Source organism: Leptolyngbya sp. ST-U4 (assembly GCF_039962215.1).
GTDB lineage: Bacteria > Cyanobacteriota > Cyanobacteriia > Elainellales > Elainellaceae > Leptolyngbya_A.
Genome location: NZ_JAMPKZ010000001.1, coordinates 749,731 through 807,401, shown reverse-complemented (window position 1 = coordinate 807,401; position 57,671 = coordinate 749,731). Strand labels below are relative to the sequence as shown.

General features: G+C 52.2%; 42 protein-coding genes (2 of these 42 only partly in view). 25 read left to right on the top strand and 17 right to left on the bottom strand.

Annotated elements, in window-relative coordinates:
- From glnA to tilS, 7 genes are all read left to right on the top strand, one after another.
- Positions 1–1,271, top strand: partial view of a type I glutamate--ammonia ligase gene (glnA, locus tag NDA02_RS03510; protein ID WP_348254413.1) — the 3' portion only. It extends 148 nt beyond the left edge of the window; 1,271 of the gene's 1,419 nt are visible here — the last part of the coding sequence; its start codon lies beyond the left edge, outside the window; its stop codon occupies positions 1,269–1,271.
- Positions 1,272–1,533: 262 nt separating this feature from the next.
- Entirely contained in the window at positions 1,534–1,671 is a 138-nt protein-coding gene (locus tag NDA02_RS03505) for a hypothetical protein (RefSeq protein ID WP_348254412.1), read from the top strand.
- Positions 1,672–2,217: 546 nt separating this feature from the next.
- Positions 2,218–4,959, top strand: coding sequence for a DUF3536 domain-containing protein (locus NDA02_RS03500; protein WP_348254410.1), 2,742 nt, complete (start codon positions 2,218–2,220; stop codon positions 4,957–4,959).
- A 219-nt stretch (positions 4,960–5,178) separates the two neighbouring features.
- Positions 5,179–6,900: a DUF3352 domain-containing protein gene (locus tag NDA02_RS03495; protein WP_348254408.1), complete on the top strand. Its 1,722-nt coding sequence runs from the start codon at positions 5,179–5,181 to the stop codon at positions 6,898–6,900.
- Positions 6,901–7,191: 291 nt separating this feature from the next.
- Positions 7,192–8,190 (top strand): c-type cytochrome biogenesis protein CcsB, encoded by a 999-nt coding sequence (gene ccsB / locus NDA02_RS03490; protein WP_190791853.1) that lies wholly within the window; start codon positions 7,192–7,194, stop codon positions 8,188–8,190.
- Positions 8,191–8,216: 26 nt separating this feature from the next.
- A complete protein-coding gene (locus NDA02_RS03485; RefSeq protein ID WP_348254407.1) occupies positions 8,217–8,675 on the top strand; it encodes a KGK domain-containing protein in 459 nt (152 codons plus the stop codon).
- 18 nt (positions 8,676–8,693) lie between these two features.
- Complete coding sequence (gene tilS / locus NDA02_RS03480; protein WP_190791850.1) at positions 8,694–9,755, top strand: tRNA lysidine(34) synthetase TilS; 1,062 nt, start codon at positions 8,694–8,696, stop codon at positions 9,753–9,755.
- Positions 9,756–9,815: 60 nt separating this feature from the next.
- Here the strand turns inward: tilS and hmpF are convergent, their stop codons facing one another.
- On the bottom strand, positions 9,816–11,555 hold the full coding sequence (gene hmpF, locus NDA02_RS03475; protein WP_348247178.1) for a pilus motility taxis protein HmpF: 1,740 nt from the start codon (positions 11,553–11,555) through the stop codon (positions 9,816–9,818).
- A 1,005-nt stretch (positions 11,556–12,560) separates the two neighbouring features.
- Here hmpF and NDA02_RS03470 point away from each other — a divergent pair.
- The 6 genes from NDA02_RS03470 (at position 12,561) to NDA02_RS03445 (ending at position 23,472) form a co-directional block, all read left to right on the top strand.
- Positions 12,561–13,838: a response regulator gene (locus tag NDA02_RS03470; RefSeq protein WP_190790664.1), complete on the top strand. Its 1,278-nt coding sequence runs from the start codon at positions 12,561–12,563 to the stop codon at positions 13,836–13,838.
- Between the two features lie 281 nt (positions 13,839–14,119).
- Entirely contained in the window at positions 14,120–14,485 is a 366-nt protein-coding gene (locus NDA02_RS03465) for a response regulator (protein ID WP_190790665.1), read from the top strand.
- Positions 14,486–14,661: 176 nt separating this feature from the next.
- Positions 14,662–14,799: a hypothetical protein gene (locus tag NDA02_RS03460; protein WP_190790666.1), complete on the top strand. Its 138-nt coding sequence runs from the start codon at positions 14,662–14,664 to the stop codon at positions 14,797–14,799.
- Positions 14,800–14,861: 62 nt separating this feature from the next.
- Positions 14,862–15,419 (top strand): chemotaxis protein CheW, encoded by a 558-nt coding sequence (locus NDA02_RS03455; protein WP_190790667.1) that lies wholly within the window; start codon positions 14,862–14,864, stop codon positions 15,417–15,419.
- Between the two features lie 53 nt (positions 15,420–15,472).
- The gene (locus tag NDA02_RS03450) at positions 15,473–18,355 is read left to right on the top strand and encodes a methyl-accepting chemotaxis protein (RefSeq protein ID WP_190790668.1); all 2,883 of its coding nucleotides are present in this window, start codon (positions 15,473–15,475) and stop codon (positions 18,353–18,355) included.
- A 68-nt stretch (positions 18,356–18,423) separates the two neighbouring features.
- Positions 18,424–23,472 (top strand): response regulator, encoded by a 5,049-nt coding sequence (locus NDA02_RS03445; protein WP_190790669.1) that lies wholly within the window; start codon positions 18,424–18,426, stop codon positions 23,470–23,472.
- A gap of 10 nt (positions 23,473–23,482) precedes the next feature.
- Here NDA02_RS03445 and NDA02_RS03440 read toward each other — a convergent pair whose 3' ends face one another.
- From NDA02_RS03440 to NDA02_RS03420, 5 genes are all read right to left on the bottom strand, one after another.
- The gene (locus tag NDA02_RS03440) at positions 23,483–24,136 is read right to left on the bottom strand and encodes a TraX family protein (RefSeq protein WP_190790670.1); all 654 of its coding nucleotides are present in this window, start codon (positions 24,134–24,136) and stop codon (positions 23,483–23,485) included.
- A gap of 99 nt (positions 24,137–24,235) precedes the next feature.
- Positions 24,236–25,156 carry an ROK family protein gene (locus NDA02_RS03435; protein WP_190790671.1) on the bottom strand — a complete coding sequence of 307 codons (921 nt, stop codon included), beginning with the start codon at positions 25,154–25,156 and terminating at the stop codon, positions 24,236–24,238.
- A gap of 9 nt (positions 25,157–25,165) precedes the next feature.
- On the bottom strand, positions 25,166–26,044 hold the full coding sequence (locus NDA02_RS03430) for an ABC transporter permease (protein ID WP_190790672.1): 879 nt from the start codon (positions 26,042–26,044) through the stop codon (positions 25,166–25,168).
- 253 nt (positions 26,045–26,297) lie between these two features.
- Positions 26,298–26,552: a hypothetical protein gene (locus NDA02_RS03425; RefSeq protein WP_190790673.1), complete on the bottom strand. Its 255-nt coding sequence runs from the start codon at positions 26,550–26,552 to the stop codon at positions 26,298–26,300.
- Positions 26,553–26,685: 133 nt separating this feature from the next.
- The gene (locus NDA02_RS03420) at positions 26,686–27,861 is read right to left on the bottom strand and encodes a M20 family metallopeptidase (protein WP_190790674.1); all 1,176 of its coding nucleotides are present in this window, start codon (positions 27,859–27,861) and stop codon (positions 26,686–26,688) included.
- Between the two features lie 477 nt (positions 27,862–28,338).
- Here NDA02_RS03420 and NDA02_RS03415 point away from each other — a divergent pair, with 477 nt between their 5' ends.
- From NDA02_RS03415 to NDA02_RS03405, 3 genes are all read left to right on the top strand, one after another.
- Positions 28,339–29,355, top strand: a complete 1,017-nt coding sequence (locus tag NDA02_RS03415; RefSeq protein WP_348247184.1) for a TOBE-like domain-containing protein — start codon at positions 28,339–28,341, stop codon at positions 29,353–29,355.
- A 293-nt stretch (positions 29,356–29,648) separates the two neighbouring features.
- Positions 29,649–31,316 carry an ABC transporter substrate-binding protein gene (locus tag NDA02_RS03410; RefSeq protein ID WP_190793423.1) on the top strand — a complete coding sequence of 556 codons (1,668 nt, stop codon included), beginning with the start codon at positions 29,649–29,651 and terminating at the stop codon, positions 31,314–31,316.
- Between the two features lie 110 nt (positions 31,317–31,426).
- Positions 31,427–32,452 carry an ABC transporter permease gene (locus tag NDA02_RS03405; RefSeq protein ID WP_190793416.1) on the top strand — a complete coding sequence of 342 codons (1,026 nt, stop codon included), beginning with the start codon at positions 31,427–31,429 and terminating at the stop codon, positions 32,450–32,452.
- Between the two features lie 168 nt (positions 32,453–32,620).
- Here the strand turns inward: NDA02_RS03405 and NDA02_RS03400 are convergent, their stop codons facing one another.
- A complete protein-coding gene (locus tag NDA02_RS03400) occupies positions 32,621–33,142 on the bottom strand; it encodes a hypothetical protein (RefSeq protein WP_190793415.1) in 522 nt (173 codons plus the stop codon).
- Positions 33,143–34,070: 928 nt separating this feature from the next.
- Positions 34,071–34,166 carry a photosystem I reaction center subunit XII gene (gene psaM / locus NDA02_RS03395; RefSeq protein WP_190793414.1) on the bottom strand — a complete coding sequence of 32 codons (96 nt, stop codon included), beginning with the start codon at positions 34,164–34,166 and terminating at the stop codon, positions 34,071–34,073.
- 264 nt (positions 34,167–34,430) lie between these two features.
- Between psaM and phoU the strand changes: the two genes are divergently transcribed.
- The 7 genes from phoU to NDA02_RS03360 all read left to right on the top strand — a co-directional run bounded on the left by phoU (position 34,431) and on the right by NDA02_RS03360 (position 42,484).
- Positions 34,431–35,129: a phosphate signaling complex protein PhoU gene (phoU, locus tag NDA02_RS03390; RefSeq protein WP_190793413.1), complete on the top strand. Its 699-nt coding sequence runs from the start codon at positions 34,431–34,433 to the stop codon at positions 35,127–35,129.
- Positions 35,130–35,692: 563 nt separating this feature from the next.
- Complete coding sequence (locus tag NDA02_RS03385) at positions 35,693–38,128, top strand: ribonuclease R family protein (protein WP_190793412.1); 2,436 nt, start codon at positions 35,693–35,695, stop codon at positions 38,126–38,128.
- A 146-nt stretch (positions 38,129–38,274) separates the two neighbouring features.
- Positions 38,275–38,934, top strand: coding sequence for a UbiX family flavin prenyltransferase (locus tag NDA02_RS03380; RefSeq protein ID WP_190793411.1), 660 nt, complete (start codon positions 38,275–38,277; stop codon positions 38,932–38,934).
- Between the two features lie 61 nt (positions 38,935–38,995).
- Positions 38,996–39,820, top strand: a complete 825-nt coding sequence (locus NDA02_RS03375; protein WP_190793410.1) for a hypothetical protein — start codon at positions 38,996–38,998, stop codon at positions 39,818–39,820.
- 172 nt (positions 39,821–39,992) lie between these two features.
- Positions 39,993–40,439 (top strand): tetratricopeptide repeat protein, encoded by a 447-nt coding sequence (locus NDA02_RS03370; RefSeq protein WP_190793409.1) that lies wholly within the window; start codon positions 39,993–39,995, stop codon positions 40,437–40,439.
- A 70-nt stretch (positions 40,440–40,509) separates the two neighbouring features.
- A complete protein-coding gene (gene ahcY, locus NDA02_RS03365; protein WP_190793408.1) occupies positions 40,510–41,784 on the top strand; it encodes an adenosylhomocysteinase in 1,275 nt (424 codons plus the stop codon).
- Positions 41,785–41,875: 91 nt separating this feature from the next.
- Positions 41,876–42,484 (top strand): DedA family protein, encoded by a 609-nt coding sequence (locus NDA02_RS03360; protein WP_190793407.1) that lies wholly within the window; start codon positions 41,876–41,878, stop codon positions 42,482–42,484.
- A 3-nt stretch (positions 42,485–42,487) separates the two neighbouring features.
- On the opposite strand, the gene NDA02_RS03355 is transcribed toward NDA02_RS03360, so the two are convergent.
- The 4 genes from NDA02_RS03355 to glgX all read right to left on the bottom strand — a co-directional run bounded on the left by NDA02_RS03355 (position 42,488) and on the right by glgX (position 46,376).
- The gene (locus NDA02_RS03355; protein WP_190793406.1) at positions 42,488–42,985 is read right to left on the bottom strand and encodes a low molecular weight protein-tyrosine-phosphatase; all 498 of its coding nucleotides are present in this window, start codon (positions 42,983–42,985) and stop codon (positions 42,488–42,490) included.
- Between the two features lie 203 nt (positions 42,986–43,188).
- A complete protein-coding gene (ndk, locus tag NDA02_RS03350; RefSeq protein WP_190793405.1) occupies positions 43,189–43,638 on the bottom strand; it encodes a nucleoside-diphosphate kinase in 450 nt (149 codons plus the stop codon).
- 68 nt (positions 43,639–43,706) lie between these two features.
- Entirely contained in the window at positions 43,707–44,162 is a 456-nt protein-coding gene (locus NDA02_RS03345) for a hypothetical protein (protein WP_199296717.1), read from the bottom strand.
- A gap of 105 nt (positions 44,163–44,267) precedes the next feature.
- Positions 44,268–46,376, bottom strand: coding sequence for a glycogen debranching protein GlgX (gene glgX / locus NDA02_RS03340; RefSeq protein ID WP_348254403.1), 2,109 nt, complete (start codon positions 46,374–46,376; stop codon positions 44,268–44,270).
- A 236-nt stretch (positions 46,377–46,612) separates the two neighbouring features.
- Between glgX and gcvH the strand changes: the two genes are divergently transcribed.
- Positions 46,613–47,002 (top strand): glycine cleavage system protein GcvH, encoded by a 390-nt coding sequence (gene gcvH / locus NDA02_RS03335; RefSeq protein WP_190793403.1) that lies wholly within the window; start codon positions 46,613–46,615, stop codon positions 47,000–47,002.
- 161 nt (positions 47,003–47,163) lie between these two features.
- Positions 47,164–50,142 (top strand): aminomethyl-transferring glycine dehydrogenase, encoded by a 2,979-nt coding sequence (gene gcvP, locus NDA02_RS03330; RefSeq protein ID WP_348254401.1) that lies wholly within the window; start codon positions 47,164–47,166, stop codon positions 50,140–50,142.
- A gap of 53 nt (positions 50,143–50,195) precedes the next feature.
- On the opposite strand, the gene NDA02_RS03325 is transcribed toward gcvP, so the two are convergent.
- From NDA02_RS03325 to NDA02_RS03305, 5 genes are all read right to left on the bottom strand, one after another.
- Complete coding sequence (locus tag NDA02_RS03325; RefSeq protein WP_190793401.1) at positions 50,196–50,600, bottom strand: hypothetical protein; 405 nt, start codon at positions 50,598–50,600, stop codon at positions 50,196–50,198.
- A gap of 393 nt (positions 50,601–50,993) precedes the next feature.
- Positions 50,994–51,362, bottom strand: coding sequence for a hypothetical protein (locus tag NDA02_RS03320; protein ID WP_190793421.1), 369 nt, complete (start codon positions 51,360–51,362; stop codon positions 50,994–50,996).
- Positions 51,363–51,448: 86 nt separating this feature from the next.
- Complete coding sequence (locus NDA02_RS03315) at positions 51,449–53,194, bottom strand: AarF/ABC1/UbiB kinase family protein (protein WP_190793400.1); 1,746 nt, start codon at positions 53,192–53,194, stop codon at positions 51,449–51,451.
- A gap of 800 nt (positions 53,195–53,994) precedes the next feature.
- Positions 53,995–56,226 carry a PhoX family phosphatase gene (locus NDA02_RS03310; RefSeq protein WP_190793399.1) on the bottom strand — a complete coding sequence of 744 codons (2,232 nt, stop codon included), beginning with the start codon at positions 56,224–56,226 and terminating at the stop codon, positions 53,995–53,997.
- Positions 56,227–56,346: 120 nt separating this feature from the next.
- A protein-coding gene (locus tag NDA02_RS03305) for an ABC transporter ATP-binding protein (protein ID WP_190793398.1) crosses the window boundary here: on the bottom strand, positions 56,347–57,671 show its 3' portion. It continues 595 nt past the right edge of the window; only the last 1,325 of its 1,920 coding nucleotides appear in the window; the start codon falls outside the window, past its right edge; it ends in the stop codon at positions 56,347–56,349.

Sequence of the window (57,671 nt, the reverse complement as noted above, 5' to 3'; positions counted from 1 at the left end):
CGTTTGACGGTTCCAGTATTCGGGGATGGAAAGCGATCAACGAATCAGACATGATGATGGTGCTTGATCCTAATACCACCTGGATTGACCCCTTTATGGCGGAGCCGACGCTGAGCGTGGTATGCAGCATCAAGGAACCCCGGACGGGCGAACCCTATTCTCGCGATCCTCGAACGATCGCCCAAAAAGCAGTAGACTACCTCTCCTCAACTGGACTTGGCGACACGGCTTTCTTTGGTCCTGAAGCAGAGTTCTTTATTTTTGATGATGTTCGCTTCGACCAGAATCAGCACGAAGGCTATTATTATGTTGATTCGATCGAGGGTCGTTGGAACTCTGGTCGTGTTGAGCCGGGCGGCAATCTGGGCTATAAGCCCCGCTACAAAGAAGGCTATTTCCCCGTTGCGCCGACTGATACTTCGCAAGACCTGCGGACTGAAATGTTGCTGACGATGGCAAAGTGCGGTGTGCCGATCGAGAAGCATCACCACGAAGTCGCATCGGGTGGTCAGTGCGAGTTGGGCTTCCGGTTTGGAACGCTGCTTCAGGCAGCAGACTGGCTGATGACCTACAAGTACTGCATTAAGAACGTTGGGAAGAAGTACGGCAAGACCATTACCTTCATGCCCAAGCCCGTCTTCAACGACAACGGTTCTGGAATGCATACCCATCAATCGATTTGGAAGGGCGGCCAGCCTCTGTTTGCAGGCGATGGCTATGCAGGTCTGAGCCAGATGGCACTGCACTATATCGGCGGTATTCTGAAGCACGCTCCCGCTCTGCTGGCATTCACCAACCCAACGACCAATTCCTACAAGCGTCTGGTTCCGGGATTTGAGGCTCCGGTGAACCTGGCATATTCGCAGGGCAATCGCTCGGCTTCAGTGCGGATCCCGCTATCTGGTACAAATCCGAAGGCGAAGCGTCTGGAGTTCCGCTGCCCGGATGCAACCTCGAATCCATACCTGGCGTTTGCGGCAATGCTTTGCGCTGGAATTGACGGTATCAAGAATCAGATTGATCCTGGTGAGCCGTTGGATGTGGACATCTACGACCTCAGCCCGGAAGAGCTCGCTAAGATTCCTTCGACTCCGGGATCGCTAGAAGATGCGCTGGAGTGCCTGGAGAAAGATCACGACTTCTTGACGGTGGGCGGTGTGTTTACCGAAGACCTGATCAACACCTGGATTCAGTACAAGCTGGACAATGAGGTGAACCCGATGCGCCTGCGTCCGCACCCCTATGAGTTCTCGCTCTACTATGACTGTTAAAAAGGAACTGCTCAAATGAGCGATCGAGATCCGCTGAGTCTTAATTGTCTCTGGTGATCTATATCTAATTTACGAGCGATCGGACGTGCTGTGGTGCGTCCTTTTTTGTTGCCTCACAGTTCCTTCGGATCATCTGGATCATCCCTACCCTGAGAATATCTTCTGATTGATAGAGTTTTCTCAGTTCAGATGGACAGAAGATCTGGAAAGAAAAGCAAAATTGATGCGAAAGCCGAATTTTGTGAATATTGAGTGGTGAATTTTGCGGCAGAAACAGCCGGTGATTTTCTGTGATCCCGATGATGAATTTGGCTTGCAGCAAATTTTAGAACGGGGATCGATTATTCTGCCTGGTTTTCAAAAATTAGCGTTGCGATCGATTTGTATTTTTGGAAAATAGCAGGCCGAATTCTAACCTTGGTTTTACCCTAAACATGAAGAACTCTCACTTAGTGTAGAGATTTGGTAAGAGATTGTTGTAGAGAATTAACACATCCCATTCCTTAAGCTTTAGGTTTAAGATACAGCAAGGATATTTCTGCGCTGCATTCAGGAAGTTACCTCAGATATTCCCCTGATTGAATCGCAGAATGTAAATTGCAAGTGAAGCACGGCTTATCCTTCCTGCTTGTTCAGCATTAAGCAATAGAGTTGGTCTTTGTATCATTCCCGTTTGTTATCTTGTTGGCGATCGTTGTCCTGCTTTAGCGCGATCGGCTTAACCGCATTGTTCCAAAAACATTGCAAAGACATTGTAAAAATTACTTACTGCAAAAGATTTGTGTTTCCCGTCATGCCTTGATTGCTGAAGCAGCTAGCAAATCGTTTTGTCCTGAATCCTTCGGCTTTCTGGGGTTTGCAGCTTTTAATTTTGATTTATCTTCAGTTGATCCCTGATTAATTTCTGCGTTTATTTCTGCTGATTTGCTTTTCTATTCCCAAGAATATGACTTCTCAATCTTTCAATTCGGCTGATTCTTCTGACTTCACTTATGCAGATGCGGTAACAATGCAGGATTCTTCTGTTCCAAGTTCAAGTAGCTTCTCATCTGAGGTCATTGCTTCATCAGACGGGGATCATGCAAATACAGCTTCGTCTGCGTTTCTGAAGCCTGATCCCATTCAGCAGGCACATGGTGTTTATGTCACGGTACATGGTCACTTTTATCAACCGCCGCGTGAAAACCCTTACCTGAATTCGATCGAGCGTCAGCCGAGTGCATCTCCCTTTCATGATTGGAATGAGCGAATTTATCACGAGTGCTATCGACCGAATGCCTTTGCTAGAGTGTTGAACGATCGTGGCGAAGTGCTGGGGATCGTGAATAACTACGAGTATCTCAGCTTCAACATTGGTCCGACGCTGATGAGCTGGCTAGAACAGCACGACCCGGAAACCTATCAGCGTATTCTGGAAGCAGACCACAAAAGCTGCGATCGCCTCAATGGACATGGCAATGCGATTGCTCAGGTGTATAACCACATCATCATGCCCCTGGCAAACGATCGCGATAAGCTGACGCAAATTCGCTGGGGCAAAGCTGATTTTCGGGCCCGATTTGGACGTGATCCCGAAGGCATGTGGCTGGCAGAAACGGCAGTCGATCAGGCAACGCTGGTGGCATTGATTGCAGAAGGAATTAAATTTATTGTTCTGGCTCCCTCGCAGGCGCAACGCTGTCGTCCGCTTCCAACGACTAACGAGCCTGATCCCTATTGGATTGAAGTGGGGGGTGGCCAGATCGATCCGATCCAGCCCTATCGCTGCTATCTAAATCCTGCGTCTGATCCTTTGTCGGGATCGTTCCCGATCGCCACAGACCGTTCCTACATCGATATCTTCTTTTACGACGGCCCCATCTCTCGTGATATGGGCTTTAACGATGTGCTGAGCAGTTCGCATCACTTTGTGGGGCGGTTAGGGCAGGCAGTGCGTGGGGATCATCGCCCGGCACAGCTTATTTCGGTGGCAACTGATGGAGAAACCTTTGGGCATCACAAGGGCGGCACTGAGAAGGCTCTGGCGTATGCCTTTGTTGAAGAGTTTCCGCGTCACGGCTGGACGGTGACAAACTTTGCCCATTATCTCAGCCTCAATCCGCCCACTTGGGAGGTGGAGTTGAAGCCCGTGACTGCCTGGAGCTGTTCGCATGGGGTCGATCGCTGGCAGGAAGACTGCGGCTGCGGCGGCGGAGGGTTATGGAATCAGCAGTGGCGCAGACCGCTCCGGGATAGTTTGGACTGGCTGCGGGATCAGCTTGTGAAAGTGTTTGAAGAACAGGGGCGAAAGCTGTTTCGCGATCCTTGGAAGGCGCGGGATGAATACATTCGCGTCATGCTCGATCGCAGCCCTGCTAACGTGAATCGATTTCTTTCAGAGCATCAGTGCCGGAAGCTGACGGTAGGCGATCGCATCGATGCCTTGAGACTGCTAGAGATGCAGCGGCACACCCTGTTAATGTACACAAGCTGCGGTTGGTTTTTTGATGAACTCTCTCGCCCGGAAGGCACGCAGATTTTGCGCTATGCGGCGCGTGCTCTGGAGTTAGCCGGAGATGTAGCAGGCGTTCAGCTTGAAAAGGTATTTATTAAGCGTTTGGCGACGGCTCCTAGCAACGTCGAGTTTTTCCAGAACGGGGCAGAAGTGTATCGGCAGCTTGTGATTCCGGCGCAAATTAGCCTGGAGCAGGTGGCTTCGCACTATGCAATCACGTCGCTGTTTACGCCCTACGCACGGGATCAGCGGCTTTATTGCTACAGCATTCATCAAATGGATTACCAGATTCAGCGATTGGGATCGCTCACGCTGGCAGTCGGACAAATTCAAATTACTTCAGAGCTGGTTCGAGAAACGCGCCATCTGGTGTTTGCGGTGCTGCATCTGGGTGGCTGGGACTTCCACTGCTGTATTCAGCCCTTTGCCGGACGCCGATCGTACACCCAGCTTCGCGACAGTTTATTTGAGGCAATGGCTCAGGCAAGTGCGGCACGAACGATCCTGGCAATGAATCGCGCCTTTGGAAATCAGTCCTACAGCTTGCAAGATCTGTTTGCTGAAGAACGTCACCGGATTATGCGCCTGCTGAGTCAAGAAACCTTGACCCGATTGGATCAGCTTTATACCCAGGTTTACCGCGATAACTACGGGGTTCTGATGGCATTTTACCGAGATGCGCTAGAAGTGCCTCAAGAACTCCAGGTTGCCGCAGAAGTGGCAATCAGCCATCGTGCTCTCACCGCACTGCAGTCACTAGAGCGAGAAACGAGCGACTTCCCGTTCAGCAATCCCGAAGTTTGCCACAGCTATCTCACCGAACTCGAAGCGATCGCCACGGAAGCAGCCCATCTGCACTGTCCGATCAAGCCTCCCCAGATCAAACAAACCCTGGAACGCCTGATTCTGCGATCGCTCTGGAATCTGCTGCACAATCTCAATCCAGACACGATCGAAACCGATGCCACCTGGATCGATCGTCTGATCGCGCTGGGCACTCATTTCAATCTGGGGCTTTCCCTCGATCGCGCTCAGGAGCTTTACTTCCGCCATCTGCACGGTCATATTCTGCCTGATTTAACTGGGACTTCTGGCGATCGACCCAGTGAAGCCTGGACGATTGCTCAACTGCGCCCGCTGCTGAAACTCGGTGAAACTTTGGCGATCGATCTCCGAGGATGGTCTACGGATTAAATTTCTTGGGCGGATCTTGACCCCACTCTCAATCCCACTTCCAAACCTATAGAGGAACTTCCGATCGGCCTTCCTCCCCTGTCCACCAATTTTGGGGATCTAGCGGGTTGCGAAACCTGGACCTCTAAAAAATTCTCATGGGGATCGTTTATCGGCAACTCGAATTGACGATCGATCGTCTATAGTCGAATGTGCGATGGCGAGAAGGGAGGAAATGGGGTGAAGCTTAAACTGCTTGAACAGCTCAAGAAACAGCCAAAGCTACTGGTGGCATTGGGGGCATCGCTGGGAATGGTTGCAGGCGGAGCCGTTGCCTGGATGCTGGTACAGCAAAAACCAACTGCCGTGGGTTTACCTGCCGGATCGGAAGTGTTGCCTCAAGAGACGGTTGCGCTGTTTTCCTTCTCTACTAATGAGAATCAGCTACAGCAGCTCCGGCGATTGGGTACGCCTGAATCCCAGTCTGCCCTCGATCGCACCGTTGCTGATTGGCGCGATCGGTTTCTCATGTCAAACAACCTCAACTTCGATCGCGACATCAAACCCTGGGTGGGTGATGAGATGACCGTGGCGTTTCTATCTGCGGCACAGCAGGCGACGGAATCTCCAGTGATTGTTCTCCCGATCGCCCATCCTGAGAAAGCACAGCAGGCTTTTGCGACTCCCAAAGTTGCTAGCGGTCAGGAAGCGGTCGATCGCGACTACAAGGGCTTCAAAATTCGGGAAGTTCACGGGCAAACCGATCGGGCGTACGCGGTAGCCGTGATTGATAATCGCCTCGTGGTTGTGTCTCCTGACCCAAAGGCGATCGAGCAGGCGATCGATGTGTATCGCGGCAAAACTTCTGTGGTACAGGCTCCTGGCTATGCCCAAGCATTTCGGCAGCTTGAAACCACAGCTAATCCCTTTGTACGGTTCTATCTGAACGTGCCTCAGTCGATTGCTCTGGCTGCGAATAATCCCATGCAGCCGCTCCCGCCCCAGATGCTGATTCCTTTTCAGGCAAATCAGGGCTTTGTGGCGATCGGTACCGTAGATCGGCAAACGGTAAACTTTGAGGGCGTTGGCTGGCTGCCTAACGACAGCAAAATCCGCTACCGCACTGGGGATCAAGACGATCGCATAACTACCCTGCTGCCTGCGGAAACGCTGCTCGTGAATTCTGGAGACAGCTTCAAGCAGTTCTGGCAAAGCATCGACCTGCCTCAGGAAAATGCCCCGCGCGGCACGTTTAACCCCAGTCTGGTGCGGCAGAGCTTTGGCAATCTCACCGGGCTGGATTTCGATAAAGATATGGCCGCCTGGATGGATGGCGAATACGCAATCTCGCTGATTTCTGCTCCGCCTGCTTCCCCGGCGAACCAATCTACCAATCCACAGACCAATCAGTCCCGTGCTGGGATTCTGCTGCTGGCGCAGACGAGCGATCGCCGCAAGGCAGAACAGACATTCCAGAAACTCGACGCAGTGATGGGCGATCGATATCGCTTCCAAGTCACTGAAGCGCAGCTTGGCGGCAAACCCGTCACGACCTGGGTCTCCCCTTTTTCGTCGCTCAGTATCACCCACGGTTGGCTCGATGGCAACGTTGCCTTTATCGCGATCGGACCCAACCTTGCCAGTACGATTTTGCCTGCCCCGGCAAACGCACTGGCGCAAAACACGCTGTTCCAATCTGCAACAGAATCCAACTTTCAGTCCACGGACGGGCATTTCTTCCTGGATCTCGATCGGCTCGCCACCCCTAACCTGCCTTTGCCCCTGCCCAAACTTGCCCCCAATGACCAGAAAGCAGTGAATGCAATTCGGGCAATTGGCGCAACTACGGCAGCACAGGACGGGCGCACGATGCGATATGACATTCAAATTTTGATGAATCAGTCCTCCAAAGCTCCTACTGCCCAGTCCAGCCCCAGTCCTAGCCCTGAATCCAGCCCCTAGAGGAGGTTTAAACAGTCATTGCCATCACCTAAATCGCTCCCTGTACATAATTCTGCGGAAAACTGAATTTTCTCCGAATCTCAAAGCTCCTGATTCATAGGGAATTTAGTGATAGGGAATTTAGCGGGCGATGCACCACCTCTCCCATGTCTCCCCCATCCTTAAGAATTTGTTGCTCAAAATGCAATCAAACCCCAAATCGGGGAGCAGGCTCGGTACGATAGAAGAAGACAGTCTTTCTAATGGTGCTTGTCTTGGTTGACTGCATCTCTCGCGCTGGAGATTTTTGGGATGGATCTGGTTGCACTGCAAAACTGGCTTGATAACGCTTCCTTTGCCGTTTTGTTTTTCACGATGCTGATGTATTGGGCGGGAGCCGCTTTCCCCAAGCTTTCCTACCTGCCGACGTTGGGCGCGACGGGGATGGCGATCGGCAATCTCTGTATTGCGGCATTGCTGGGGGCACGCTGGATCGAGGCAGGCTATTTCCCGCTCAGCAATTTGTATGAGTCGCTGTTTTTCATTGCCTGGGGCATTACGGCGATGCACTTCGTTGCGGAAAACATGAGTCGCAGTTCGCTTGTAGGTGTGGTCACGGCTCCGATCGCGATGGGCATCACGGCGTTTGCAACGCTGACCCTGCCTGCCACGATGCAGTCTGCCGAGCCGCTTGTTCCTGCGCTGAAGTCAAACTGGCTGATGATGCATGTCAGCGTCATGCTGCTGAGCTACGCCGCGCTGATGGTGGGTTCGCTGCTAGCGGTCGCGTTTCTGGTCGTCACCCGCGGGCAGGAAATTGAGCTAAAGGGAAGCTCGGTTGGCACAGGAGCATACCGGGATTCGCGCCTGCGCCTGCGTCGTGCCGGGTCGGAGAATGCTGCGCTGACCCTGAGTGCGGCTCAATCGACTGATGCTGCTACGGCAGTTCTGACCCCGGCAAGTGAAACGATCGCCCTCACCCCTCAACGGCTCAACCTGGCAGACACCCTAGACAACATCAGCTACCGGATCATCGGTCTGGGCTTTCCGCTGCTAACGATCGGCATTATTGCCGGAGCGGTTTGGGCAAACGAAGCCTGGGGATCTTACTGGAGCTGGGACCCGAAGGAAACTTGGGCACTCATTACCTGGCTGGTGTTTGCGGCTTATCTCCATGCCCGCATTACACGTGGTTGGCAGGGTCGTCGTCCGGCAATTCTGGCGGCATCGGGATTCGTCGTTGTTTGGGTGTGCTATCTGGGCGTGAACCTGCTGGGCAAGGGGCTACACAGCTACGGCTGGTTTTTTTAGGGGCTATTCGTTAGAAACCGGAAATCATGGAAGAATTTGAAGTCTTAAGCAGCGATGAAGTGCTGCACGTCCGATCGGGTCGAATCCTGATGCGAAATCCAACCTTTAAGGCAAGCGAGTTGCTGGATGCCCTAGCGCAGCTGATTAGCGAACAGGACAGCGAATGGACGGAAGAACAGGAAGACTGGTTCACCGATCGCGGCTTGAGCTGTGAGGTTTTGCGCGTCGGAAATGCAGGCTGGCAGCGCGGCAGAGTCAGAATTCGCTTTGAGTTCGCACCCGAACGTCCTAAATTGCTCCGGGAAAGCCCCCCACCCCAAACTGAAACCTACTCCCGCCCCGGAATCTTTTTGCCCCGCAGTCGCGACGAAGGCTATCCGCGCAATCCATCCCCAAACCGGGAAGACATCTACCCCAGACGCAATTCGCCTCAAAACGAAGACTGGGATGACAGAGACGATTTTGAAAACGAGCGCGGCTATTAACTCAGTAGTTTATTCCCTGTGTCTGATGCTGTTTGGTCAAGGTTTCACGCTCGACTCCACCAAACCCTGCGCGATCGCTCTCTCCTGCCTGCCCACCGATCGGTGCTGGTTGCGGTTTCCGGCGGACAGGATTCTCTCTGTCTGATTCAGCTGCTGCTCGATCTACAGTCCCACTGGAACTGGCGGCTTGGTATTGCTCACTGTAACCATCGCTGGCGATCGGACTCAGACGCAAACGCAGACCATGTGAAACAGTGTGCTGAAACCTGGCAGATTTCCTATCACAGCGCGACTGCGACAGAACCGCTCAAAAGCGAAGCGGCTGCCAGAAACTGGCGATATCAAGCTCTCATCGAAATTGCTCAGCAGCACGGCTACGGGTACCTCGTTACAGGACATACCGCAAGCGATCGAGCAGAAACCCTGCTGCATAACCTGCTCCGAGGCAGTGGAACCGATGGACTGCAAGCCCTTTCCTGGCAGCGCGAATTGCTTCCTGATCTATGGCTGGTTCGTCCCCTACTGAAATTTACCCGGGCTGAAACGGCTCTCTTTTGCCAGGCGCAAGGCTTAAAAATTTGGGAAGACACGACCAATCACGACCTGAAATTTAAGCGCAACCGCATTCGTGGAGAACTTATTCCCTACCTGCAAACTCACTTCAATCCGCAGGTTGAGTTCACGCTCGCGCAAACGGCAGAACTGTTGCAGACAGACGTAGATTATCTGGAAACGGCAGCCGCAGACCTTTTACAGCAATCTCTCGATCACTTGGAAAGCTCAGAGCAAGGAAACCAACGCCGATCGATCGATCAAATTCCTCCTTTCCCCCGCCTGAACCGAATCGTACTGCGATCGGCTCCCCTGTCACTTCAGCGACGGGCAATGCGGCAATTGTTGCAGTCATTTCTGCCTCAAGCCCCCAGCTTCGACCAGATCGAAAAGCTCGTTGCCCTGATTACTGCCCCCAACCGTAGCCGCACAGATCCCTTTCCCGGAGGCACGATCGCCCAAGTCAACCATGAGTCGATTATCTTTGTCGGTCAAAGTCCCCCAATCCTGGGGGATTTAGGGGGCTAGAAACCCTCAAGCGTAAACCAGAAGCGACAAAGCTCTTAAGCACCAGAGAAACTCGATCGATCAAGAAACTGCATACTGGACCTGCGGATTTGTCAGCCGTTCGATCGTTTCCCGCATTTCGCTCAGTGCTTGATGCTGGTAGTCGCTGGCTTCCTGAAACTGAGTCATCATGGCAGCGATCGCTTCTGCTTTCTGACGCAATCCGTTCAAGCTGTCCTGCATGGGCTGAAGGGTTTCCTGGTAGGTATTAACCTTGCCCCACAGTTCGCCTACGGCTGACATTTGGGATTTGAGGTGCTGTTCGAGTTGAAGCAGTTCTTCTCGCTGTGCCTGCTGCTGCTGGGTTTGCTGCTCGATCGCCTGCTGGTCAGTGTCGATCGCCTGCTGCAACTGCTGAATCTGGGTTTCGAGTCCTGCGAGTTCTTGAGCCTGCTGCTGACGGAGAAGCTCAATGCGCTGGAGTACTGGCTCTAGATTGACGGCAAAGCTCTCTTCCTGATCGATCGGGTGTCCCTGACGACGGGCTAGTACCATTTGATGCTGCTTTAAGGTTGCCTGCCGCTCTTGCAGGTTGCGTCGCTGACCAATCAACGTTTCGTGCAGCATTTGATAGCGGTCTTGCTCGTCGGCAAGTTCGGTTTCCAGGCGAAGGCGATCGTATTCACTTGCCTGCTGAATCTGCTGCTTGAGTTGGTCAATTTCCTGTCGCTGAAACGTTAACTCCTCCTCCTGCCCATTCACAAACCGCGACAGTTTCTCCAGATCGTTTTCGAGGTCGGTTGTGATTGTCTGGAGTTCATCCAGCGACAAAATCTCAAGCTGACCGAAATCAGCCTTATCATACGAGCCTGCAAGCTGAGCAACCTGCTGATGCAGCCCTTTCTGTCCTTCCAGATATTGGCTCAACACTTGAGCATGGCTCTGACGAAGGGTGAGCGTTTCCTGTTTCGCCCGCAGATCCGCTTTTGCCTGCTCTACCCCCGCCTGCGCCTGATGCCATTGCTGCCAGCGATCGTGAATTTCCTGCGCCTGGCGATCGACCTGTGCCTGCGTGTCCTGTGCGGTGGAGCGATGCTGCTCTAGGGACTGCCAGGAGTGATCAAGCTGCTGCTGCTGTTGCCCAATCAGTTCAAAAGACAGGTTGAGCTGTTCTTGAATCGAGTCAGTAGGTGCCACGGCTCCCGATAAACGATTCAGGAGTTCCTGAAGGTAATTTGCCTGTCCTGCATCGAGCGTTGTGGACTGGTTTAACTCTGCCTTTTTTTCTTCCAGGCGGTTCATCTCGCCGTGGAGCTGTGCCCAGGCTCCCTCTAGCTCTTGCGTTCGCCGCTCAAACTCTTGCTGGAGGCAATCGACTTCTTCCCGCCGAGTGTCAATCTCCTGTTTTTGCTCCTCCAGCCCCGAAAATTCTGCTTCGAGCTGCTGAAGCTCTTCCTGTCGCGCCTCCAGTTCCATTTCGCGCCGGTTTAGCTCCTGGCTCTGGTAGGTGAGGGATTGCTTCCACTGCTCAATTTCCTCTTCCTGTACTTTTGCTTTTTCTTGCAAGCGAGAGAAGTTTTGCAGGATGCTCACGAGTTGGCGACCTGCTTCAACATGACGCTGAATTTGCTTGCTTGCGGTCAGGTCAAGCATCACAAGCACACCAGCATTGTAAGAAACATCATCGGTCGCAGAGATAATCTCTTCGCCCTGCACCGGACTCCAGCTCTGTTCGCTCTTCTGAACAGCTAATAGCTTGAACTCTGCCTTTCCTGCACCAATAACCCTGGCTTTTCTAACAACTTCTGCTAAGTACAGCACGCCAACAATCCCCTCTTTAACCTAAGACTTGACTCAATTTCAAAGCTGTTTGCTTATATGCGTTCGATTGCTCAGAACTTAGAATTTCTGCTTCACCTCATAATTTCTAGTACAAAATTAGCTACAGCATTCACAGCTTAGTCTGTGCACTAGGGGCGATGAGGTCAACCCTGAGACAGGGAAAAACTCCTGCACCCCAGTTAGGAACCGGAAAGGATTTCTACAGCACTGATAGATGCAGCAGCTATCTCTAAGGGTGGCTCAATTCGTAGTATGCGGAATGACATCCCAGAATGCGCCATATCAAGGACGAATCCTCCTGCCAACAGTCAAGGATAAGTCAATCTTGAGGAAACACAGGAAAAGGGATTCTAAATCTCCCGTTTACTGTAGCATTATCGCTTTCCTCAGTCGCATCCCTAACCTGTTCAAAAAGCTCATCTACGGCTGGTTAAACTCTGCTGGTTAAACTATAAAATCTAGAATGCCCCGGAACATTAGGACTACAACAAACTGAACTAAATTTACCCTGCCCTTTTATAACCCCGGTTATATAAAGAAATTCCTCTCTTTTCCCTTGGCAGCAGCAAGCTGATGGTTTTGGCTGGAACTGAGGGAAACCTAATGTTTAGGTATCGGCGAAGTGATAGGCAAATTTGATTTTGCAAAATTAAACCGCAAATCTTCAATCAGGCGAACTGCGAATAAAACAGCGGGGCAATAGAGATGAAGTCAACCTGCAGTTCCTTATCCCCGCCCGACCCGGCTGAAGAGAAACTGCTTTATTGCAAGAAGAAGCCATGATAGCTGTGGGCGATCGGACTCAATCAAGGGAAATCAAGCGATCGTAGACGCAGGAGAGCAGATGCAGGAAGATGAACGAGGATGCGTCAGGGGCAGGCATACGCAAGACAGCCTTACCGCATCCTCCAGGCGGTCAAAACTCGATACAAAAGCGATACAAAAAGTCGATCCAGAAATGGAACAGGAGACGGCCAAGGCTGAATGCAGGGAAAGTTAAGCGAGATTGATATTCGGAGCATTCTTCAGCTTGTGGAGCTGGGGCAACGGACGGGTGAACTGCTGGTCGAACCTTATGGGACACCAGGGCTAAAAACCTCTCAGCCGTTATCCTGGCTTGTTTTCTTCGTCAACGGCAAGATTGTTTACGCCGGAGACAGCGGCGGTGACCTCACCCGGCTGCACGACTATCTACGGCGATATCGGCAGCCCACGCTGGATTTATTTCCCGAATCGACGATCGCGACCCTGAACGCGCCCGAATACGGTTACCTATGGATGCTGCTTGAAAATCACGCCGTCACGCCAGCCCAAGCTCGCAGCATTATTCAGGGCATGGTGCATGAAACGCTGTTTGATCTGCTCAGCCTGCACCAGGGGTCTTTTGTGTTTGAGATGAGTCCTGCCCTTGCCCCACAGCTCACCGCTCTGGAAATCGCGCCCTTGATTGCTCAGATGATGAAGCAGGTTCAGGAGTGGAAACAGTTTTATCCGCATCTTTCGTCTCCTGATTACTATCCAGTGATTGTAGACCCGGTCGCACTGCGAAAAATGCTAACCGGGGCTTCTTTCGATTTGTTAGAACGCTGGGTAGATGGCAAAACCTCGCTGCGGCAAATGGCACGTTATCTGAGCCGAGATATTGTGACTGTCGCAAGGGCAATCTATCCCTATGTGCAGCAAGGGCTTGTGCATCTGACCAGCCCGTTTGCTCCGCAGTCCCTTAAAGGGAGGAGCACCCCAAATACGCTGCCTCAAAACCCCTCCCTTCTTCAAGGGTCCTTGGACAAAGTTCCCCGCATTGTTTGCATCGACGACGGAGTGACCGTCCGAAAAACTGTTGAGGAGATTCTCAATCGCTACGGTTATGAAGCCAGCTCGATCGGCAATCCGCTAAAGGCACTGAGCCTGCTGTTTTACCTTAAGCCTGACCTGATCCTGTGTGATATTGCCATGCCTGAGCTAGATGGCTACGAAATTTGTGCCATGCTGCGGAGTGCGTCTGCTTTTCGCGAAACGCCGATCGTCATGCTGACTGGCAAAGAGGGATTTATCGATCGCGTCCGGGCAAGAATCGTGGGTGCAACAGATTACCTGACCAAGCCCTTTGGCGAAGGGGAACTGCTGATGCTGGTCGAAAAATATGCGGGTGCGGGTAACCCGAATCGTCTCAAGCCCGATACGCTGCTAGCACAAGATTTGCAAGCTGCTCTGGAAGCCGATCGTCCTCGTAGCTCGTCTCACCTCAATCGCCTCATCTAAATCACGTCAAATCCCTCAAGTTCAGTTGAACATGAAAGCTCATTGAATCCGACGGATGAAGACGGGGCAAACAGGGCAGCAGTGAATCAATGCAGCAGTAAATGATTGTAATGAATGCGTTAGAAGCGTAGGTTTTAGATTTTAGATTTAATGAAATGAATAGAGGAAGGTTGAAAAATCAGTAGGATGAGAAATCATGCGTCTAGCGATTTAAACTTTTAGATATTTTTCATTTAGATATTTGTCTTTGCCATTACCGTTGAGGGTCAGTCAGAAGCAATATGAGTAAAATTTTGGTAGTTGAAGACAGCGTATCCCAACGGGAGATGATTAGCGACCTGCTGCGGAAAAGCGGGCTGGATGTTACGGTTGCCAGCGACGGTTTAGAGGCACTTGAGAAGATTCAGGGACTTTGCCCTGACCTTATCGTTTTAGACATTGTGATGCCCAAGATGAACGGCTATGAAGTCTGCCGTCGTTTAAAGGCAGATCCCAAGACGCAGAATGTACCTGTTGTGATGTGTTCGTCAAAAGGAGAAGAGTTCGACCGCTATTGGGGAATGAAGCAGGGAGCCGATGCCTATATTGCTAAGCCATTTCAGCCGACCGAGCTAGTGGGTACGGTAAGGCAGCTTTTGCGGGGCTAGCTTGCTGGAACTAAGACTGATCCGGAATCAGTGATCGATCGATGAAAACTTTAGTGAGCGAATGGGTCGAGTAATCCAGTAAGCAGATGAGTGAGTGGATGAGTAAGCCACAACCCTAAACGTAGTAAAAGACGCGATACAAAGCACTTTTCCCAATGCGGCAACGGGCAACCCCGATGGTTGAAATCTCAGAAAATTCTCTCTTGCGGGAAACTGCTTTAACAGAAGAATACAGAGTAAATTGCGCGATCGCGGGCTTGTTAGATGTGCTGCAAAAGCCAGGAAATCTTGAACAGCATGATATAGAAATCTGAGAGCGGGGTAGGTTAAGAATGAAGGTCATTCAGCAATTTCCACAGGGTAATAGGTCAAGTGCATGATCGGAAATCCGGATTTCTTGACAGGCAGAGGGCAGGATCAGGCTCCCGAGCTCCAGGAGCTAGATAGTCCTGAGGGTGAGCTGCATTTGCGGTTTTTTGTTGCCTCTGGCGCAGAATTTGCTTTACCCGCAACGGGAATCCGGGAAGTCATTGCTGCGGCGCCCGATCGAATTACGCCCATCCCTAACGTTTCTCCTTTACTATTAGGAACACTAAATGTCCGGGGTCGCGTTATCTGGGTTGCAGACCTGGGGCAATTTTTGGGCGATTCGACTTCGCTCAGCACCGATCGAACCGAGATCTCGGTCATTGCCATTGAAGATCAAGACGCCATGTTGGGACTGGCAGTCGATCGCATTATTGGAATGGACTGGCTCGACATCGACGAGATTCAAATGCCTAGCAATCTGCCTGACAGCATGGCTCCTTTTTTGCGGGGAGAGTGGGCGATGGCAGGAGAAGCCGATTCCCCACCAGGGAGAACCGCTTCGCAGCACAACTTGAGATTGCTCGATCAAGTTGCAATTTTACGATCGGCACGATGGGCAGCATAATGAGCGGCATAATCGGCGACAAATCGGTTTTGAACGGGTAGGAGAAAAGGCACATGGCAGCAAGCACGCACTCAGAGAAATATAAACAAGCTGAACGCGCCTATATGCTGGGCAGCTATGAGGAAGCTGCATCGATTATCGATCGGCTCGTGGCAGATTATCCTGGCGATCCAAACGTCCGCTTGCTGCGAGGGCACATCTACTGTTACGGCTTACAGCAATACGAAGTTGCAAGAGAGCAGTATGAATCCGTCCTCCAACTCACCAGCGATGAGGAGTATGTCAACTACGCGCACAACGGCTTAGCCTATGCCGAGCAGTTTGCCGGACCGCCGGAGCCGTCTTCTGGCAAGGGGGCAGGAGTGGCTGGCTCTCCAGACCCGCTAGAGTTTTCGGATCGTAGTTTTACAGATGATCCTGCCTTTGATGATCCTGCCTTTACCGATATCGATCACGAGTTTGTCAGCACGATTGATATGGCTGCCTCACCTTTCCAGAGTGAGGAAGTGGGCGATTATGTCTTAGAAGAGACTGCCCCTCACACCTGGCAATCAACCCCTGAAGCAAATAGCTTTGATGATTTTGACTTTGCCGATCTAAACCTCGATAGCACCGAAGGCGTGGAAGGCGCAAATCAGGCCGCCCAGACTTTCCATCAGGACTTCGTGACGGATCCGTCATTGGATTCCTCGTTTGATAATGCATTTGCTGCCGACCCCAATCCTTTTCTGGCTGCCTCTGAGAGCGAAGACGATTTTTTCGCAGACTCTGATAACCCGTTCGAGAGTAATTCTGCCGCGAATCCCTTTGCTCCGCCTGCGTCGGCTGCTTCGCTCCACGAGTTCGATGAAGCGGCATTTGACCTGAGTGATTTTGAAGACAGCAATTCCCCGATCGATCCCCTTCCGGCGGCTGATTCTAATACGCCTGGCTACCCTCAGCGACCCTTTGAAGATGAAACGCTGTTTATGGGCGACAGCAGCGTCTTTCCTTCCCCTCAGCAAGGTTCGGCAGACATTGATGCAACCTATGGAGTTCCTGAATTTGCATTAGCTGAAGACAATTTAGAAGAACAAACGTTTGTGTCTGGTGCAGCGTTTTCGGACACTCATTCGCCCGGAGCAGACTTTGCCCTGGATGACGAATTCAACGACCCGGATTTTGCGGCAAGCAGTTCGTCCTCTTACTCGGCTTCGGTCAACGGACGCAGCAGCATTGATTTCCTTGATGAATTTGACGAATTTGATGACCTGGGTAGTCTGCCGGATTTTGATTTGTCTGATAACTCGGTTGACTTCACGAGTCCCTCGATCAGCATGACTTCTGGCACTGCTGCGACTCCAACCACCAGCAGCGTTGGTTTCGATTTTGCCGATAGCGGTGATCAATCTGTGCTCCGGGATGACGATATGTTTCCCCTGTCGGGAACTGCAGAAGCCATGCCTGCGTTCACTCCGGCAGACAATCGGTCGCTAGAAGCCGATGTCACCGTCGAGCAAGGCATCACCGCTCCGCTCGAAAATGCCGCACTAGATAAGAAAAAGTGGATCGTGGCAGGCACCACGGGAGTTGTCTCGATGCTAGCGGTGGCTGCCGTGAATTTTATCACCGCCTCGACCATTCCCCAATCGAATCGCCCTGCGGTGGTACCCTACCTGGCGACAGCAGGCTTGGCAATGAGCGCGACTGCAGGAATTGCTGGGTTTGGGGTTGCGTCAGCGTTAAGCGGGGTTTTAACTCGTCAGATGAAGCGCAGCGTTTCCGATTTGCAAGCGCAATTTGATGCGGTCACGGATGGCAACCTGAGCGCAAAAGCAACGGTTTACTCGGAGGACGAATTTGGTCAGCTTGCCACTAGCTTTAACCAGATGGCGCGGGTTATTCTAACCACGACCAGCGAGGCACAGCGTAAAGCAGAAGAGCAAGAGCAGGCAAAGGAAGACTTGCAGCGTCAGGTGATTCGCCTGCTGGACGATGTGGAAGGAGCTGCCAGAGGAGACTTGACGGTGCAGGCTGAGGTCACGGCAGATGTGCTGGGAGCCGTGGCAGATTCCTTTAACCTGACCATTCAAAACCTGCGCGAAATTGTGCAGCAGGTGAAAACTGCCGCTCGTCAAGTGACGAAGAGTTCGACTGAGAATGAAATCTTTGCCCGATCGCTTTCTTCCGATGCATTGAGACAGGCAGAAGAACTGGCAGTGACGCTCAATTCGGTGCAGGTGATGACCGACTCGATTCAGCGGGTGGCAGAAAGTGCCCGTGAAGCCGAGGAAGTGGCGCGATCGGCATCTTCTACTGCCTTGAAAGGTGGCGAAGCAGTGGAGCGTACCGTATCCGGCATTCTGGAAATTCGCGAAACAGTGGCAGAGACTACCCGCAAAGTGAAGCGACTAGCAGAATCTTCGCAGGAAATCTCCAAAATCGTCGCTTTGATCTCTCAAATTGCCTCTCGGACAAACTTGCTAGCTCTCAACGCCAGTATCGAAGCCGCGAGAGCCGGAGAAGCAGGACGGGGATTTGCGATCGTCGCTGATGAAGTGCGTCAGCTTGCTGATCGAGCCGCAAAAGCCTCAAAGGAAATCGAGCAAATCGTGCTGCAAATTCAAAGCGAAACCAGCTCGGTGATGACTGCTATGGAAGAAGGTACGCAGCAGGTTATCGAAGGCACACGACTGGCAGAGCAAGCAAAACGATCGCTGGAAGACATTATTCAAGTGTCAAACCGGATCGATGTGCTAGTGCGATCGATTACAGCAGATACGGTAGAGCAAACCGAGACTTCTCGTGCCGTTGCTCAGGTCATGCAATCAGTAGAACTGACGGCTCAGGAAACTTCTCAGGAAGCACAGCGCGTCTCTGGATCACTGCAAAATCTGGTGGGTGTTGCCCGCGACCTATTAGCTTCGGTGGAACGATTCCGCGTAGAAAAGGTCTAACTGCGCCAGCCCAACGCCTAAACCCCCTTACTTACCGTTCATCGTTTTCCCCTTACTAGGAAAAGGCTATGCTGCCGGAACAACAACAGCGCATCATGGGTTATTTCATTGAGGAGGCAAAAGACCACCTCAATACGATCGAGCAGGGCTTGATTAACCTGCAAGCGACGATCGAAGACTCGGAAATGGTGCATGAAGTCTTTCGGGCGGCTCACTCGGTGAAAGGGGGAGCAGCAATGCTCGGCCTGGCAGGCATTCAGCATGCGGCGCATCGCCTAGAGGACTATTTCAAAGTTTTGAAAGAATGTCCCGGTGTTAAAACGACTCAGAAGCTCGAAACGCTTTTTCTGCGAGTGTTTGATACCCTGGCTGCACTGATCGAACAGCTTCAGGGTCCATTTGGTTTAACCGAGGACAAATCGGCTGAGTTAATGGCGGCAGTTGAGCCAGTGTTTGCCGAACTGAGCCAGAGCCTCAGCCTGATTGTGAGCCAGACAGGGGCAACGCTGCCAGAAGACGTGGAGCTGGATGCACCTGTGTCACTAGCTGCACCAGAGCCATTACCCATTCCTCAGCCTGCGGTTCATTCAGAGTTGCGCTCTGCCCTAGCCGCCCAGGAAGAAAGCGCAATTCAGCTCATTTTCCAGAGTGATGTTCCGGCTCTGCTGCGTCAAATGCTGCAACTCTTCAAGCAGCCCGATAGTCCCCAAACGCGAGAGCAGCTTCAGGGCATTTGTGAGGCTCTGGGTCAACCTGGAGAGCAGCTTGATCTGCCCGACTGGTGTGACCTGCTCCAAGAAGTCAAACGATCGATCGCCTGTCTTGAAAATACCTACCGTGTCCTTGCTCCGGTTGTGATTAAAGAAGTCAAGCAGGCACAGGAACTCGTTCTTGCAGGACGATCGATCGAAATTTCGCCGAGTCAGAACTTACTAGATCTGCTGCCGCCCGAAACCAAGTGGGACAGCGAGGAAGAGCTGGAGGCAGACTTCTCAGCCTGGTTTGACTCAGATGAGGAGGTTGCCGTCCTGACTGACACTGTTTTATCTGAGCTGGATGTGGAAGTGCCCGTTTCCCTAGCAGGGGCAGGCGTAGCAGGACAAGACGATGCCGCTGACTTCCAGGCGAACCGTGAAGACCTCCTGAATGAACTGTTCTCCAGCAATTCGGTGTCTGACGCTGCTGTTCACTCGGCTCAGGAGCAAGCAGACTTCAGTTTGTTTGAGGTCGATCAGCCTGATGGGGTGTTGGGGCGATCGGGACCAGAAGTTGGAGCTGCTGAGCTAACTTCACTAGCAGATTTGTTTGATGCAGATTTTAGCGCACCGCTTCCCAATGAGGTGGATTGGACAGACGCTTTTGATGAATCATTTGATTCGCCGCTGAGCGAAATGGATACGGTGCTTGAGCTGGGGGATGAGGCAAACGGACTCACTGATTCGTATCAATCGCGGGCACAGAACAAGTTTGAACCGGACGAGCTTGAACTGGACGAGCTTGAACCCGAAGAGAATGAGGCGTTAACCCTGGATGAGGGCGATGATGACCTGTCTGCCCTGTTAGAAGCAGCAGAACCATTCAACTTGACGAATTCAACTGAAAATTTCACTGAAACAGCTTTACCCAGTTTGGAAACCGAACTGTTTGCTAATTTAGAGCAGGAAACGGAAACTGGATCGGTGATTTCTGGTTTTGCCGAACTAGAGTCCCTTTCGGAAGACAGCCTCGATCGCGGCTTTGAGGCGCAGCCAACGCCATTGCAAACCGATACGGAAGAGGCATTTTTAACCTCTGTTTTTAGCGACTTCGATCGCGTTGGGGAATCTGCTGGCACTCTGTTAGATGCCTTCTCGCTCGATGCCTTTTCGCCCTTGTCGGATGGTGCAGAAAACCAGGCAGCGGAACCTGAATTTTTTGAATTGTTTGGGCTCGAGTCGTCTGATGATTCGATCGAACCTGCTCTAGAACTCCCTGATGAAGAGAATGACGGCGATCGAATGACCGCAGATTTCGACAACCTGTTTGGGCAGGAAGAACTCCTAGAAGTGCCTGATGAAGGCGATTCAGAACCCAGCTTTGCTGAAAATTTTGCCTTCGATCGTACAGAGCCGAATGCAGTAGATCGGGCAGCCCCCGACGGCTTTGCAGATTTATTTTGGGAAAATACGCCGCCTTCTATCCAGCCTGAGGAGCTGCTTCAGTCTGAAGATCCACCTTTTGATGCGGAAGTCTCCACCGATCTTTGGTTGGATCCAGACGATTCGTCTGGCTTGGCGGAACTGAATTTGGCTGGGCTAGATTTGGCTGAACTGATAGAAAACGAAGAGCTAGAAGGCGAAGAACTAGAAAACGAAGAGCTAGAAGGCGAAGATTTGGCGGCACTCGTAGCGGGTGATTTGACCTCTTCTGAAGTCTTCTCTGAAGGATCTGCTGAGCTGCCTGAGATGTTTAGCCTGGAGCAGGAAGACTCAGAATTTGATCTTAGCCCGACAGAAATAGAGCGATTGGTTGAAACGCTAGACGAGCAGCCAGATGAGCAGCCGCAATTTCACCAGGAGATTGATTCGGCTTCTTTGCCTAACCTCTTCGACAGCACCCTGGTAGAAGCTGATGGGAATGCGATCGAAGAAAATATCGAAGAAAATTTTGATGATCTAGAAGCACTGCTGGCAGCAGAGGAAATGCCGCCCTCCGACTGGGCTTGGGCAGAAGCCGCGATCGAAGTCGAACCCTTAGCGGTTGACGGCAATGAAAGCAATCCTGGCGACGTTCTCAGTGATATTTCAGACCTTTCAGTTTCAGATCGCCTCGTTGAGGATGAGTTTGCTGATTTAGAAGCCCTGCTCGATCAAGACCTTGACGATAGTCCGATGGCTGCTCCGATGACTGCCCCGATTTCTCGCTTAGAGGATTCCGGTGCACAAAACGCAGACGAATTTGCCGATCTGGAGGCTTTGCTTGAGGATAAGTCGTTCACTGCTCCGCCTGAAGTGGATGTGCCCATTTCCAACCTGCCGATCGCTCGATTGCCTGCTGAAGATGAGTTTGGCGATCTCGAAGCGTTAATTGAGAACGTGGATCAGGTGTTGGGGGTCGGGTCTTCTCTGGTGCGAAAGACAGCCAGCACTGCGAACCGCCGACCGAACCGCCGCAATGTGCTGAAAGAGCAAACGATGCGTGTTTCGGTAAAGCACCTCGACAACCTTAATAACCTCGTTGGGGAAATGGTGGTCAACCGCAATGGACTGGAGCAGGCACAGGAGCGATTGCGGCAGTTTCTCGACAATTTGCTGTATCAGGTACAGCAGCTCAGCGATGTCGGACAGCGGATGCGCGATTTGTATGAACGATCGCTGCTAGAACGGTCATTGCTCAGCAGTCGTCGCGGCTATTCTGCAACTGGAACAGGGTCGGCTCCTTCGCAAACTAGTCATGCGATCGGGGTTAATTTTGATGCGCTGGAGATCGACCAGTTTTCGCCTTTCCATACGCTGTCGCAGGAAATGATTGAACTCATTGTCCGGGTGCGGGAAGCTTCTTCGGATATTGACTTTGTGGTTGAGGAAAGCGACCAGGTGACGCGCAATTTCCGCCAGATTACCACTCAACTTCAGGAAGGGCTGACGCGATCGCGAATGGTTCCCTTTGCTCAGACTGTTGATCGGCTGCCGCGGGGAGTGCGGGATAATTCGTTGAAATATGGCAAGCAGGCAGAGCTAGTGATCGAAGGGCGCGAAACGCTGATTGATAAAATGATCGTTGAACAGCTCAGCGATCCGATGACGCATCTGGTTAATAATGCGATCGCCCATGGCATCGAAACCCCGGAAGAACGAATCGCTGCCGGAAAATCACCCACTGGGCGTATTATGGTTCGGGCATTCCACCAGGGAAACCAGACGATTATTTCAGTCAGCGATGACGGAGCGGGCATCAATCCTGAAGGGGTGAAGGCAAAAGCTCTGGAACGAGGACTGATTACGCCAGCAGAAGCGAGAGACTTATCTCGCCTGGAAATCTACGACCTGTTGTTTCAGCATGGCTTTAGTACCGTCGATCAAGCCGATGATCTGCGTGGGCGAGGCGTGGGGTTGGATGTGGTGCGAAACAACCTGAGTGAGATTCGCGGTTCAATCACGATCGACTCGGCGATCGGCAAAGGCACGACGTTTACGATTCGTCTGCCGCTGACGCTCAGCATCTCAAAAGCTTTGTGCTGCATTAGCAATCGTGCCCGGATCGCCTTCCCGATGGATGGCATTGAAGATATGTTTGACGTTCCTAAAGATCGTCTTCAGACCGACGATCAGGGAGCTTCCTACGTCCCCTGGCGCGATATGGTGCTGCCGTTACAGCCGCTTTCAGATTTGCTGCGCTATAACCGCATTCTAGGACGAGGCAGCGTTTACGGTGGAAATCAGGAAGACGATATGGTTTCGATCGTTGTGCTGCGTAGTGCCGGAACATTGCTCGCGCTCCAGGTGGATCAAGTGCTGGGCGAACAGGAAATTGTAATCAAGCAGCTCGAAGGTCCAGTGCCCAAACCGATCGGGGTTGCCGGAGCGACAGTGCTGGGAGATGGACGGATTATGCCGATCGCCGATGTTCTGGAGTTAATCGACCTCTGGCAGGGACGTATCCGCCGTGAAGCAGGCACGACCCTCTGGGAGCGAGAGCGAGGGCCGATCGTCGAGGAAAGCACTAAGGCTGAGCCAACCGTTTTGATTGTGGATGACTCGATTACTGTCCGCGAACTGCTGTCGATGACCTTTAACAAAGTAGGCTATCGCGTTGAGCAAGCCCGTGACGGTCAGGAAGCCTGGGAAAAACTGCGAGCTGGGTTGCCCTGTAGTTTAGTGTTCTGCGACATCGAAATGCCCCGCATGGACGGACTAGAACTGCTCTCGCGGCTTCAGAAAGACCCTCATTTGTGCGAACTGCCGATCGCAATGCTGACTTCTAGAGGAGCCGATCGCCATAAGCAAATGGCAATTCAGCTTGGTGCAAAAGGCTACTTTACCAAGCCCTATCTCGAAGAAGTTCTGCTCGATGCGGCTCAGCGAATGCTGCGTGGGGAAGTGTTAGTCAATGGAAATTCGACCAGCACCGCAACCTGAACACGATCGATTAATAGCGGCTCAGCGTTTGCTGTATGGCATACAGAGCAACCATGTGCCCCGGATAAAACCAGTAAAACCAGCGGGCGCGTTTACCCTGCTGACTGCTTGCCATTACGAAGAAGACGGGGGCTGCGATCGCCGGAACCTGAGCAATTCCCCAACTTGGCTCAACCAGCACCAGCCCAAAATGAAGCAGCAGCCAGGCTGTCCACCAGCGAGCGGTTGGCTCAAAGTATCGAATCAGGGCGATTAGCCCAATGCCATAAAAGCTGTAGTCTACCGGAATTGCGTGTGCTAGAGCGGCTCCCCCAATCCAGCAGGGAATCTGGAGATACGGGTTTAATCTAGCGACTCGCAGGCAAACTAAGCCAATCGCCAGGGTAAACAAAATATTCCACTGGTCGTTTGCGCCGTTCAGCAGCACCAGATTGTATAAAGGCTGAGTCAGTACTGCCATTACCAGGAGCCGCAGCAAGTATTTCCAAAAGTTGCGCGTGTGTGCCTCGCCCTGCACCAGCAGCCAGCAAAATAATGGAAAGCTATATCGACCGATAAACCTGAGGATATCCACGCCCGGGAAAAAGACCACGCCGACGTGATCAATCACCATGAGCAGGGCTGCTAGCAGCTTGATTTGATAGTTCGTGAGCGATCGATTCATGGGCGAGGGGTTGCAGTTCCCGGTGCAGGGTGAGCGGTGAAAGGTTGCAGTTGCATGACTGTCCTCTGCGTCACTGTCATCCTACTCGATCGCCCCTGATCAGGCGTTAGCCGTGTACTTTTGCCAGGCAAGCTTTGCGGCTCCCACTATCCCTGCCTGATTGCCCAATTCTGCCGGAAGGAGCCGAAGCCCTGCCCGTGACGAAGGCAAAACCCGCCGTTCCAGCTCTGCCTCGATCGTCGGAAAGAAGAATGCTGCGCTGGCACTCACCCCACCCCCAATAATCACCGCTTGAGGCGTGAGAACATAAACCAGGCTGGCAATTCCCGCACCCAAATCGCGCCCGTATTCCTGCCAGAACTGAATCGCCGATCGATCGCCTGCCGCTGCCCTTGCGCCCAGCTCATCTGGTTCTAGTCCGGTTCGGCGACGAATTGCCCGCACCGAAGTATATTGCTCTAGCGAACCGCGATTGCCGCTATTGCATTCAGGTCCATCGGGGTTTAGCGTAATTAGCCCCAGTTCACCTGCTGCGCCGTCGTGACCCACAAACAGCTTACCGTCCAGAATGATTGCGCCACCCACGCCCGTTCCCAGCGTTAGGATGATGACGTTGTGAAATAATTTGCCTGCTCCCAGCCAGAATTCTCCCAGTCCGGCGCAGTTGGCATCGTTTGCCAGAATTGTGGGACGATCGGTTTTGGCTTCCAGCCAGTCGGCTAAAGGAATATCGCGCCACCCGTCTAGATTAATTGCCACTCGTGCAATGCGTCCGGCTGCGTCTGCGGGTCCGGGTGTGCCCAAGCCGATCGCTATCGCCTCACGACTGGGATCGACAGACTCGATCGCCTCCACTAGTGCCAGCAAAACCGCTTCAGGCGTGGCAGGCTGAGGAGTGGGTACGGTAAGCGACTGAAGACAAGTTCCTTTCCAGTCAAATCTACCGAGTTTAATTGCCGTGCCGCCCAGGTCAATACCGATCACCTGATCTGCTGTGGAAATGTCTGTGGATACGTTCATAGAAGAGTACTATTCCTGACGCGATCGTGGGTCAATCAGTTCGTTTAATCCTTCCCCCAGCAGCGACAAGCCAACCACCAGCAGCGTCAACGCCAGTCCCGGAAACAGAGCCGTCCACCAAATTCCGGTGGGCAGGGCATCTAACGCCTGCTGCAAATCACGCCCCCATTCGGGTATATCTTCGGGCAAGCCCAAGCCCAGGAAGCCTAAGCCGCCCAGCACCAGTACTGCATCTGCCGCATTGAGCGTAAACAGCACCGGAACACTTTGAATCACGTTGAGAAACAAATAGCGCGTCAGCACCCGCCAGGTCGAAGCCCCCATCGATCGGGCTGCTTCAATAAACAGTTCTGTTTTGACGCTAACCGTATGATTTCGCACCACTCGGTAATATTGCGGCACATAGGCAATGCTGAGGGCGATCGCCGCATTCCATACGCCCCGCCCAACCACAAACGCCAGCGTCACCGAGAGCAATAATCCAGGCAGGGTGTAGATTGTATCCATTAAAAATAGCAGTGTGCGATCGAGCCTGCCGCCCAGATAGCCGCTCACCATACCCAATGGCACACCAATGAGCAGACTCAGCAAGGTTGCCAGCACCACCACCTGCAACGCCGCCTGAGTGCCAAACAGCGTTCGCGAAAACACATCATAGCCCTGCCGCGATGTGCCAAACCAGTGTGCTGCCGAAGGAGCCTGATGAGTCGGATTTGTCAGCCCTTCTAGTGGGTTTTGCAGCCAGCCCCAGGATTGCAAAAGCGGCGCGAACAAAGCTGCCAAAATAAACGCCAGCGTAATCACCAGCCCGATCGCCATAAGCTGAATCGACAGGCGCGGATACTGGGATAACCGCAGGCCAAAGCGGCGGGATTTGGTTAGAGTCATGACACTTGGCGCGATCCAATCAGGATAGAGAGCAGGAAGATTACCCCTTGGGGGAACTGCGAAGCAACCGCAGTATTCCGTATTGTCCCTTATCTCGCTGCAATTTCTGCTTCGATCTCAATTGCGACAAGACTTTCGATCGCTGTGGTTAGCTGCTAACCGCTTCTTGGCTCGTCTTGACTCGTCTTGATTCGTTCTGCCCTCGCCTGAATAGACGCTAATCAGACTCTAATCCCCACTGAAATCGATCGAATTACAGCTCGTCTGGCGTGTCAGGAGCAACTTCAATGCCTCCCGTTTGGATAACCGTCTGCTGATCGGTGATTAGATCGCTTAAAGAAGAAATTTCTACGCCGATTTGACGACAGGCTTGCTCCAATGACTGTTGAAAGCGAGAAATGTTTTGGCCGTAGCCGCAAAGCTCAGCAGCCACCGTAACGCCCTGCTCTGCGTTTGCTTTAGCGCAGTCAATCAGTTCAATTCCGGTAAGGGGTTGGGATGCAGCCATAGTGACTGAAGGGTAAACAGTTCAAACCAATTTAGCAGGGGCATCTGGGAGCGATCGTCTATCTAGCGCGGCATTTATATCGGCACAAATCTACTGGCACAAAAATCTCCGCACCAAATATCCGCGCAAATCATCACTCGTACCAATATTTGTAAGCCGCATACGCCATCGTGACAACCCCAGTGACGATCGCCGCTTCGTTGACCTGAAACTGCGGGTGATGCAGGGGGTAATTAGTGCGATCGGCAAAGCCAACTCCCAGTCGAAACATTGTGCCAGGCGCGTGGTTCAGATAGAGCGCGAAATCTTCTGCTCCTAGTGACGGCTCCATTAAAAGCTGCACTCGATCGCTGCCCCAAGCTTCCTGAGCGGCGTCCTCGACGATTTTGGTCAGGTAAGGGTCGTTTTGCACCGAGGGAACGCCGTGACGGTAGCTTATTTCATATTTTGCTCCGTACGTCTGACACACATGTGACACAATGCCCTCGATCCAGCTTGGTAACGCAGCACTGGTTTCGGGATGAAGCGATCGAACCGTTCCCAGCAAGCGTACCTGATCTGCAATCACATTGGGTGCACGTCCGCCGTTAATTTGTCCGATCGTCAGCACCACGGGACGCAGCGGATTTTGGGTACGGCTGATTGCCTGTTGTAAGCTCGTGATGACTTGAGACGCAATCCAAATCGCATCGATCGCCTCGTGCGGACGCGCCCCATGTCCAGATTCGCCAACAATGGTAATTTCCAGATCGTCTGCTGCCGCCGTGAGTGCGCCATAGCGAATGCCAATCGAACCGCCGGGAATCGTCGGAAATACATGAGTTGCCAGAATCGCGTCAATATCTTCCATCACGCGATCGCGAATCATCCAGCTTGCGCCTTGAGCAGTTTCTTCGGCAGGCTGAAACAAAAAGCGAATCGTGCCGGGAAGCAGTTGCCCAAGCTGGGACAAAATCATCGCCGTGCCCAGTCCCACCGTGGTATGGACATCATGACCGCAGGCGTGCATAATTCCGGGTTGATGGGAAGCAAATTCCAGTCCGGTTCGCTCCTGAATCGGCAGGGCATCCATATCTGCCCGAATTCCCAGCAAACGAGAATCGGTTCCATCTCCGCTTAAGTGACCCACAACGCCCGTTTTGCCGACCAGTTCCTGAACGTGCAGCCCGCAGGAAGACAGAACTCCTGCCGCATAAGCTGCTGTCTGATACTCCTGACCGCTTAGCTCTGGATGGCTATGCAGATGCCGACGAATTTCAATCAAGCGAGGAGCAAGGCGATCGGCGATATCTTTAATCCGGCTAAGCATTGATTCAGGCAGGAGGGTGCTTTTACCTTATGATAAACAGTCTTTTACCCTTTACAGAACTTTACATATGACTTCACGATGGGGAAACAGCTGTAGACAGTCATCGTTCGAAGGTGCCTCAGGGTGTCCTGAGGGTGTCCTTAAGAGGCGATCGGCTTTAGCCACGCAAGCATTTCAGAAAAATCGCAGTATGGTCAGTCAGACGTGCTATAAAAACTACAGTAAGTACAGCGATAAAGTGGGAATTAATATAATAAATAACAGTTAAATAACAGTTCACTGTGGTGCATTTCATTGTGGTGCATTGTCCTGAATCTGAGCGGGCTGAATGGGTCGAGCCTGGTGCTGGTCGGTTCGAATCAAAAGCAGTGCGATCGTCGGACAGGCATTGATTGCTTAATTATTTTGCTGGATTGTTTGTTTGCTGGATTGTTTCTGGATTGCTCTCCCCCAATTTCATAACAGAGGTCAGTTGTCGTGGGAATTGTTGTTGAAAAGGTATCCAAAGGATTCGGTGACTTTCAGGCAGTCACGGAAGTGAGTCTGGAAATCAAAACTGGCTCGCTGGTTGCTCTGCTAGGTCCTTCGGGTTCCGGGAAGTCAACGCTGCTCCGGTTGATCGCAGGTTTGGAAATGCCCGACTCCGGGCGAGTTTTTCTCACAGGTCGGGATGCCACTTACCAAACGGTGCAGGAGCGCAATATTGGCTTTGTGTTCCAGCACTATGCCCTGTTTAAGCATATGACCGTCCGCAAGAATATCGCCTTCGGATTGGAGATTCAAAAGTATCCTAAGGCGAAGATTAAGCATCGCGTTGAAGAATTGCTTGATCTAGTGCAGTTGAGCGGATTGGGCGATCGGTATCCCAGTCAGCTTTCCGGGGGGCAGCGGCAGCGGGTCGCTCTGGCACGGGCACTAGCGGTTGAACCAAAAGTTCTGCTGCTAGATGAGCCGTTTGGCGCACTGGATGCACGGGTGCGAAAGGATCTGCGGGTATGGCTGCGCCGTCTGCACGATGAAGTTCACGTCACAACAGTTTTTGTAACCCACGATCAGGAAGAAGCGATGGAAGTTTCTGATGAAATTGTGGTGATGAACGAGGGCAAAGTTGAGCAGGTTGGTACGCCTGCCCAAATCTACGACCATCCGGCTTCTGCATTTGTCATGAGCTTTATTGGTCCGGTCAACGTGCTGCCCAGCACCTCCCGCATTTTTGCAGCGAACGGCTTTGACTCTCCTCATCCCGAAGTCTTTTTACGTCCTCAAGATGTTTTGATCGACGTGAATCCAAACGGCACTTCTACGCCTGCACGAGTCAGCCGCATTATTCATCTGGGTTGGGAGATTCAGGCAGAGCTAACCCTTGATGATGGACAAGTTGTCACGGCTCACTTGACGCGAGAACGATTTGATGAATTAAACCTTGCTCCCAGTCAGCGCGTGTATGTGAAGCCCAAGGAAGCAAAGGCGTTTCCGCTCTACTACTCAATTTAGTCTGTTTCAGACGTCTGTTTCGGCAAGGTTAGGTGTCAGGGGTTCGGTCCCTTTCTTTGAGGGATGGGGATCGGGCGAGGACTTGCACATCCATCGTTTCTTCTCAAGCCGCCTCTAAGTGCTGCTGCAATTTTTCTCTTGAAGTTAGTTCCTCTTTCTTTAGCGATCGATAAACTTGCGATTGAGTAATTGGACTTCGCATTGTATAAAGTGTGAGTCAGAGGCTGCGATCGATCTCCCTCAGAGGAACTATTGCATCGCGCCCGACTGAACTCAAGGGAAGGGGAAGGATGATGAAACTTGGATTGTGGCGTTCCATTGGGAAAAACATTTTGCAACTGCGGAGCAATCGCCGCCGCTGGCTTCAATTCGCCGGGCTCTTCACCGTTTGCCTGGTGCTGTCGGTGAGCTGTGGACGGACTCAGCCCGTTGCTTCAACTTCGGCAGGCGACACTGGAAATGGGCGGGTGACAATGGGCACAACCTTGGAGGTGCGGACGATCGATCCTGCTGATGCCTATGAAACGTTTCCCGGCATTTTGCTTTATAACCTGGGCGATCGGCTTTATACCTACAAATCGGGAACGACTGAGCTAGTGCCTCAGCTTGCGTCTGCCCTGCCCGAAGTCAGCAGCGATGGCTTGACCTACACAATTCCCTTGCGCGAAGGGGTCACGTTCCACGACGGCGAACCGTTTAATGCCGAGGCGATGGCATTTTCAATCCAGCGATTCATCGAGAATGGCGGACGACCTGCCTTCCTGATGTCCGACAGAATTGACACCGTTACCGCAACGGGCACGAGTGAACTCACGATCAAACTCAAGCAGCCTTTTGCCGCCTTTCCCGCCATGCTGACTTTTTCGGGGATGACTCCGGTTTCTCCTAAAGCCTATGAGCTTGGCGCCGGCAAATTTAAGCCCGATACGTTTGTGGGCACGGGTCCGTATAAGCTGGCGCAGTTCGGCACAGACTCCGTGCGGTTGGACGTGAACGAAAATTACTGGGGCGATAAACCTGCCAATCAGGGCGTTGATATCCAGGTCATCAGCAGTCCGGCGAACCTGTATAACACCTTCCGCACGGGCGGACTCGATGTTGCCTATCAAACCCTTGACCCCGATCAGATCCGCAGTCTGGTGAGCGAAAAAGATAAAGGCGGCTGGCAGGTGATCGAGGCGGGCACGAATACGATCAACTACATGGTGCTCAACCAGAAAGCCAAACCTCTGGACAACGTGAAAGTGCGGCAGGCGATCGCCGCCCTGATCGATCGCAAGCTGTTAGTCGATCGTGTTTTTCAAGGACAGGCAGAACCCCTCTATAGCCTCGTTCCCAACACATTTCCAGTATCCAAGCCTGTATTTGAGACGCAGTACGGCGACGGCAACTACGAGAAAGCTAAAACGCTGCTGCAAGAAGCCGGAATTACTGAAGCAAATCCGCTCGATTTAGAAATCTGGTATTCCTCAACTTCCACCACGCGCAATCTCATTGCATCGACTCTGAAAGCGGCGATCGAGCAAAACCTGCCCGGACTGGTCAACGTCAAGCTGGACAGCGTTGAGTCCGCCACCCTGTTCGACAACCTTGACAAAGGAACCTATCCTACGGTGCTGCTCGACTGGTATCCCGATTTCTACGATGCTGATACCTTCGTCCAGCCCTTCCTTTCCTGCGACAAAGGCTCTGCGGCGGCGGGCTGTCAGGAAGGTCAAAGCCAGGCTGGAGGCTCTTTCTACTTCAGCGATCGAGCAAACAAACTGGTAGAACAGCAGCGCATCGAACAAGACCCTAAAGCCCGCGACCAGCTCTTGGGGCAGCTTCAGGATCTCTCAGCCACCGACGTGCCCTACATCCCCCTCTGGCAAAGCAAGGACTATGTGTTTGCTAAAGGCAATCTCCAGGGCGTTAGCATTCAGCCGACGCAGCAGTTTTTGCTGTGGCAGATCAAGAAGTAGGTGAGGGGATGAGTACCCAGAGCATGTAAAAAGCTGCATTGATTCCTGGCTCCATCCCTAACTTATTCCCCACTCATCACTCCTCTACCCCTTCACTCCTTTACCCCAAAATGTCCCGCTCCACCGCCCTCCGCACCTACGTCTTCTCCCGCCTGCTGCTCGCGCCGCTCATGATCTGGACGATCACCACGCTGATCTTTCTGCTGCTGCGATCGACTCCTGGTGATCCGATCGATGTGCTGCTAGGTCCGCGTGCTTCGGAAGCGGCTAAGCAAGAACTCAGGACAAACCTGGGATTAGATGCTCCTTTGTGGCTTCAGTATTTGCACTATCTGGGGGATTTGCTGCGGCTGGATCTGGGCACTTCGTTGACCAGCCAGGGTCAGTCGGTCTGGAATATTATTGGGGCACATTTTCCGGCAACGGTGGAGCTAACTTTGTTTAGCATGATTGTTTCGGTCGTGGTTGGGGTAACGATCGGGGCACTGGCAGCCTCAAAGCCGAACACGCCGATCGATGTGGGGGGAAGACTCTTTGGCATTTTTACTTATGCCGTGCCGATGTACTGGTTTGGAATGCTGTTGCAGCTTGTGTTTGCGGTGCAGCTTCAATGGTTTCCGATCGGCACTCGCTTTCCCTTATCAATCCAGCCGCCGCCTGCCCTGACGGGACTTTATACGATCGACAGTCTGCTGAGCGGCAGTTTCGCGCAGTTTTTGACTAGCCTTTATTATCTGACTCTACCAAGTCTGACTTTGGGACTGCTGCTAAGCGGCATTTTTGAGCGCATGGTGCGGGTCAACCTGAAGCAAACGTTGAAGGCAGATTATGTCGAGGCGGCACGAGCAAGGGGCATTCCAGAACGACGAATCGTTGTGGCACACGCGCTAAAAAATGCCATGATTCCGGTGATTACAGTTCTGGGGCTGACCTTTGCTTCTCTGTTGGGCGGCGCGATTTTGACTGAAGTAACTTTCTCATGGCCCGGTCTAGCAAATCGGCTATATGAGGCAATTTCCCAGCGCGATTATCCAGTGGTGCAGGGGGTGATGGTGTTCTTCTCGGTGATTGTGGTGTTTGCTAGTATTGCGATCGACATTATCAATGCCTATATTGATCCCCGCATTCGCTATTAATTGATTGCTGGGTTTAATTTTTTAATTAATTGCTTGTTTAGAATGCGATTTGAATTGCAATTATTGCAATTGAGGCAGTGCGAGTTGAATTCTAACGATTGACTGAACTGCAAGCGGGATGAACAGCGAACCCACCGTGAGAAAATTTGAAATGTCTGCAACAGACGGTTAGCGTGCCTGCAAGTTGCGGTAGGCTGCGGTGTGATATCTTGCCGAGTCGGTTTCTGCCTGTTGCGGAACAGCTTGATCGGTTGAATGAGTGGCACCCTGCTGGAGGGGTTCTTGCGAAGCTTCTGAGGAATTCTGTGCAGTTTCGGTGCTCGGAGTTAACCAAACAACCTGCCGCTGATTGGGATCAACCCGATAGCTTTGTTCCTGCATAATGCTGCTCGCCTGCTGCGGGTCAAGCTGGCGATCGAGATCTGCCTGCAAGATATCAACGCGCTGTTGAACTTCTGTGACTTCAGCTTGGAGCTGGCTCAACTCTTCTCGCTGCTGAAGGTTGTAGGGAATCAGCTTTGCTAATGCAATGATTGCAACTCCTGCCAGTAGCCCGTTGACTGCTAGCTTCACCGTAATTTCTGTCACCACCGTCTGATGCGATCGGGGGCGAGGACGCTGCCGCAAACGTGGTTTTACTCGACGCTGAGGTGGGGAGGCAGCAGGTGGCAAAGGTTGAAGTGCATTCATACAACGTCGCTATTTCGTAACAGGAGCAGTTCGATCGATTCTGTCGCTTTAACTCAGTCGCTTTAATTAAGCTAATATGCCCCGCTTGCCACGGGCTCTATCAAAGCTCATAAATCAAAGCCCCATTGAAGCGCGAAATTCTAACAGGGTCAATGCCTTTTGATAGATTTAATCTGAGCTTTATTGGCTAGACATTACTAACCAACCAATCGCCTCTTTTCTCGATCGCTCGACCAGGAGAAATAAAGACAGCAGCCTAACTTTAGCTTAGTTCTAGCACTGATTTCGCCAGGAAAAATATTTTTTTGTTCTTTTTCTTTAAACAGCATTAGCTTGAATAATCTAATACGTTTGAACTACTTGTAATTAATACATTTGCACTAAATTCAAGTGATACTCAAAACACAAAATTATCCACGTACTAAGCATACGTATTACACGGATTAAGTGAAGCACAGGCACTAATTATCAGGTGTGGTTAAGTTTCTGAAGCGATGGCGTTTCTAAATATAAGCAGCTGTTTTAACAAGTTATTCCTGAAACCTAAATTGTCTCTCTCACCTGAATTCCAGCGAGTTTCCCTGATTTGTATCTCAAAGTTTCCCGAAGTTGGGAATTTAGGGAACAATGCAGCCCTTTTGTTTGATGCTTTTCAAGCATCGTGTAGAACATTTTCAGTAAGACATTCATGCAAAACTCAGTAAGACACTTCATGCAAAACAGAGAGCTATCCCAAAGCCTCATCCCGAAATCGAAAAAATCGATCGCAGACGAATGCTCGTAGACAACTCTCTGTTGAAGTTTAGATTGAGCTTAGATTTAACCCGAAGTACCAGTGTGCGCTCCAGGCAGGTTGTTCGGCAAGGTAACGATCGTCTAATCGTCCCTGCTTCCCTGTCCCGTTTACTGTCTTATTAAACTGTTCTGTTTACTTGTACAGTTCAGTGGACAGGCGGAATGCCATCACAGCGGGAATGAGGGCAATAACCAGGGCAACATAGACTTGAGTATCCGATAGTGACATAAGCTAAAGGACTCCTGATATGAAGATTGATGGGATGATCAATGCGAAATTAGCGCGGTTTACGAGTGTAAACGCAGACCAACGCTACATTAATGTCGGCTAAATCACTGCATTTCGGAATGATTTGTCACATGATGTAACAGAAGCGATCGTGTAATCCAGCGCAGTCCAGTGCAACCCATCCCTAACAGCAAACCGTATTAGTAAAATACCCCTCTCTAAAGTGGCAAGCCACGAAAAGATGAGGCATCATCAGTTCTAAATATGTTTGACTTTAATTTCACTCTACCCTCCCGGTTAAATCCTCGCTTGGAAAGTGCTAAACCTACCCGACTTCAGTTTGAGCGTCAGCTAAGGCGTGTGCAGCGAGATGTGCTGCGGATGGGTGCTTTGGTGGAAAATTCCTGCTGGCTGGCACGCAGAGCATTGTTCGATCGTGACCTGGAAGCCGCGCAGCAAATTGCAATTCAGGACAAACAAATCGACCAGCTTTATCGCCAGATTGAGCTGGACTGCGTCAACTTAATGGCACTTCAATCTCCGGTGACGCAAGACCTGCGCCTGCTCAGCGCAATGATGCAGCTTGTTCGCGACCTGGAGCGAATTGGAGACTACGCCGAAGATTTGGGCGAGATTGCAATTAAGCTGTTTCCCTATCCGGTGCATTCCTGTATGGAGCGGGTGAAAGTGATGCTCGATCGCTGTCGGGCAATGCTGGCGATGGGGCTGGCTGCGCTATCTGACCTGGATGCTGAGTCTGGGTTAGATATTAAGATGAAAGATGATGCGGTTGATGATGATTATGCTTCGCTCTACAACCTGCTGGCACACCAGACGGATGTACCCGGCGTTATTGAGCCGATCGTGCTGCTGGTGCTGGTGATTCGTCATTTAGAGCGAATGGCAGACCATGCCACCAATATTGGTAAGCGAGTTGCTTATATCGTGACGGGGCAGCGTTAAAAATTCTGCTTTCGCTCTATGTTCCGATTGCAAATTGTGCATAGAATAAAGTTGGTGCAAAAAATGGTCAAGTTTAGCACTCGCTTCAATTCCCGTTTTGCTTTCCATACTCTACTGATACGCCTCCTGAACGATCTGGCTTTACGGCAACTATGACATCTTGCTAGAGGCATCTTGCTAGAAAGCTGGACGGAGTGTAGCAGTGCAAAGGGAAGATGGCTCGGAAAGCAGTCGGTCTGAATGTGAAACTTCGCGACCCAGGGTTTAGTCGAGAAATGAAATCGATCGAAGCTCACGCCGATGAGTTTTTGAGATTTCCTTCCGGCTGAGCAGGTCGATCGGTACAAAATCATTGCAGAATCTGTGATTCGCTCTAATGTTCAGAGTGGAGAGCAGTGGTTGAAGCGCAACAGGTAATGGCTGAGCCCTCCAGGAAATTCTGATTTCTGAGCTTGGCGCACCAGACCGAGCTACTAAAACCTGCTGCTTGCTGAACGGTCTATGCAGCTAGCCAGGTTGACCCGGTTAGGGAACCCCCCACCCCATTGAGGATCAGTCGCTACATGGAATTCACAATTGCCGAGCTACTCGCAAACTTTACAGACGATAAGCTGGTTGCGCCGAAAGCACTGGAAAAAAAGCTGAACTGCAAGGATGAAGCGAGCATTCGCAGGCTGCAAATCGTGCTAGATGCTTTAGAACGGGTCGGCATCCTGGTGAAGGATCGGGGCAAATATCGCCGCATTTTTGAAGACGATGTGGTCGAGGGCAAACTGCGCTGCTCTAGTAAAGGTTTTTGCTTCGCGATTCAGGATGTGGAAGGATCGGAAGATATCTACATTCGCGAATCTCACCTGAATAGCGCCTGGAATGGCGATCGCGTTTTGGTGAAAGTCACAAAAGAAGGAACCCGTCGTCGCAGTCCCGAAGGCGAAGTGCGGCTGATTCTCGATCGGGCAAATTCTTCGATTCTGGCGCGGGTGAAACAGGCGGAAGAAAGCTTTCGAGCTACGCCGCTCGACGATCGCCTGCTATTTGAGGTCGAGCTAAAAGCCAACGGCACGAATTTAGAGGAAGCGATTGACCAGTTGGCTCACGTGGAAATTGTGCGCTATCCGCTTGGCTCCCATCCACCGTTGGGCAAGCTTGCGCTGGTGCTGGGCAGTGACGCTCAGGCGGCTTCTGAATATGTGATTGTCTGCTGTAAGCACGATCTGCCGCGTGATTTTCCCGAAGCCGTGCTGCAAGCTGCCAAAGGGTTGCCCAACAAACTGCGAAAAGCGGACTTCAAAGGACGGGTCGATTTGCGCGATCTGCCCACGATTACGATCGACGGCAAAACGGCGGGTCATGCGATCGACGACGCGCTGACGCTGGAGAAAATTGGGGATGACGAGTGGCTGGTCGGCATTCATATCGCCGATATCTCCTACTACATCGAGCCAGACACCGAGCTGGACATCGAAGCGCGACGACGGGGCACCTCGATTTATCTGGGCGATGAAGTGATTCGGATGCTGCCAGAGCGGGTGCATCAATCCTGTTCGCTGGCTCCAGAGCAAGACCGATTGGCAGTTTCGGTGCTGATTCGTGTGAATGGTCAGGGTGAGGTGCAGGAGTTTGAGCTTCAGCCCACCGCGATCCGAGTTGATCATCGGCTCGACTATCAGCAAGTGCAGGCGATCGTGCAGCGGCACGACTCTCCCGAAGCGGCGGCTGCCCGTCCTCCTGCCTATCCGCTCCCACCTTTGGAGGAACTAGAGCCATACCAGGCGGTGTTTGAAATGCTCGATCAGCTCTTTAAGCTGAGCCAGGCGATTCGTGCCCAGCGGCACAACCGGGGTGCGTTTGACCTCAATCTGCCGGAAAAAGTCTTTCCTGATGAGGCAAACCCGGAACTGAGCCAGTTTCTTTCGACCAAGTTTCAGTACGACGACGAAGGGGCACTGGGTGCAATGGTGGTGTCTGCCTTTCTGCCTGCCCGATCGATCGTCACAGAACTGATGCTGTTGGCAAATCAGCTTGTTGCCTCCCACCTGATCGAGCTGCAAGTTCCAGCGATCTACCGGGTTCACCGCACTCCCGATCCTAGCGATGTGCAGGAGTTGCTCAAACTAGTCAGCAATATGGGCATTGATGCTCATCTGGCACAGGAGGACGCAGTACATTCGCGGGACTATCAGCGATTAGTGCAGGAATTTGCCGAATCGAAGACCGAAAAAGTGCTGACCTATCTGCTCCTGTCCACCTTCAAGCCTGCGGTCTACAGCACCATGCCGGGCCCTCACTTTGGCTTGGCACTAGAAAAGGGCTATGCCCACTTCACTTCACCCCTGCGTCGCTACCCGGATCTGCTGGTGCATCGCGTTATCCACGCCATCTTTGAACACGGACGCGATCGACGCACCACGCGATCGAAGGATCGGGTTAACCTGAGAAGCAGTTCGTGCCACGGCAAAATTTCCTGGAACGTATTGCCTACCGACCTTCAGGCAGAGCTGGAAGAAAGATTTGCCGCCGTTGTCGTGCATCTGACCGAGCAGGAAAAGCTGGCGCAGGAAGCCGAAGCCGATCTGGAAGGGCTAAAAAAAGCCGAGTTTATGCAGCAGCATACGGGCAAAGTCTTTCACGGGCTGATTACGGGGGTACAGTCCTACGGTTTCTTTGTGGAAATCGAAGAGCTGCTTGTCGAGGGTCTGGTTCACGTCAGTTCGCTGAAGGATGACTGGTACGAATATCGATCGCGACAGCAAAAGCTCGTCGGTCGCAAAAATCGCAAGCAGTATAAGTTGGGCGATCGCGTCGAAGTGCAGGTCAAGAGCGTGGACTACTATCGTCAGCAGATTGACCTGGTGGCTGTGGGTGGCGGTAGTCAGGCAACCGAAGAAGAACTGGATGAGCCTGTGTCTGCTGAAGAAGCCGAGCTACCGGAAGAAATGCTGGAACTGGAAGCAGAGCTAGAAGAAGCAGAGCTAGAAGAAGCAGAGCTAGAAGAGTAAAAGAGAAAAAAAGAGAACAATAGGGCGCGATCGGGCAGAGGATAAAGCATGGATTATATGAATGACGAGGATAAGCATCCCTGGAAGATTCCTCCTCGAACCGCCTGGAAGTGTCAAGATGAAGAAGTGTAACAACTTCAATTCCTGTGTCTAATTCTTCGTCTTCTCCATCTCTGCCGCTCATTCTGGGCGTAACGGGTGCTTCGGGCTTAATCTATGCGGTGCGTGCCCTCAAGTTTCTCTTGCAGGCAGATTATGCGATCGAGCTAGTCGCATCCAAATCGACCTACATGGTCTGGCAGGCAGAACACCAGATCCGAATGCCCGTTGAGCCAGTTCAGCAAGAGCAGTTTTGGCGACAGCAGGCAGGGATTGAAACCGGAGGCAAACTGCGCTGTCATCCCTGGGGCGATGTGGGAGCCAATATTGCCAGCGGTTCGTTTCGTACCCTGGGCATGGTGATTTTGCCGTGCAGCATGAGTACCGTGGGCAAGCTGGCAGCCGGACTGAGTGCCGATTTGCTGGAACGTGCCGCCGATGTGCAGCTTAAAGAAGGTCGCAAACTCGTGATTGTGCCGCGTGAAACGCCTTTTAGCCTGATTCACCTGCGAAATCTCACCACGCTTGCCGAAGCCGGAGCCAGAATTGTGCCTGCTATTCCTGCCTGGTATCACCATCCGCAGACGATCGAGGATCTGGTGGATTTTGTGATTGCCCGTGCCCTCGATCAGTTCAACCTAGACTGCGTTCCCCTTAAGCGATGGCAGGGACGCGGTGTGGCAGAAGCCGAACCCATCGACTCTTAATGCAGGGAATTTCCTCAAGAAAGATAGACTTGAGACAAAATCGCTCAGCAAAACCCTGCCCATGATTCGACTCCTGCTCCTGCTTGCTATTCTGGGGAGCCTTGCCCTCTTTGCAGTCCAAAACCTGGCTCCTGTGCCGCTGGTCATTTTGGGAGTCCCGACCCTGGCGATTCCGCTTGCCTTTTGGGTGATTGGGGCGATCGGGGCAGGCGCATTGACAACGATTGTAATGGCAGGCTTAATCGAGCTCTCCCGTCCGGTGAAGCGGGTTGCTGCGGCTCCTCGACCGGAGAATCGTCCGATCGGCGATCGTTTTCGCCGCTTTCGCACCGGAGGATGGTCAGCCGCTTCGACAGAAACAGGGCGATCGACTCCTCGTAAGCCCAGCAATCGCAGCGATGATTGGGACGCGCCAGCACAGGATTCTGCTGCCTGGGATGACTGGGAAGAACCCGCCCCTCGCTCTACCCCCTTCCAAGGCGCACAAACTCCCGCGCGCGATCGAGAAGACCCCGCCTGGCAAGACTGGCAGGGCTATGAAGACGCTCCTCGTCGTCAGCCGCCTCCGGATGCCGAGCCAATCCCCTATCGCAAAGGCTTTGAGCCTCGCACTGAGTTTGAAACTGATCAGCAGCCCATGAGCCGATCGCAATCGGGTTCTGTCTATTCTTACAGCTATCGTCCGCCTGAAGAACCGATCGAAGACGAACCGCCCCCATCGCGCAGCAACAGCGTCTACGATGCCGAGTTTCGAGTGATTACCCCACCGTTTCGCCCTGATCCTGAAGAAGTTTCTCCGCCTCCGCCTTCTCGTGCGGCTAATTCAGATGAGGAAGATTGGGATTTCATTGATGAGGATGAAGGAGACTGGAAGCGGAGACGGTGAGGGAATGAGGGGCTTAGTGCAGGAATGGGATTGGGAAGACTTGACGAATTAGCGTTGATCTCTCTAAGGCTCCCCCACAAACCTTTCACCCTTCCCCATCCGCTTAAAAAACAAGCGACTCACCCTAAACTTCCCGTTCCACAACCCTTGCCCCATTTCTCCACTCCCCCTTATGGAACCCCTTCCCTTCATCCTCTGGCTCCTCTTCATCACGCTCATCTTTGCCTTTGGGCTGGGGTCAATGGTGCGGGCATATCGAGGAAGGGGCAGTTTAGAAATCATTTTTGCAGAAGCGATTTGCCCCACGCCGCCCACCCTGAACGAGGAGGCTGCACTCCAGTTTGAAAAAGGCTGTACTGCCTTTGGGGCGAACCAATATCGCCAGGCGATCGACTGCTTTCGGCGGGCGATTCAGCTTGACCCTGGTTTCGCAGAGGCGTACCATAATCGCGGTCGGGCAACGGCAAATCTGCGTCAGCTTAATGAAGCGATCGGGGATTTACTGCAAGCCAGCGAGCAGTATCTAGCGCAAGACAATGTCGCCGGATTCGATCGGGTGCGGCAAGATCTCGAAACGTTGAAAGCCAGGAGCCAGACCAGCGCAAAGTCCAATGAGTAGACATTTCTCCTCTATCGATCGGTTAAGCTAGTGAAGATGATTTCCCGCGTAAACAATTGCAAAGAGGCGCATGACAACAGCCACTCAAGTCAAAAACGACGTTAAAGATTTATCCCTCGCCCCCTTAGGCAAACAGAGAATCGAGTGGGCAGGGCGCGAAATGCCCGTGCTGAAGCAGATTCAGGAGCGATTTGCCCAGGAAAAGCCTTTTGCCGGAATTCGGCTGGTTGCTTGCTGCCATGTCACCACAGAAACAGCTCACCTGGCGATCGCCCTCAAAAACGGCGGAGCGGATGCGCTGCTGATTGCTAGCAATCCGCTTTCGACGCAGGACGATGTAGCGGCGAGTCTAGTCGTGGATCACGGAATTTCTGTGTTTGCAATCAAAGGGGAAGACAACGCAACCTATCATCGCCATGTGCGGACTGCCCTTGACCATCGCCCCAATATCATCATCGATGACGGCAGTGATGTAGTTGCAACGCTGATCCAGGAACGCCAGGAGCAAATTGCTGACCTGATTGGCACAACCGAGGAAACCACGACGGGAATTGTGCGCCTGCGTGCCATGTTCCGGGACGGGGTTCTTACCTTCCCGGCGATGAACGTCAATGACGCAGACACCAAGCACTTCTTTGACAACCGCTACGGCACAGGTCAATCGACCCTTGATGGCATCGTCCGCGCCACCAATATTCTGCTGGCAGGCAAGACCATTGTAGTGGCAGGCTACGGCTGGTGCGGTAAGGGAACGGCACTGCGGGCGCGAGGGATGGGCGCAAACGTGATCGTGACGGAAATTGACCCGATTAAGGCGATCGAAGCGGTAATGGATGGTTTCCGCGTGATGCCGATGAACGAAGCGGCGGCTCAGGGCGATATCTTTATCACCGTTACGGGCAATAAGCACGTCATTCGCGGTGAGCATTTTGCCGCCATGAAAGATGGGGCGATCGTTTGCAACTCCGGTCACTTTGATATTGAAATCGATCTGAAATCGCTTCAGGAGATGGCAAACGAAGTGAAAGTCGTTCGCAACTTTACAGAAGAGTATCGCCTAAAGAGTGGCAAATCGGTCGTTGTGCTGGGCGAAGGTCGTCTGGTGAACCTGGCAGCCGCTGAAGGGCACCCCAGCGCGGTGATGGATATGAGCTTTGCAAACCAGGCACTTGCCTGCGAATATCTGGTCAAGAACAAGGGCAATCTGGAGCCGGGTCTGCACTCGATTCCGACTGAGGTAGATCAGGAAATTGCACGGCTGAAGCTTCAGGCAATGGGCATCTTGATTGATTCGCTCACGCCAGAACAGACGGAGTACATCAACTCCTGGACGTCCGGAACCTAATTTGTGAATGTGAATCGCTAAACAAGGGGTGGGCAGATTGCCTGCCCTTTTTCATACGATCGCTATCGTCGCACCAAAAAGGAACCTGCTCATGGCTGAATGGATTACGAACACTATGAATTCCCTCGGCTATGTGGGAATCGCGCTGCTCATGTTCCTGGAAAATTTGTTTCCGCCAATTCCGTCTGAGCTAATCATGCCGCTTGCCGGATTCACGGTGGCTCAGGGCAAAATGAGCTTTGTTCCCGCTGTGCTTGCCGGAGTCGTGGGCACGATGGTGGGCGCAATTCCCTGGTATTACCTGGGCAAAATCCTGGGCGAAGAGCGAATCAAAGGCTGGCTCGATCGCCACGGCAAATGGCTGGGCATTTCATCAGAGGAAGTAACCAAATCGCAGCACTGGTTTTATCGCCACGGCACAAAGGCAGTCTTCTTCGGGCGGTTGGTTCCCGGGATTCGTACGCTGATTTCCCTGCCCGCAGGCTTTAGCGAAATGCGACTTGCACCGTTCCTAATTTTTTCAACGCTAGGAACGCTGGCATGGGTATCCCTGCTGACCTTTACCGGATATGTGTTGGGCGATAACTATACGCTCGTCGAGGAGTATTTGGCCCCGGTTTCCAAGATTGCGCTGCTTGTAGTTGCGGTAGGGGCGATCGTCTGGTTTATCCGTTATCGCAAAGCTAAGAAAAGAGCCTGATTTTTAGAATTTCTGCTGGAAATCTGGCTGAGTAATCTGGGCGAGCAATCCCTCACAGGCATCGAGCAGCAAATCAATTACATCGTTAAAGCCTGACTCGCCGCCGTAGTAGGGGTCAGGCACTTCGCGATCGCGGTGATGACGGCAAAAGTCGCACATCAGCTTTACCTTGTCGTGATAGGCTCCTTCTGGATCAAGGGACAAAATATCAGCGTAATTGTCCTTATCCATCGCCAGAATTAAATCAAACTCCTCCAGATCCCGCGGCTTGAACTGGCGAGCGCGTCCTTCCAGCACAATCCCACGTCGGGCAGCAGCAGCCGTCATCCGGCGATCGGGCGAACTACCAATGTGATAGCTCGAAGTGCCAGCCGAGTCACAGATTATTTGCTCCTGAAGCCCCCGCTGCCGAATCAGGTAATTCATGATGTTTTCGGCAGAAGGCGATCGACAGATATTTCCTAGGCAAACAAACAGCAGCTTATACGGCTTTTCAGTCATAGCGAATAAAGCGATCGATCTTGTCTATCATGACGGATTTTGCCAACGCCACACTGGATAGGCAAAAGAAGATAAGCAAATTGACAACCTGCCGCATGATAAACCCCCTCGCCTGTGAATCGGAAAGGGGGTATTTAATGTTGATTCTAAGCAATCAATTTTGGAAAAACTGCCAGAATCAATAGAACTAGATTAAAGTAACCCTATTCGTACAGCCAGGGCGTGATCGTCGGCTGCCAAGAAACCAGTTCTTCGTCCTTGAACCAGAGGCTAATCTCCTGCTGTGCAGTTTCGGGTGCATCAGAGCCGTGAATGATATTCCGTCCGATGCTGACGCCGTAGTCGCCGCGAATCGTGCCAGGTTCAGCGTTTAGCGGATTGGTTGCGCCGATCAGTTTGCGGGCAGCCGCAATCACACCATCGCCTTCCCAAACCATTGCTACAACTGGACCCGAAGTGATGAACTCGACCAGTCCAGCGAAAAAAGGTCTTTCCCGGTGGACACCGTAATGCTGTTCTGCGAGTTCTCGACTGGGTTTCACAAGCTTTAACCCTACTAAGGTAAAGCCTTTGGTTTCAAAACGACGAATGATGTCGCCAACGATCGCACGCTGCACACCGTCGGGTTTTACAGCAAGAAATGTCCGTTCCAAAGGGTGACTCCTCGTTAATGAACGCTCCAGTTTTCAGATTACCTTAGAAGGTTTCCCGCAACGGAAGATTAGCGTTTTTTCAGATCGCGTGCCATATTACGAAACATATCCATGTCGCCATCTGCCCGACGACGCTCAGTATTTGTGGGAGTTTCAGCTGCTTTAGGAGCCGGAGTAGATGCGCCATTGACCGAGCTATTCGTCGCCCCATTCGCGGTTCCATTTGACCTGGGCTGCATCGGCACAGCTTGACCGTTTTGCATTGCCTTTTGCATTTCCAGTGCGGAAATCGTGCGAATCATTTCATTGTCTTCGCCGACTTTCTTTTTCGAAAACGTACGGCGAATCGATTTTACCGATCGCATATATTCCACATTGCCATAGGTTCTGGCGTCATCGGGTGAGAGATAGTACACACCGGCTTTATTTTGCGGTTGAGGGGCATCGGTTGCAGGTAATTCAACGGCTTCAACCTTCGGCTTAGAACGAAATAAGCCCTTAATAAATCCAATAAATCCTGCCACGGAAAAACTCCTGATTCACGGTTACCAATCATTACATTATCCTAAGCAATATTAAAAATAATCAAGTTTAGTAAGAGACTTTTCGACGCCTCTCCTTACTTCCTCCTACCTCCCCACCAACACCACCATCGCTCGCTCTCCCACGAAAATCTGCTTCGGATTCACGATCGGCGGTTCCGTTCCAGGTTCGTAAATGTCCTGCGGTGATTTCGCAAAGGTATTCACAAACGTATGCCACTTAAAGCCGATCGGCAGTTGGGGTAACTCAAAGGAATGGGGTTCCCAATGCGTGTTCATTGCCACATAAATGAAATCATCGGGTTCAGTGCCGCCTTTGGCATATTTACCGCAGAGCAGAAAGGCGAGCGTGCGGCAGTAATCTGCCCAGTCTGGCTTCCAGGCTTCGACACCGTGCCAGCTAACGTCGGGATAGCCATAGCCCATGTAGTCTTCCCCGGTAAAGAACTGCCGATTTCGCAGCATGGGATGGGCGTGGCGAAAGGCAATGCAGTTTTTCACAAAGCGGAAGAACGACAGATTGCTTTTCAGCAGATTCCAGTTGAGCCAGTTCAGCTCTGAGTCGTGACAGTAGGTGTTGTTGTTGCCCTGCTGCGATCGACCCATTTCATCACCCATCAGAATCATGGGAATGCCCTGGCTCATCATCAGGAGGGCGATCGCGTTTCGCATTTGTCGCTGGCGTAGATTGAGAATATCGGGGTCAGCCGTCACGCCTTCCACACCACAGTTCCAGCTTTCGTTGTCGTTTGCGCCGTCCCGGTTGTTTTCGCCGTTTGCCTCGTTGTGTTTCTCGTTATAAGACACCAAATCTACCAGCGTAAACCCATCATGTGCCGTGATGAAATTCACCGAGCTGTCTACCGTCCCGCCAGATTTCGCGTAGAGATCGGGTGAACCTTGCAGCCGCAGCGCAATCTCCCTGACTCCACCGTCTCCCTTAAGAAACTTTCGCATTGCGTCGCGATATTTGCCGTTCCACTCTTCCCAACGCTGGTGATAGCGCGGAAACGACCCCACCTGGTACAAACCGCCTGCGTCCCATGCTTCCGCGATCAGCTTGCACTTTGCCAGCACTGGATCATAAGCCAGGATTTCTAGCAGCGGCGGATTGATCAGCGGCTCCCCGTTTGGTGCACGTCCCAAAATTGAAGCCAGATCAAACCGAAAGCCGTCGATGTGATATTCCGATGCCCAGTAGCGCAAACAGTCCAGCACAAAGTTTCGCACGACCGGATGGTTGCAGTTGAGCGTGTTGCCGCAGCCGCTGAAGTTGTAATAGCTGCCATCGGGAGCCAACATATAGTAGGTTTTGTTGTCCAGCCCGCGAAACGAAATGGTTGCCCCCTGCTCGTTGCCTTCGGCGGTGTGGTTAAACACGACATCCAGAATCACTTCAATGCCGTGATGGTGCAGCGTTTTAATCAGGTTTTTGAGTTCATTGACTTGCTGACCGGGTACTGAGGCGTAGGCTGCCTTGGGTGCATAAAACCCGACCGTGCTATACCCCCAGTAGTTGAATAATCGTTCGCCTGTCAGCGGATTGAGACGGGGATTATCCAGCTCGTCAAATTCAAAAATCGGCATCAGCTCGACGCAGTTTACCCCCAGATCCTTCAGATGGGGAATCTTCTCGATCAGCCCGGCGTAGGTTCCCCGTTTGTCTGCGGTCACACCCGACGAAGCATGGCGCGTAAACCCCCGGACATGCATTTCATAAATCACCAGATCTTCGGTAGGAATTTCGAGCGGGCGATCGTCTTCCCAGTTAAAATCCTCGGTCGCAATCTGGGCGCGATAGGGATAGAGATCCTGGGTTCGCGGCGTTGCACCCCAGACTCCCCGTCCACCGATCGCCTGAGCGTAGGGGTCAAGTAAAATCTTGCTGAAGTCAAACCGATGCCCTTCTCGCGGAATGTAGGGACCATCGATGCGATAGCCGTATTCCAGATCTTCGTAGTCCAGATCCAGCACGACCATACTCACCACGTTGCCCAGCCGAAACTCTCGCAAAAAGGGAATCTCAGCAAAGGGTTCGGCGGCTCCCTTGTGATACAGCACCAGGGTTGCAGCAGTCGCATGATTTGAGTAAATCGAGAAATTCACCCCGCCGGGGACAACCGATGCTCCAAACGGAAACGCTTTGCCATGACAGAGCTGAAAGCTGCCATAGGTGTAGGTATAGCGAACGCCCATAAACTTTTTCTAAACGTGATGCACGAAAACAGCAGGCACTGATGCGAAGATCGCAGGCTCAATGCTTCGAAACAGGAATTGCCAATTCCAGCCTACCCCTCCACGGATTCAATACTTCTAGGGTAAGGTTGGATGGTGTCTGTGCTGCTTGCCAGACACAAGTTGTATTGCTAATTGTAGTGCTAGTTTTTGAACGACTCGATTTTCGTTTTACGAGGAAGCTGAAGAGGGAACCTATGGCATTCGACTATCCTGAAGACCTGAAATATCGCGACTCGCACGAGTACGCCCGCCTTGATGGGGATGTTGCCACGATCGGCATTACTGCCTTTGCAATCGATCAGCTCGGCGACATCGTATTTCTGGAATTGCCGGAAGTTGGAGATGCACTCACCAAGGGCGAAGCATTTGGTACGGTGGAATCGGTCAAAGCGGTTGAAGATCTGGTTGCTCCAGTTTCAGGAACGGTGCTGGAACGCAATGATCCCCTGCTAGATACCCCAGAGCAACTGTCCGATGATCCCTATGGCGAAGCCTGGATGCTGAAAGTGCGAATCAACGATGCCGCTGAGCTAGAAGATGCAATGACCGCCGACGCATATCGCGCCCAGGTTGAGGGCGAGTAGCTCTCTGGCAGACGGCTCCTGGCTCCCTGCGCTATATTTGTTGCAGAATGTTGCAGAAGCGATCGACCTCACTCATCGGTTTGATGAGCCTTTTGGGCAATCTTCCGCACTGCCAGTTTATTCGCCGCTTGTCTATCCCATTCCCTGCCCTATTCTTTGCTATGTCGTCAGCCTTTTATCGCGACCTCCAATCTGCGTCTGAAATCGAGTCCAACGGCAACATTGCAGCGGAGCCTGCCCCTGCGAAGAATGGGAAAGCCCGTACTGCGCTCCCGGATCTGCCTGCGGACTTCGAGACCCGTCACATTGGACCTCGCGATGCTGAAATTCAGCAAATGCTGACTCTACTTGGATTTGAGTCGCTGGCTCACCTGATTGCTCAGGCAGTTCCCGCCTCGATTCGGCTGGCGCGTCCGCTGCAAATTGGCAAGCCGCGCAGCGAAGCACAAGCACTGTCAAACCTGAAGACGATCGCTTCTAAAAACAAAATTTTTCGATCATTTATCGGCATGGGCTATGCCAACTGCATCACGCCCCCGGTGATTCAGCGCAACATTCTGGAGAATCCCGGCTGGTACACGCAGTACACTCCCTATCAGCCCGAAATTGCTCAGGGACGCTTGGAAGCTTTGCTCAACTTTCAGACGATGGTGATCGATCTGACCGGGCTGGAAATTGCCAACGCCTCGCTGCTTGATGAAGCGACTGCCGCCGCCGAAGCAATGGCGATGAGCTATGGGCTGCACAAAGGCAAAGCGAACGCTTTCTGGGTGTCAGAACTCTGCCATCCGCAGACGATCGATGTTGTAAAAACCCGCGCCCTGCCCCTGGGAATCGAAGTGATTGTGGGCGACCACCGCACCTTTGAATTTAATTCCCCTGACTCCCCCATTTTTGGCGTTCTCCTGCAATATCCGGCGACGGACGGCGCAATTTTTGATTATCAGGAATTTGTGAATCGTGCTCACGCAGCCGGGGCACTGGTAACGGTCGCTGCTGATCTTGTCAGCCTCACCCTGCTCAAGCCACCTGGTGAATTTGGTGCCGATATCGCGATCGGCAGCACTCAGCGATTTGGCGTACCGCTAGGCTATGGCGGACCTCACGCTGCTTACTTCGCCACAAAAGAAGCACACAAGCGGCAAATTCCCGGTAGACTCGTCGGCGTTTCCAAAGATGCCCTCGGACAGCCCGCCCTGCGCCTGGCACTGCAAACCCGTGAGCAGCACATCCGCCGTGACAAAGCCACCAGCAACATTTGCACTGCTCAGGTTCTCCTCGCCGTTATTGCCGGAATGTATGCCGTCTACCACGGAGCCGAAGGGCTGAAGCAAATCGCCGATCGCATTCACACCCTGACCGCTCACCTCGCCACCCAACTTCAGCAGCAGGGCTACATTGTCAGTGAAACCTTCTTCGACACACTCCGCATCGAAGTTGGTAGTCAGCAACCTGTCATTTTTCAAAACGCGATCGATCATCAAATCAACCTCCGCAAAATTGGTACAGACGCGATCGGCATTACCCTCGACGAAACCACGACCCCCCAAGACCTCACCGATCTCTTGGCTCTCTTCCCCCCCCTCTCGTCGTCCCTGCATCCCCCCGCTTGCCCGTCTGCCCATTCCCCCATCCCCTCCTCTCTCCCTCGCACCACCCCCTACCTCACCCACCCCGTTTTCAGTGACTATCGATCGGAAACCGAGATGCTGCGGTATCTCTATCGGCTTCAGTCGAAGGATCTGTCACTGACCACAGCCATGATTCCGCTCGGCTCCTGCACGATGAAGCTCAACGCCACTTCGGAAATGATTCCGATTACCTGGGCAGAGTTTGGGCAGATTCATCCGTTTGTGCCGATCGATCAGACAGAGGGCTATCAGATCATGTTTCGGCAATTAGAGCAGTGGCTTTCTGAGATCACAGGATTTGCCGGAATTTCGCTTCAGCCCAATGCCGGGTCGCAGGGGGAATATACGGGGCTGCTGGTGATTCGTCAGTATCATGAGTCGCGCGGCGAAGGACACCGCAAAATTTGTCTGATTCCTGAATCGGCGCATGGAACCAATCCGGCAAGCGCAGTCATGGCAGGCATGAAAGTTGTGCCGATCGCCTGCGACAGCGAAGGCAATATCGATATCGGCGACCTCCGCCAGAAAGCGGAGCAGCATGGGGAAAACCTGGCGGCGTTAATGGTGACGTATCCCTCGACTCACGGTGTTTTTGAGGAAGGCATCCGCGAAATTTGCGAGATTGTCCATGCCCACGGCGGACAGGTTTATATGGACGGGGCGAATATGAACGCGCAGGTTGGACTGTGTCGTCCAGCAGATTTTGGTGCGGATGTGTGTCACCTGAACCTGCATAAAACCTTTTGTATTCCCCACGGTGGCGGCGGTCCGGGCATGGGTCCGATCGGTGTCCAGACGCATCTGGTTCCCTTTTTGCCGGGGCATGCGGTGGTGGAAATGTTCAGCGACTCCCAGCGCAATCCAATCGGCGCAGTCTCGGCAGCACCCTGGGGCAGCGGTAGCATTTTGCCCATTTCCTGGATGTATATTGCCATGATGGGTGATCGGGGGCTGACCCAGGCTACCGAAGTCGCAATTCTCAACGCGAACTACATTGCAAAGCGGCTGGAGGGTCACTATCCGGTGCTTTACAAAGGCAAGAATGGCTTGGTGGCACACGAGTGCATTCTCGATCTACGCCAGTTCAAGAAATCCGCAGGCATTGAAGTGGATGACCTTGCTAAGCGGCTGATTGACTACGGGTTCCACCCACCGACCGTTTCGTGGCCCGTTGCGGGTACAGTCATGGTCGAACCCACCGAAAGCGAGTCTCTGCAAGAACTCGATCGCTTTTGCGATGCCATGATTGCAATCCGGGAAGAAATTCGCGAAATTGAAGCAGGTCAAGTCGATCGCGACAATAATTTGCTTAAAAACGCGCCTCACACTGCCGCAGCTTTGCTAGTGGATACTTGGGAACGTCCTTATTCGCGGGAACGCGCAGCGTACCCAACTGCCTGGACGAAAGCAAACAAATTCTGGGCAGCAGTGGCGCGAATTGATAATGCCTACGGCGATCGAAACCTGGTTTGTTCTTGCCTGCCTATGGAGGCGTATCAAACTCTTTGATCAGGTCCTTTTTGATCAGGTCCTTTGAAGATCAATTGCCTTAAAAAGAGAGCTTAATCAGTGGTATGAGCAAACGAGGGAAGCGTCGCCTCTTCGCTTTGCTTGGCAACCATTTCAACAATCGCCTGGGGTACAGCTTTAGCTTGAGGGGACAGAACCTGAGGAGACCAAACAATTTTTCTCCTGAGGCGAAGTGCTGCTTTGGAACTACGGAGACTGATCCAAAGGCTAGAGCTAGATTTGCTAATCGTAATCACAATCGCTTCCCGCGGCGAGAGCTGAAGAGCATACTGGTATAGCTTATTGCGATCGTCTGCATTCGCCTTGTAAATTCGGTAAAACAATTCGTTGTTGTATTGCAGCCCGTCATGCAGCTCACCATCCATCAGAAACTTAAAGCACTGCAAGCTCTCCTCGTGCAGCACAGGTGGCAAATTGTTCGGTTGATAGAATGGCACGGCAGTACCCTTGTGAATCGCTTAGCTAGTTCAAATTAATTTCAAATTAGCAATCCTCCAGCGAGGGGAACATCCGCCAAACTTATGATGTTTCACTATCACTTAGTAGATAGGCTAAGCACAATGAATAGTCTGAGTAAAAGGGGGTGTAGGCTTCCTCCTTTTAACTTATTTTTGAGCTTACTCAGAAATATCTATCGCTGCATTCTGCCCTAGCTGCGATAGGAATAGCGGCATCAGTTTTTGTTGAATAAGTCAAGTGTTCGATAGCTGAAAAAACAAAAAAGGAAGCGGGATGGCTTCCTTAAATCGAGATATGTCACTGTTGCTATCTGGGCTAGAACAAGAGAGTAGGAACAGTGTCCTTAGGTAAAAGCTTCAGGCTTATCTGCCTTAGTAAATATCTAAATCAAGAGCTTTAGAGCCGCCCTGCTCAAGCTGAATCAGGATTTTGCCGAGCTGCGACCATACTAGCGCAGCGATCAGCACCGTTAAGGGAAACGCAATCCCGTAGGACAAAGACGTAGGAAAACCAAAAACCGTCATGCCCGCCCCTAGAAACATACAAATTCCAATACAGATCCCCAGGAACGGAATGAACAGTGCCCGTCCCTGAAGATTTGCCAGATTGCGAGTCGATCGATCTTTTGCCCAAGCCTGGACAGACTGTTTAAGAACCGCTTCAAAGGCTGCACCGCAGGCGATGCCGATGAATAGCCCCGCGACCAGCAAAAGGTACGGCGGTTCGTAGGAGAAAAACATTGGCTCCATGAGTTCACTGAGGAAAGGACGAGCAAAACAAAAGGATCGCGACGTAGCAGAAACCAGAATCAGTTCGGAGTATGAACTCAAAGCGATGAGTGGTTAAGGCGCGTTGCACTAGTTGACTGAGCTTTTGACTGAGCTCTTGACTGATGGCTGGGAGGTTTAATCAAAGCTGCAACGGAGGGCAGGAGCGAAGTTGCACCCGCAGCTGACAGATCCGTTAAAGCACCGATCGCTGCATTGAAAAGCTGAGCAGGCTTAATGTCATCTTTGATCAGATTCCAGAGCCGCTGCACTTCTTCGGTATGAAGCCGATCGTTCTCTATAAGGGCGAGAATCAACTGCTGACGCAAATAGTGTCCTTCTTCCGATAACAGGTATTGTAAACCGAGTTGTGCCGTAGGCAGGATATCAAAGTGATCGTCGGAGCGGGCGATCGAAATCAGATTTTCCAGCCGCTGCCACTGAAACTTGCCGTCTTTAAGTAGCACCTCGATCAGTCTGCGCCGCAGAGCAGGGGATTCGCCTGTGAGCAGCCGTCGCGCTATGTAGGGGTATGCTACATCTACAATGCGGAAATCGGGGTTGAGGCTGAGGGCAAGTCCTTCTTGTGTTACCAGCGATCGAATGATCAGTGCAAATTGGGCAGGTAGACGGAACGGATAGTTATACATCAGGGTCGCAAACTGATCCGTAATCGTCTTGAAGTTGAAATCGCGGACATTTTGCCCCAGTGCATTGCCTAGAACTGTTTCCAAAGCTGGGACGATCGGCTGAATATCAGTGTCGGGGGTGAGGAAGCCCAGCTTGACGAAATCTTTTGCCAGTTCTACGTAGTCTTTGTTGATCAAATGCACCACGGCATCAACCAGCGTCTCCTTCATTTCCTGGCTGAGCTGATCCATCATGCCAAAGTCGATGTACGCCATCTGCCCGTCGGCTGTGGCAAACAGGTTACCTGGATGGGGGTCAGCGTGGAAAAAGCCGTACTCGAGAAGCTGCCGCAGTCCAGAAGTGACACCAATTTCAATTAGTGCGTCTTGATCGAGATTGGACTCGCGGATTTTTTGCATATCAGTGAGCTTAAAACCGTTGATCCACTCCAGCGTCAGGACGTGCTGGCTGCTGTATCGCCAGTAGATCGAGGGAACTTTTACTGTGGGATCATCCGCAAAATTGGCGGCAAACTTCTCGGCGTTGCGTCCTTCATTCAGGTAGTCAATTTCTTCAAATAACTTTGTGCCGAACTCATCCACAATCAGGGCGAGATTGTGTCCCAGGTTAAGCGGCAGCAGGGGAGCCAGCCAGCCACTTGCCCAGCGCATCAGATATAGGTCGAGCGTCAGAGTCGGCAGCAAATTGGGACGCTGCACCTTCACTGCCACTTCCTGTCCGGTTTTGAGGCGGGCACGGTAAACTTGTCCCAGACTGGCAGCAGCGATCGGCTGAGGCGTGATCTCTGCATAAATCTCATCGATGGTGCGATCGAGTTCCTGCTCCACAATGGCGAAGGCGATCGGCGTGGGAAAGGGCGGCAACTGGTCTTGCAGCTTAGTGAGTTCGTCGAGAAAATCTTTGCGAACGAGGTCAGGACGGGTGGAGAGAGCCTGACCGACTTTAATATAGGTTGGACCTAAGCGGGTCAAGATGTGCCGGAGCTGCGCTGCCCGCTTAGGCTTATAGGTCTCAGATTGCTGAGTCCAGTCGTCCCACTTTAGCCCTAGCAGGAAGCCAGTAAACTGCCAAAGAATTGAAACCGTTCGCCAGATAGCTCGCCACGGACGCAAGCGATAATAGCGTGTAATTGCTGCTGAATCGTAACGCCGCATCTGACTGAATGAAGAGTGAATCACGCCTTGCTATGCCTCTCTGTCGCAAATGGGAAGAGCTTGAGCTGCGAATGCAGCCAAATTGATTCAGATGAATCCTTGGAATCATTGAAAATCAAGCAACTGCCCTGAATGCTTACAGTGAGATTACCGCACGCAGTTCGCCTGATTCGGAATGCTCGATACTGAGGTATTGAATGTTTGGTTCTCTTATCTAATTTTAACAGTCGTATAAGAAACTACAACTAAATGGCGGAAAACTTGCACAGTGATTAACTTTTGCATCGATCGGTCACAGGTTGCGAAATAACGTTCTGTTATCATCGCATATTTCTAGGTAATTGTGCCTAGCTCTTGAGTTCGGGCTGCCTGCTGATTGGCTGTTCTGGCTTCTGCACTGTGCCTCAATATTCCCCAATAATATTTCTCAGTGTAGGTACGATCGCTGAACTTCCTAATTGATCTATCGATCGGTTCCAGCTTGGGCACACCAGCGATCGATGCTGAATGTTAGGCGACAAAGAGAACTAGCAAAGAGAATTAGCCAAGAGTAAAAAGAAAGAGCCTAACAATAGTCTAGGCTCTCCTCAAGTTGCTCATGATTAGGTTGACTGGCGTTGGGTTAACGCAGCTTAAAGGATGTTTGAAAAGCGTCCGATGTCCTGCATTTGCCCCCAGCCCCCAATTTTAGGAAACTTCTGAGCCAACTCTCCGGTTCAAAGTCTCCTAAAGTTGACCGATTTAGGGGGCAGTTTGGTAGCAACTTTTACTGCTCAAACATCTACTGCTCAAGCATCCTCTTAGCTCGCAATTATGCCGCCGTCGTTGCGTGTGATCATCACCGTAGCCGATCGAGGACGGGCATTGCCGCCATCCGGCCAGTGGCTTGTGAACTGAGTCGGGTCAGTGGGGGACTTGCTATTTTCGCCTGGATGCTGAATATTGACGAAAATCGCTCTGCCGTCGGGCGATTCAGTGATGCCCGTGATTTCGCAGTCACGCGGACCCACCAGAAAACGACGCAGCACGGTTGGGCTGGCAGACTGGCCCACATAGGTTTTGACCATCTGATCCGCATTCGCGTTGAGAGGCACTGCCTTGTTAGCCACCATTTTTTCGGTTCCGTCTCCGACTGACCCCGGCAACGCAGCCAGCATCATACAGTTGGTGGCATCGGTGTAGTAGCCATCATCCGTTTGAATCCACAGTAAACCCGGGACTGACTCGCTAAACCAGATACCGTCTGGGCTAGAGAAATCATTCTCATTGGTCAGACCGGACAGATTAATATCTGACCCGGCATCGGCTTGCGAACCAAAGAGGTAAACATCCCAGTTAAACGTGGCAGCCGCAGGATTACTGTTAGACTCACGCCAGCGAATAATGTGACCGTTGACATTGCCCTGGGCTGTTTCGTCCTCTTTGGCATCGGCATAGTAGCGAGGATTGGCAGCATCAAGCGGTGTTTTTACCCCCCGACCGCTGCTGCTCGACACACTATTGGTCAGGGTAAAGTAAACCTCCCCGTTGCCTGGGTTGACTCCACCCCACTCCGGGCGATCCATCTTGGTTGCTCCGGCTGCATCAGCGGCAAGGCGGGCATTGATCAACACATCAGCTTCATCAGCAAAGGCATAGTTTGCATCATTGGCAATGTTGGGATTGTTCAGGGTAAGGGGCAACCATTCTCCCGTCCCATCATCGTTAAACTTCGCAACATACAGTGTGCCTGCATCCAGGTACTTATCTCCTGCTGCTATACCACCTGATGCGTCTCGGGGGTCCCACTTGGCAGCAGAAACAAACTTGTAGATGTATTCGTTGCGTGCGTCATCCCCCATATAAAAAACGAGGGGTTGACCCGCAACGACTCTGGCAGACCAGGCTCCCTCGTGAGCCATACGGCCCAGAGCAGTCCGCTTTTTGGGGGTGGCGTTGGGGTTAAACGGGTCAATTTCCACCACCCAGCCGAAGGTATTTGCAACATTGCGAAAATCCTGGTCGGCACTGCTGCCCGTCTTGCTTGCATCCCAGCGACGGTAGAGATCGATGTTATCGGATGCGCCCGCCCGCGACCAGTTGTAGCGACCTGAGGTGTCATTGCTGACGCCGTAGCGTTTAAAGGATGCTAATTCTTTTGCATTCAGGACGGAATCTTCTTCTCGACGATGGAAATACCCCGCCCAGTTTTCCTCGCCGCTGAGGTACGTGCCCCAGGGTGTATAGCCATGACCGCAGTTGTTTAAGGTGCCCCGGGTCTGCTCACCGCTGGGAGAAAATGCGGTAGCCATCATGGGGTTGCGACGGGCAGGACCAGAAATCTCGAAAACACTTGCTGCTGTAATCCGGCGGTTGTATTGCGAATCACGGTTGATCTGATAAGTTGTACCCTGTCTGGCAATCTCAACCACGCTGACGCCATGAGCAGCGACTTCCTTATCAATCTCGATCGGCGGACGAGCTGCGGTACTTTCTGGACCATAATCAGTGGGTCCGTTGGGATGCACAAAGCCCAGGTCTTCGCAGACTTCATGGTTGATGCAAAGCAGAGCACGATCGCTGTTGCTCGGGTCCCAACCATTGCCGTCCTGTCTCAGGCCAAAGTAATGTAAGCCATCATGATGATCGCCTGCCCGCACATCAAAGTCGTTATCAGTTCCGTCATTTTTGTAGGGGGTCACGTTGCTTTTGAGCGGATCGCCTGTAGCAAGTAGAACTTTGGCAGTGTAACCTTCGGGAACCGTGAGGGTGTCAGCGATGTTTTTGGCAACAGGCTTGAAACTCAGGGTAAGACCTGATGCAGCTTTAGCCGCTTGCCCCTGGCGCTTGACCGAATCACCCAGAAATGCCAATCCCATACCGAGCATTGAGGCTGCTGCTAGGGACGAACTGCCCTTCAAAAAGCCCCGTCGCCCTATCCGGGCACGGTCTAAAACCTGACCAAACGAGTCATTTGCAGAAGTGTTATGAATGGCATCATCAGCAGCCAAAGCTTTTCTGATGGAAGCGCGAATATCTTGTTTTTTCGCCATAGCAGAGCCAGTTGGAAAAATCTCACATAAGGACACTTGGATATCCTATGCGCCCCAGTCAAAGGGATGATTAACAACCCTTTATCTATTCCTTAAGGGGTAATTCATTCCAACGCAAAGCTAATCGTTTCCCAGCATTTGCAGCTTATACAGGCTGGCATAGAGTCCGTTTTGCTCCAGCAGTTCCTCGTGGCTACCTGACTCGGCTAAGTGCCCCTGTTTCAGCACTAAGATGCGATCGACGCTGCGAATCGTAGACAAACGGTGGGCGATGATAATGGCAGTGCGATCGACCAGCAGTGTTTCGAGTGCCTGCTGAATTCGGGCTTCAGTGACCACGTCCAGATTTGCTGTCGCTTCATCCAGGATGAGAATGCTGGGATTGCGAATTGCGGCTCGCGCGAAAGCAAGGAGCTGTTTTTCGCCTGCGGAGAGGTTTGTGCCACGCTGTCGCAGTTCGGTATCGTAACCCTGGGGTAAACCCTCGATGAAATCCGCCACGTTTGTTTGCGCTGCTGCCTGTCGCACCTGATCGATCGAATAGGATTCCCCCAGCGTGATATTGCCTTTGACATCACCTGCAAACAGAAAGCCGTCCTGCAAGATCACCGCCATGCGACGACGCAGTTCTGCCTGGGGCAAATTGCGAATATCTTCTCCGTCTAACAGAATTCTCCCCTCGCTGACCTCATAAAGGCGACAGAGCAAGCGAATAATTGAGCTTTTCCCGGCTCCGGTGGGTCCGACTAACGCCACTTTTTCGCCCGGACGAATCGTGAAATTAAGGTCGCGCAGCACGTATTCATTCGGCTTGTAGCCAAACCAGACGTGATCAAAACAGATTTCGCTCGGCTGCGGTTTAGAACCATTGGTTGAGCCATCCAATGCCGGATAAATTGCACCGTTGGCTGCACCGTTCACCGAGCCAAAGCCGTTCTCTCGGTGGGGGACTCGCGCCGAATGAGCCGCTCCTGCGTACTGTTTTACCTGCTCTGGGTCGCGAATCTCGATCGGCTCTTCAAAAATATCGCTCACGCGTTCCAGTGCCGTCAGCCCTGCCTGAATCGCGGTGAACCGCTCGGCAAACTGGCGTAAAGGGTCGAACAATCGCTGAGCAAAAAGGATAAATGAGGTGAGAATCCCCAAATCCAGCGTTCTTTGCAGCACCAGTAGACTGCCCAGCCACAGCACCCCCGCGATCGCTGCCAGGGCAACCCATTCTAATGTTGCAGACACGGCAGAGTCATAGAAAATCGTGCGATCGACTTCGACAATGTAGCGTTGATTAATGGCGCGAAACTGCTCGGTATTAAACCGCTCTCGCCGGAAAAGCTGCACCACGTTAATACCGACAATATTCTCTTGCAGCGTGGCATTTAGGGCAGACAGTTCATCTCTAGCGCGGTAGTTTGCCTGCCGAAACTGCTGCTGAAAGTAAATCACCA

Coding starts and splice junctions, on each gene's coding strand:
- gcvP (WP_348254401.1), top strand. CDS start 47,164: ATGTCGTCAGCCTTTTATCGCGACCTCCAATCTGCGTCTGAAATCGAG.
- NDA02_RS03500 (WP_348254410.1), top strand. CDS start 2,218: ATGACTTCTCAATCTTTCAATTCGGCTGATTCTTCTGACTTCACTTAT.
- ccsB (WP_190791853.1), top strand. CDS start 7,192: ATGGATCTGGTTGCACTGCAAAACTGGCTTGATAACGCTTCCTTTGCC.
- NDA02_RS03440 (WP_190790670.1), bottom strand. CDS start 24,136: ATGAATCGATCGCTCACGAACTATCAAATCAAGCTGCTAGCAGCCCTG.
- NDA02_RS03485 (WP_348254407.1), top strand. CDS start 8,217: ATGGAAGAATTTGAAGTCTTAAGCAGCGATGAAGTGCTGCACGTCCGA.
- NDA02_RS03465 (WP_190790665.1), top strand. CDS start 14,120: ATGAGTAAAATTTTGGTAGTTGAAGACAGCGTATCCCAACGGGAGATG.
- NDA02_RS03370 (WP_190793409.1), top strand. CDS start 39,993: ATGGAACCCCTTCCCTTCATCCTCTGGCTCCTCTTCATCACGCTCATC.
- NDA02_RS03470 (WP_190790664.1), top strand. CDS start 12,561: ATGCAGGGAAAGTTAAGCGAGATTGATATTCGGAGCATTCTTCAGCTT.
- NDA02_RS03320 (WP_190793421.1), bottom strand. CDS start 51,362: ATGTTTTTCTCCTACGAACCGCCGTACCTTTTGCTGGTCGCGGGGCTA.
- glgX (WP_348254403.1), bottom strand. CDS start 46,376: ATGGGCGTTCGCTATACCTACACCTATGGCAGCTTTCAGCTCTGTCAT.
- gcvH (WP_190793403.1), top strand. CDS start 46,613: ATGGCATTCGACTATCCTGAAGACCTGAAATATCGCGACTCGCACGAG.
- NDA02_RS03435 (WP_190790671.1), bottom strand. CDS start 25,156: ATGAACGTATCCACAGACATTTCCACAGCAGATCAGGTGATCGGTATT.
- NDA02_RS03450 (WP_190790668.1), top strand. CDS start 15,473: ATGGCAGCAAGCACGCACTCAGAGAAATATAAACAAGCTGAACGCGCC.
- NDA02_RS03445 (WP_190790669.1), top strand. CDS start 18,424: ATGCTGCCGGAACAACAACAGCGCATCATGGGTTATTTCATTGAGGAG.
- NDA02_RS03410 (WP_190793423.1), top strand. CDS start 29,649: ATGAAACTTGGATTGTGGCGTTCCATTGGGAAAAACATTTTGCAACTG.
- NDA02_RS03385 (WP_190793412.1), top strand. CDS start 35,693: ATGGAATTCACAATTGCCGAGCTACTCGCAAACTTTACAGACGATAAG.
- NDA02_RS03430 (WP_190790672.1), bottom strand. CDS start 26,044: ATGACTCTAACCAAATCCCGCCGCTTTGGCCTGCGGTTATCCCAGTAT.
- psaM (WP_190793414.1), bottom strand. CDS start 34,166: ATGTCACTATCGGATACTCAAGTCTATGTTGCCCTGGTTATTGCCCTC.
- NDA02_RS03405 (WP_190793416.1), top strand. CDS start 31,427: ATGTCCCGCTCCACCGCCCTCCGCACCTACGTCTTCTCCCGCCTGCTG.
- phoU (WP_190793413.1), top strand. CDS start 34,431: ATGTTTGACTTTAATTTCACTCTACCCTCCCGGTTAAATCCTCGCTTG.
- NDA02_RS03360 (WP_190793407.1), top strand. CDS start 41,876: ATGGCTGAATGGATTACGAACACTATGAATTCCCTCGGCTATGTGGGA.
- NDA02_RS03400 (WP_190793415.1), bottom strand. CDS start 33,142: ATGAATGCACTTCAACCTTTGCCACCTGCTGCCTCCCCACCTCAGCGT.
- NDA02_RS03455 (WP_190790667.1), top strand. CDS start 14,862: ATGATCGGAAATCCGGATTTCTTGACAGGCAGAGGGCAGGATCAGGCT.
- NDA02_RS03310 (WP_190793399.1), bottom strand. CDS start 56,226: ATGGCGAAAAAACAAGATATTCGCGCTTCCATCAGAAAAGCTTTGGCT.
- NDA02_RS03355 (WP_190793406.1), bottom strand. CDS start 42,985: ATGACTGAAAAGCCGTATAAGCTGCTGTTTGTTTGCCTAGGAAATATC.
- ahcY (WP_190793408.1), top strand. CDS start 40,510: ATGACAACAGCCACTCAAGTCAAAAACGACGTTAAAGATTTATCCCTC.
- NDA02_RS03375 (WP_190793410.1), top strand. CDS start 38,996: ATGATTCGACTCCTGCTCCTGCTTGCTATTCTGGGGAGCCTTGCCCTC.
- NDA02_RS03315 (WP_190793400.1), bottom strand. CDS start 53,194: ATGCGGCGTTACGATTCAGCAGCAATTACACGCTATTATCGCTTGCGT.
- NDA02_RS03460 (WP_190790666.1), top strand. CDS start 14,662: ATGGTTGAAATCTCAGAAAATTCTCTCTTGCGGGAAACTGCTTTAACA.
- NDA02_RS03420 (WP_190790674.1), bottom strand. CDS start 27,861: ATGCTTAGCCGGATTAAAGATATCGCCGATCGCCTTGCTCCTCGCTTG.
- NDA02_RS03425 (WP_190790673.1), bottom strand. CDS start 26,552: ATGGCTGCATCCCAACCCCTTACCGGAATTGAACTGATTGACTGCGCT.